Annotated in this window: 54 protein-coding genes and 2 pseudogenes (2 of these 56 cut by a window edge); 54 read left to right on the top strand and 2 right to left on the bottom strand. The window is 65.3% G+C overall.

The window, feature by feature from the left end:
* From ABS45_RS14735 to ABS45_RS14650, 18 genes are all read left to right on the top strand, one after another.
* Positions 1–468, top strand: the 3' portion of a protein-coding gene (locus ABS45_RS14735) for a prepilin-type N-terminal cleavage/methylation domain-containing protein (RefSeq protein WP_291556637.1). 144 nt of this gene lie to the left of the window's left edge; only the last 468 of its 612 coding nucleotides appear in the window; its start codon lies beyond the left edge, outside the window; its stop codon occupies positions 466–468.
* Positions 468–1,379, top strand: a complete 912-nt coding sequence (locus tag ABS45_RS14730; RefSeq protein WP_291556634.1) for a type II secretion system protein GspK — start codon at positions 468–470, stop codon at positions 1,377–1,379. Before ABS45_RS14735 ends, ABS45_RS14730 begins: the two co-directional genes overlap by 1 nt.
* Positions 1,376–2,386, top strand: a complete 1,011-nt coding sequence (locus tag ABS45_RS14725; protein ID WP_291556631.1) for a PilN domain-containing protein — start codon at positions 1,376–1,378, stop codon at positions 2,384–2,386. Before ABS45_RS14730 ends, ABS45_RS14725 begins: the two co-directional genes overlap by 4 nt.
* Positions 2,383–2,931: a GspMb/PilO family protein gene (locus ABS45_RS14720; RefSeq protein ID WP_291556628.1), complete on the top strand. Its 549-nt coding sequence runs from the start codon at positions 2,383–2,385 to the stop codon at positions 2,929–2,931. The genes ABS45_RS14725 and ABS45_RS14720 overlap by 4 nt, the downstream gene beginning before the upstream one ends.
* Entirely contained in the window at positions 2,928–3,413 is a 486-nt protein-coding gene (locus tag ABS45_RS14715) for a hypothetical protein (protein WP_291556625.1), read from the top strand. Before ABS45_RS14720 ends, ABS45_RS14715 begins: the two co-directional genes overlap by 4 nt.
* 31 nt (positions 3,414–3,444) lie before the next feature.
* On the top strand, positions 3,445–5,877 hold the full coding sequence (gspD, locus tag ABS45_RS14710; protein WP_291556622.1) for a type II secretion system secretin GspD: 2,433 nt from the start codon (positions 3,445–3,447) through the stop codon (positions 5,875–5,877).
* Between the two features lie 36 nt (positions 5,878–5,913).
* A complete protein-coding gene (locus ABS45_RS14705) occupies positions 5,914–6,375 on the top strand; it encodes a hypothetical protein (protein ID WP_291556620.1) in 462 nt (153 codons plus the stop codon).
* Positions 6,376–6,556: 181 nt separating this feature from the next.
* Entirely contained in the window at positions 6,557–7,405 is an 849-nt protein-coding gene (locus ABS45_RS14700; RefSeq protein WP_291556618.1) for a hypothetical protein, read from the top strand.
* A gap of 126 nt (positions 7,406–7,531) precedes the next feature.
* Positions 7,532–8,617, top strand: coding sequence for a hypothetical protein (locus tag ABS45_RS14695; RefSeq protein ID WP_291556615.1), 1,086 nt, complete (start codon positions 7,532–7,534; stop codon positions 8,615–8,617).
* 14 nt (positions 8,618–8,631) lie between these two features.
* A complete protein-coding gene (locus ABS45_RS14690) occupies positions 8,632–9,570 on the top strand; it encodes a peptidylprolyl isomerase (protein ID WP_291556614.1) in 939 nt (312 codons plus the stop codon).
* Positions 9,571–9,734: 164 nt separating this feature from the next.
* On the top strand, positions 9,735–10,715 hold the full coding sequence (locus ABS45_RS14685) for a glycosyltransferase family 2 protein (RefSeq protein ID WP_291556611.1): 981 nt from the start codon (positions 9,735–9,737) through the stop codon (positions 10,713–10,715).
* Positions 10,716–10,787: 72 nt separating this feature from the next.
* On the top strand, positions 10,788–12,032 hold the full coding sequence (locus ABS45_RS14680) for a glycosyltransferase family 4 protein (RefSeq protein WP_291556609.1): 1,245 nt from the start codon (positions 10,788–10,790) through the stop codon (positions 12,030–12,032).
* Positions 12,033–12,061: 29 nt separating this feature from the next.
* On the top strand, positions 12,062–12,847 hold the full coding sequence (locus ABS45_RS14675; RefSeq protein WP_291556607.1) for an ABC transporter permease: 786 nt from the start codon (positions 12,062–12,064) through the stop codon (positions 12,845–12,847).
* Positions 12,847–14,061 carry an ABC transporter ATP-binding protein gene (locus tag ABS45_RS14670; RefSeq protein WP_291556605.1) on the top strand — a complete coding sequence of 405 codons (1,215 nt, stop codon included), beginning with the start codon at positions 12,847–12,849 and terminating at the stop codon, positions 14,059–14,061. Before ABS45_RS14675 ends, ABS45_RS14670 begins: the two co-directional genes overlap by 1 nt.
* A complete protein-coding gene (locus ABS45_RS14665) occupies positions 14,043–14,933 on the top strand; it encodes a hypothetical protein (protein WP_291556603.1) in 891 nt (296 codons plus the stop codon). Before ABS45_RS14670 ends, ABS45_RS14665 begins: the two co-directional genes overlap by 19 nt.
* A gap of 13 nt (positions 14,934–14,946) precedes the next feature.
* Positions 14,947–15,900, top strand: a complete 954-nt coding sequence (locus tag ABS45_RS14660) for a class I SAM-dependent methyltransferase (RefSeq protein ID WP_291556601.1) — start codon at positions 14,947–14,949, stop codon at positions 15,898–15,900.
* An 82-nt stretch (positions 15,901–15,982) separates the two neighbouring features.
* Positions 15,983–17,083, top strand: coding sequence for a glycosyltransferase (locus ABS45_RS14655; RefSeq protein WP_291556599.1), 1,101 nt, complete (start codon positions 15,983–15,985; stop codon positions 17,081–17,083).
* A 19-nt stretch (positions 17,084–17,102) separates the two neighbouring features.
* On the top strand, positions 17,103–17,450 hold the full coding sequence (locus tag ABS45_RS14650; RefSeq protein ID WP_291556597.1) for a hypothetical protein: 348 nt from the start codon (positions 17,103–17,105) through the stop codon (positions 17,448–17,450).
* 83 nt (positions 17,451–17,533) lie between these two features.
* Here the strand turns inward: ABS45_RS14650 and ABS45_RS17645 are convergent.
* A pseudogene (locus ABS45_RS17645) lies at positions 17,534–17,662 on the bottom strand (helix-turn-helix domain-containing protein); the annotation flags it as partial.
* A gap of 182 nt (positions 17,663–17,844) precedes the next feature.
* Here ABS45_RS17645 and ABS45_RS14645 point away from each other — a divergent pair.
* The 33 genes and pseudogenes from ABS45_RS14645 (at position 17,845) to ABS45_RS14485 (ending at position 53,248) form a co-directional block, all read left to right on the top strand.
* Positions 17,845–19,293: a UbiA family prenyltransferase gene (locus ABS45_RS14645; RefSeq protein WP_291556596.1), complete on the top strand. Its 1,449-nt coding sequence runs from the start codon at positions 17,845–17,847 to the stop codon at positions 19,291–19,293.
* Positions 19,293–20,597, top strand: a complete 1,305-nt coding sequence (locus ABS45_RS14640) for an FAD-binding oxidoreductase (protein ID WP_291556594.1) — start codon at positions 19,293–19,295, stop codon at positions 20,595–20,597. Before ABS45_RS14645 ends, ABS45_RS14640 begins: the two co-directional genes overlap by 1 nt.
* 5 nt (positions 20,598–20,602) lie before the next feature.
* Positions 20,603–21,361, top strand: coding sequence for an SDR family NAD(P)-dependent oxidoreductase (locus tag ABS45_RS14635; protein ID WP_291556592.1), 759 nt, complete (start codon positions 20,603–20,605; stop codon positions 21,359–21,361).
* A 4-nt stretch (positions 21,362–21,365) separates the two neighbouring features.
* Positions 21,366–21,773 carry a GtrA family protein gene (locus tag ABS45_RS14630; RefSeq protein WP_291556589.1) on the top strand — a complete coding sequence of 136 codons (408 nt, stop codon included), beginning with the start codon at positions 21,366–21,368 and terminating at the stop codon, positions 21,771–21,773.
* Positions 21,770–23,281, top strand: a complete 1,512-nt coding sequence (locus ABS45_RS14625) for a hypothetical protein (protein WP_291556587.1) — start codon at positions 21,770–21,772, stop codon at positions 23,279–23,281. The genes ABS45_RS14630 and ABS45_RS14625 overlap by 4 nt, the downstream gene beginning before the upstream one ends.
* Before the next feature lie 180 nt (positions 23,282–23,461).
* Complete coding sequence (gene argB / locus ABS45_RS14620) at positions 23,462–24,352, top strand: acetylglutamate kinase (protein WP_291557269.1); 891 nt, start codon at positions 23,462–23,464, stop codon at positions 24,350–24,352.
* A 37-nt stretch (positions 24,353–24,389) separates the two neighbouring features.
* A complete protein-coding gene (locus ABS45_RS14615) occupies positions 24,390–24,773 on the top strand; it encodes a nucleotidyltransferase domain-containing protein (RefSeq protein WP_291556585.1) in 384 nt (127 codons plus the stop codon).
* On the top strand, positions 24,773–25,183 hold the full coding sequence (locus tag ABS45_RS14610) for a DUF86 domain-containing protein (protein WP_291556583.1): 411 nt from the start codon (positions 24,773–24,775) through the stop codon (positions 25,181–25,183). The genes ABS45_RS14615 and ABS45_RS14610 overlap by 1 nt, the downstream gene beginning before the upstream one ends.
* A gap of 71 nt (positions 25,184–25,254) precedes the next feature.
* Positions 25,255–25,899, top strand: coding sequence for a TetR/AcrR family transcriptional regulator (locus ABS45_RS14605; protein WP_291556581.1), 645 nt, complete (start codon positions 25,255–25,257; stop codon positions 25,897–25,899).
* A gap of 36 nt (positions 25,900–25,935) precedes the next feature.
* Positions 25,936–27,732 carry an acyl-CoA dehydrogenase C-terminal domain-containing protein gene (locus tag ABS45_RS14600; RefSeq protein ID WP_291556579.1) on the top strand — a complete coding sequence of 599 codons (1,797 nt, stop codon included), beginning with the start codon at positions 25,936–25,938 and terminating at the stop codon, positions 27,730–27,732.
* A gap of 135 nt (positions 27,733–27,867) precedes the next feature.
* On the top strand, positions 27,868–28,428 hold the full coding sequence (locus tag ABS45_RS14595) for a class I SAM-dependent methyltransferase (RefSeq protein ID WP_291556577.1): 561 nt from the start codon (positions 27,868–27,870) through the stop codon (positions 28,426–28,428).
* Entirely contained in the window at positions 28,394–30,445 is a 2,052-nt protein-coding gene (locus ABS45_RS14590; protein WP_291556575.1) for a beta-galactosidase, read from the top strand. The genes ABS45_RS14595 and ABS45_RS14590 overlap by 35 nt, the downstream gene beginning before the upstream one ends.
* 98 nt (positions 30,446–30,543) lie before the next feature.
* Positions 30,544–30,972 carry a DUF2147 domain-containing protein gene (locus tag ABS45_RS14585; RefSeq protein WP_291556574.1) on the top strand — a complete coding sequence of 143 codons (429 nt, stop codon included), beginning with the start codon at positions 30,544–30,546 and terminating at the stop codon, positions 30,970–30,972.
* Positions 30,973–30,993: 21 nt separating this feature from the next.
* Complete coding sequence (locus ABS45_RS14580) at positions 30,994–33,414, top strand: 3-hydroxyacyl-CoA dehydrogenase/enoyl-CoA hydratase family protein (RefSeq protein ID WP_291556572.1); 2,421 nt, start codon at positions 30,994–30,996, stop codon at positions 33,412–33,414.
* A 112-nt stretch (positions 33,415–33,526) separates the two neighbouring features.
* Complete coding sequence (locus tag ABS45_RS14575) at positions 33,527–33,961, top strand: endonuclease domain-containing protein (RefSeq protein WP_291556570.1); 435 nt, start codon at positions 33,527–33,529, stop codon at positions 33,959–33,961.
* Entirely contained in the window at positions 33,958–35,157 is a 1,200-nt protein-coding gene (locus ABS45_RS14570) for an acetyl-CoA C-acyltransferase (RefSeq protein ID WP_291556568.1), read from the top strand. Before ABS45_RS14575 ends, ABS45_RS14570 begins: the two co-directional genes overlap by 4 nt.
* Positions 35,158–35,167: 10 nt before the next feature.
* On the top strand, positions 35,168–36,061 hold the full coding sequence (locus tag ABS45_RS14565; RefSeq protein WP_291556566.1) for an alpha/beta fold hydrolase: 894 nt from the start codon (positions 35,168–35,170) through the stop codon (positions 36,059–36,061).
* On the top strand, positions 36,058–36,891 hold the full coding sequence (locus ABS45_RS14560) for a thioesterase family protein (protein ID WP_291556563.1): 834 nt from the start codon (positions 36,058–36,060) through the stop codon (positions 36,889–36,891). Before ABS45_RS14565 ends, ABS45_RS14560 begins: the two co-directional genes overlap by 4 nt.
* Positions 36,892–36,895: 4 nt before the next feature.
* Complete coding sequence (locus ABS45_RS14555) at positions 36,896–37,687, top strand: enoyl-CoA hydratase (RefSeq protein ID WP_291556561.1); 792 nt, start codon at positions 36,896–36,898, stop codon at positions 37,685–37,687.
* 131 nt (positions 37,688–37,818) lie between these two features.
* Complete coding sequence (locus tag ABS45_RS14550; protein ID WP_291556559.1) at positions 37,819–38,703, top strand: pirin family protein; 885 nt, start codon at positions 37,819–37,821, stop codon at positions 38,701–38,703.
* 13 nt (positions 38,704–38,716) lie between these two features.
* On the top strand, positions 38,717–39,625 hold the full coding sequence (locus ABS45_RS14545; protein WP_291556557.1) for a pirin family protein: 909 nt from the start codon (positions 38,717–38,719) through the stop codon (positions 39,623–39,625).
* Positions 39,626–39,708: 83 nt separating this feature from the next.
* Positions 39,709–40,344: pseudogene (locus ABS45_RS14540) on the top strand (TetR/AcrR family transcriptional regulator); the annotation flags it as partial.
* An 86-nt stretch (positions 40,345–40,430) separates the two neighbouring features.
* Entirely contained in the window at positions 40,431–41,045 is a 615-nt protein-coding gene (locus ABS45_RS14535) for a glutathione S-transferase family protein (RefSeq protein WP_291556556.1), read from the top strand.
* Positions 41,042–42,703, top strand: coding sequence for a carboxyl transferase domain-containing protein (locus ABS45_RS14530; RefSeq protein ID WP_291556554.1), 1,662 nt, complete (start codon positions 41,042–41,044; stop codon positions 42,701–42,703). Before ABS45_RS14535 ends, ABS45_RS14530 begins: the two co-directional genes overlap by 4 nt.
* Positions 42,704–42,847: 144 nt before the next feature.
* Positions 42,848–44,026, top strand: coding sequence for an acyl-CoA dehydrogenase family protein (locus ABS45_RS14525; protein WP_291556552.1), 1,179 nt, complete (start codon positions 42,848–42,850; stop codon positions 44,024–44,026).
* 148 nt (positions 44,027–44,174) lie between these two features.
* Positions 44,175–46,211: a biotin carboxylase N-terminal domain-containing protein gene (locus ABS45_RS14520; protein ID WP_291556550.1), complete on the top strand. Its 2,037-nt coding sequence runs from the start codon at positions 44,175–44,177 to the stop codon at positions 46,209–46,211.
* Between the two features lie 5 nt (positions 46,212–46,216).
* Positions 46,217–47,371, top strand: a complete 1,155-nt coding sequence (locus tag ABS45_RS14515; protein ID WP_291557266.1) for an acyl-CoA dehydrogenase family protein — start codon at positions 46,217–46,219, stop codon at positions 47,369–47,371.
* Between the two features lie 43 nt (positions 47,372–47,414).
* Positions 47,415–47,729, top strand: coding sequence for a type II toxin-antitoxin system prevent-host-death family antitoxin (locus ABS45_RS14510; RefSeq protein ID WP_291556548.1), 315 nt, complete (start codon positions 47,415–47,417; stop codon positions 47,727–47,729).
* The gene (locus tag ABS45_RS14505) at positions 47,726–48,148 is read left to right on the top strand and encodes a type II toxin-antitoxin system VapC family toxin (RefSeq protein ID WP_291556546.1); all 423 of its coding nucleotides are present in this window, start codon (positions 47,726–47,728) and stop codon (positions 48,146–48,148) included. Before ABS45_RS14510 ends, ABS45_RS14505 begins: the two co-directional genes overlap by 4 nt.
* A gap of 15 nt (positions 48,149–48,163) precedes the next feature.
* Entirely contained in the window at positions 48,164–48,949 is a 786-nt protein-coding gene (locus tag ABS45_RS14500; protein ID WP_291556544.1) for an enoyl-CoA hydratase/isomerase family protein, read from the top strand.
* A complete protein-coding gene (locus ABS45_RS14495; protein WP_291556542.1) occupies positions 48,946–50,829 on the top strand; it encodes an acyclic terpene utilization AtuA family protein in 1,884 nt (627 codons plus the stop codon). Before ABS45_RS14500 ends, ABS45_RS14495 begins: the two co-directional genes overlap by 4 nt.
* Complete coding sequence (locus ABS45_RS14490) at positions 50,826–51,653, top strand: SDR family oxidoreductase (protein WP_146912886.1); 828 nt, start codon at positions 50,826–50,828, stop codon at positions 51,651–51,653. The genes ABS45_RS14495 and ABS45_RS14490 overlap by 4 nt, the downstream gene beginning before the upstream one ends.
* A gap of 5 nt (positions 51,654–51,658) precedes the next feature.
* Positions 51,659–53,248: an AMP-binding protein gene (locus tag ABS45_RS14485; protein ID WP_291556537.1), complete on the top strand. Its 1,590-nt coding sequence runs from the start codon at positions 51,659–51,661 to the stop codon at positions 53,246–53,248.
* A gap of 17 nt (positions 53,249–53,265) precedes the next feature.
* Here the strand turns inward: ABS45_RS14485 and ABS45_RS14480 are convergent, their stop codons facing one another.
* Positions 53,266–54,273 (bottom strand): helix-turn-helix domain-containing protein, encoded by a 1,008-nt coding sequence (locus ABS45_RS14480; protein ID WP_291556535.1) that lies wholly within the window; start codon positions 54,271–54,273, stop codon positions 53,266–53,268.
* Positions 54,274–54,380: 107 nt separating this feature from the next.
* Here ABS45_RS14480 and ABS45_RS14475 point away from each other — a divergent pair, with 107 nt between their 5' ends.
* The 3 genes from ABS45_RS14475 to putA all read left to right on the top strand — a co-directional run.
* Entirely contained in the window at positions 54,381–55,025 is a 645-nt protein-coding gene (locus ABS45_RS14475) for a cysteine hydrolase family protein (RefSeq protein ID WP_291556533.1), read from the top strand.
* A gap of 61 nt (positions 55,026–55,086) precedes the next feature.
* Positions 55,087–56,583: an MDR family MFS transporter gene (locus ABS45_RS14470; RefSeq protein WP_291556531.1), complete on the top strand. Its 1,497-nt coding sequence runs from the start codon at positions 55,087–55,089 to the stop codon at positions 56,581–56,583.
* Between the two features lie 83 nt (positions 56,584–56,666).
* Positions 56,667–56,934: the start of a trifunctional transcriptional regulator/proline dehydrogenase/L-glutamate gamma-semialdehyde dehydrogenase gene (gene putA / locus ABS45_RS14465; RefSeq protein ID WP_291556529.1), read on the top strand. The gene runs 3,746 nt beyond the window's last position; 268 of the gene's 4,014 nt are visible here — the first part of the coding sequence; its start codon is at positions 56,667–56,669; its stop codon lies off the right edge, out of view.

Below are 56,934 nucleotides of genomic sequence, written 5' to 3'. Positions count from 1 at the left end.
ATGGACCGCGCCGCGCGTATGCTGCAGGCGTCCGATTGGCTTTCCGGCAAGTTCGATACCTTGCGCATGCTCGCGCAGCAGGATGGCGGGCGCTTCGTACTGTTTTTCAGTGGCAACGCCGCCGGCGCCATGTGGGTCGCGCCTCTGCCCGAACGCGGCGAAGCCGGTGGCCTGCACGTGCTGCGCGCCACGCCGCTGCGCCACGACGACGGCCGCGTCGATTTGGCGATCGAGGCGCTGCCCTACGACGGCGCAGGGATGGCACTGGACTGGAGCCACGCGCTGCGCGAGGTGCTCGTGCCCGACCTGCGCACGCTGCAGTGGTACTACCAGGACGGTGCCACCGGCGAGTGGTCGCAGCAATGGGACGCCACGCGCGCCAGCTACCCGGCGCGCGTGCGCCTGCAACTCGCCGACGCGCAGGGCGCATGGCCCGAGCTGGTCTTTGCCTTGCCGAGGGCGCGGTGATGCCCGGCTACCCCCTGCGCATGCGCGGCGCCGCGCTCATTCTCGTGCTGTGGCTGGTGGCCGCGCTCTCGCTCACGGTGCTCGCCGGCGTGCGCAGCGTGCGCCAGCACAACCAGCACGGCAGTGTTGATCTCGAACGGCTGCGCGTCGAGCCCGTGCTCGATGCGGCGCGCCAGCTTGCGGTGCAGGCACTCATCGCCGACCCGGCCAGGAGCCGCGGATATGGCATTTGGCACATGCAGCTCGATGCGTGGGATGTGCAGTTGCAGGTCATTCCGTCGGTCGGGTTGATCGACGTCAACGTGGCGAGCGACGCGCTGCTCACCACCTTCCTGCAGCGCGTGGGCAGCCTGAGCGCCGACCAGGCGGCCATCATGGCGGCGCGCATTCACGACTACATCGATCCGGACGATACGCCCAGCGGTGTCGGTGGTGCCGAGGCGGCGCAGTACCGCGCCGCCGGCTGGCCGGTGCTGCCGCGCAATGGCGCGCTGGCCGACCTCACCGAGCTGCGCATGGTGCTCGGAATGACCCCGGAGCTGTATGACATAATTTCGCCCTATTTGGGTCTGAATGGGCAACAGCACCTTGTTTTGGATGCCACGCCACCGGCCTTGATCGACGCCTTGACAGGCCAGCCCGGTTTGGGTGAGCGCATCTACTCCACACCACCAGAAATGCGTGCTGCTTGGTCGCAGTCCGACAGCTTGGCGCAACTTTTTGGTGCTGCTGCTACAACTGGCGGCATGGTCAAGGTGATTGCAAGTGTGCGCAGCGATGAAGGGCGTTGGTGGGAGCGAGAGGCATGGATGGATCTGAATCCGCGCCCGGACACGCTTACCCCTTGGACCACGATTTCACTCGAAGCCACGCATCGCATGCCCACCCCACCATCCCAAGGTCAGCCATGAGCGCCAGCAAACGCTTGAATCAGCGTTTGGTCGCGGCACTGGATCGCCTCGCCTGGGGCTGGAGCGATCTGGGTCGTTGGCTGGCGGAGCGCGGCTTTTGGCCCGCCGCTACCTTGGTGCTGTGCACTGCCACCGGGGAGCAGCGCCAGTTGACCGCCACGCGCCTGCGTCCTGCGCGCGGGACGCAGGCGGCGCAAGGTCTGCTGGTGTCGCGTGCCGACTGCCTGTGGGGCAGCCTGGCGCTGCCCGCCATGCCGCGGCGCGAGCTGCCCTCGGCGCTTGACGAAGCCTTGTGGCGCGTCAGCCCCTTGCCGCCGCAGCAGATGCTGTGTGCCTGGCGTGCCGAGCCCCATGCCGACGGTTCCTGGCAGGTGCAATGGGGCATCGGTCGACGCGAAGGCCTGCAGGCAGCGCTGGCGCAAGCCGGACTCGATGCCTCGGCGCCCGTGTTCCTGCAGTCGGGCGATGATCAGGCGCTGCCCGTGCGCCAGCTCGCTGGCGCGCCGCGGACCGGGCAGGGCTCATGGCGTTTGGTGTGCGTGGCGCTGACGCTCGCACTGGTGGCGGCACTGTTCACGCCCGCAGCCGTACCCCTGGCGCTCAAGCACAGGGCGGTGACACGCGCCATGGCGCACGTCACCGCGCTCGAGCAGCAGGCCGCGCCGCTGCGCCAGCAGCTCGACGAATTGCACCAGCAGGCCGGGCTTGCCGATGCCCTGAAAACCGCCAACGCCGCCCGGTTGCCCCTGGCCAGCGCCATCGAGCTGATCGCTCGCACCGTGCCCGACGGGGCCTGGCTCGAACGCATCGACGTCAGTGGCACCACCATCCGCATCACTGGCGTTGCGGACAACGCCGGGGAGCTCCTGACGCAACTGGCGCGCCAGCCCGCCTTGGCCGACGTGCACGCCAGCGCCGCCAGCGTGCGCGACAACGCCTTGGCCAAGGAACGCTTCACCATCGAAATGCGCTGGCGCGAGCCGTCCGCGCAGGAGGGCAAGCCGTGAACGCCTGGACTCGCCGCGCCGCCGTGCTCACGCTGGTGTGCCTGCTCATCACCGCGCTGGGCGCGGTCTGGGCGTATCGCGTGCTTTGGCAGCGCTACGACACTGGCCTGGCGCAGCTGCAGGCGCGCGGCGAACGCCTGGAGGGTATCGTCGACGCCGGGCCGCAGATCACGCAGCAATTGCAGGTCGCGCGCTCGGCGGTGTCGCCCTGGTTGCATCCCGCGGGCGAGAACGCCGCCAATGCGCTGCAGCAAAGCCTGCGCGAGCGCATTGCCGCATCGGGCAATACCCAGGTGTCCTCGCAAGCGGCGCTGGAGGCTGCCGCCGACGACACGCTCGCCCGGGTGCAGGCCAGCACCGCCATCACCGGCACGTGGAGCGATCTCGTGCGCTTCATGCAGGAACTGCAGGCAGCGACGCCGCCGTACTGGGTCAGTGCCGCCACGCTCTCGCGCGACGGCCCGGCCACGCCCAATTCCGCCCAGACTGCGCGTCTGGTCCTGCAGGTACAGGCGCCGCTCGCGCCCGAAAAGGCGGCCCGATGATGCGCCCGTGGCATGTCCTCGGCGTGCTTGCGCTGCTGGTTCTGGCGGTCGGTGCGGGGCTGTGGCAAACGCGGAAAAACGATTGGCAGCCCCCGGTGGCGCTCGCACCGCAACTGCCCGCGCTGGCCGCGCTGGGGGCCCCGGCGCGCCCCAACATGGGCCAGGCGCTGGCACGCCCTCTGTTGTGGGCTGCGCGTCGGCCGATGGAGCAGGCGGGGGCGCAGTCCGGCGCCGACTCCGATCTCGCCAAGGCACGACTCCTGGCCGTCGTCGCGTCCGGCAACAGCCAGATCGCGCTGCTGCAGCGCGCGGATGGCAGCAACCTCAAACTCACGGCGCAGAGCCAGCCGTGGCGCCTGGAATCTTTCGATGGCCGCACGGCCGTATTCACGTCCGCGGGCAGACGCGTCGAGCGCGCGCTGGAGCATGGCGCCGCACCCGCAGCCGCACCGGCCAAGCCCGTGCCGGTCGGCAAACGCTGAATGCGCCCCGCGCGCCCTGGAGTACCCCACCATGATCCTTCGTCTCACCCCCCTCGCCCTGTGCCTGCTGCTGGCCACTGGTTGCGCCAGCATGGAGCCGGCGCTACGCACCTCCGTGACCATCGATGCCCCGCCCGCTCAGACGCCCGCGACGCGCCCTGCCAGCCGCCAGGCGGCGGCGCTTGAAGCTGATGCTGCGGCGCAGGACACGGGCAAGACCGCCGCCGAGGGCGCCCGATCCCACCTCTATCCCGGCACCGACGAACTCTTCAAGCGCAATATCGCGCCCAAGGTCGATCCCGTGCTCAGCAGCGGCGCCGGCGTTTCGCTCAACTTCGAGAACGTGCCCATAGGCAACCTCGCCGCCGCGCTGCTCGGCGACCTGCTGCACCTGAACTACACCATAGACGCCGGCAACGACGTCACCATCAGCCTGCGCACGCGCCAGCCGCTGCCGCGCGGCCAGGTGCTTGACGTGCTCGACACCGCGCTGCTGCCGCACGACCTTGCCATCGTGCGCGACAGCGCCGGCGTCTACCACGTCACCAAGCGCAGCGCCACCGCCGGCACCCGGCCGGTGCTCGATAGCGCCAAGCTCAAGCAGCTCGCGGGCAGCGGCACCATGATCGTGCCGCTCAACTACATCGGCGCCTCCGAAATGGCCAAGATCCTGGCCCCGCTCGCGCCGCGTGAATCCATCGTCTATGTCGACCGCATCCGCAACCTGCTCGTGCTGCAGGGCAGCAAGGCGCAGTTGCAGGGCTGGATGGACCTGGTCGATGCGTTTGACGTCGATTTCCTCAAGGGCATGTCTCTCGGTGTCTTCGTGCTCGAAAACGCCAACGTCAACGTTGTGCGCGATGCGCTGCAGGCCATGCTGAGCGCGGGCGGCGCCGCAGCGGGTGCCGACCCCTTCGCCGGCAACGCCGCCGCGGCGCCCGCGGCCGGTGGCGCGGCAGGCGCAGCCACGGCCAAGGGCGTGCCTGCAGCCGCGGCTCCAACGACCGACATGGGCTCGGGCGCGTCGCAGCCCATCACCGATGCTGCGGCCGGCAGCCCGCTCTCCGACCTGATCCGCGTCTTTCCCGTCGAGCGCCTGAACGCCATCGTCGTCGTCACGCCGCGCCGCCATATGCTGTCCCAGGTGGAAACCTGGATCCGGCGGCTCGACCAGCCCACCGACAGCCTGGAGCCGCGCCTGTACGTCTACCCGGTGCAAAACGCCTCGGCCACGCACTTGGCGGAGATGCTCAACAACCTCTTTGGCGCCAGCCAGACCACCACGCAGCCCGGCATTGCCGCGGGCACCGCGCCCACCCAGTTTGGCGCGGCATCCGCCCCGGGGGTGGTGGGGTCGGGCACGGGCATGGGCGGCCTGCAGACCACCGGCATCACCGGCATGGGAACGACCTCCGGCAGCACGCTGGGCACGCTGGGGGCGCCGAAGCTGGGCAACACCGGTGTCGCCACTCCAGGGCCACTGACCACCACCGTGCGGCTTGAAGGCAACGTGCGCGTGGTCGCCGACGACAAGCGCAACGCCCTCCTGATCCGCGCGCCGCGCGCCGAATACCGCCGCATCGAACAGGCCCTGCGCCAGCTCGACACCGCCCCCACCCAGGTGCTGATCGAGGCCAGCATCGTCGAGGTCAGCCTCACCGGCAACCTCAAGTACGGCGTCGAATGGTTCATCGAAAATTCCATGAGCCGCGACCGCGTCGGCCAGGCGTTGCTGAACAACCGCACCGACGGCGGCGCCATTGGCGCGCAGACGCCGGGCTTTTCCTACACCATCCTCAACCGCGCCGGCGCGGTGCGCGCCACGCTCAACGCGCTGGCCGCCAATTCCCAGTTGCGCGTGCTCTCCAACCCCTCGGTGCTGGTGCTGGACAACCACAGCGCCACCATCCTGGTGGGCAAGCAGCAGCCGATCAAACAGTCCACGTCCATCTCGACCAACAGCAACCTGCTCACCGAATCCATCGTCTACAAGGACACCGGCGTCATGCTCAACGTCACCCCCTCGGTCAACGCGGGTGGCCTGGTCACGCTCGACATCCTGCAGCAGGTCACCGACGTCGGCGACATCGATTCGGCCACCGGCCAGCGCGCCTTCCTCACGCGCCAGATCCAGAGCCGCGTGGCCGTGCGCTCGGGCGACCCCATCGTGCTCGGCGGCGTCATGAGCGAAAACGAATCCACCGGCAACAGCGGCGTGCCCGGCCTGCGCAACATCCCCATCCTGGGCGCGCTCTTCTCCACCGACACCAGCACCAGCGCGCGCACCGAACTGCTCGTCGTGATCACCCCCCGCGTGATCGAGGACGACGAAGCCCTGCGCGCCGCCAGCGCCGAGATGCGCGAGCGCATGCGCTCGCTCACGCTGCAAAACGTGCTGCTGCCCCCGGGTAGCGGCGCGCAGCCCGCGCCGGCGGAACCGGCGCGGCCCGCCCCGCCTCAATAACCCGTCGTGTTTTTTTCAGAGGGATCATTGCAAATGATGAACCGTTCTTTACCTCGGCGCCGCCGTTTCCTCGCAGGCCTGGTGCTTCCCGTCGCGGCCTGGGCCTTGGCAGGCTGCGCCACCCAGCCGGGCTCCGGCGCCGACCAGGCGGCGCTGCTGGAGCGCGCCACCGCCTACTGGGCCGCCGTCAAGGCCAACGACCGGGTGAAGGCCTGGTCTTACGAGGCGGCATCCAAGACCGGCACCTCCACGCTCGAGGGCTACCTCAAGCGCGGCGGCATGGTGTTCGATGCGGTGCAAGTGCGCGGCGTCCAGGAAATTTCGGGAGACACCGCCAAGGTCGCGGTTCATCAGCGCTACAGTATTCCGATGATGCGCATCAAAAACATGGACACCGATATTCAGGATCCGTGGCAACGCATCGATGGCGTATGGTTTCATGCGCCCGTCGTCAATCCGCTGTTCCAGAAACAGGCAGATCCGTCCAAGTCCTCCTGATGGCCGTTTCTAACTGTTGTTTTTTTGCTATAACGTTGCCGGATGTTGTTTTTCACTCAAACTTTGTTGAAAGCCAGGGTGTGAGCCAGTAAGATCACCCCAACCCAAACGAGTGGCGGATGGGTTGCGTTACCCTCGGTTGCGGGGGAGAGCTTCCTTCAATTTTTAAGGATCTGAAAAGATGAAAAAACTTGCCTTGGCAGCCGTCGCTGCCGCAGCAATGATGGCCGGCGGGGCGCAAGCTTATACCGCTGGTACCTTCAGTAATGGCGTCGTAGTGCCCAACGTGATCCACAATGGTTCCAACCTGTTCACCGGTGTCGGCTTGATCAACCAGTCTGGCGCTCCGGTGTCCGTGTACTGGACCTTCTTCAATCAGGATTCCGGTCACGTGACCGATAGCTGCTTCACCATGACGGACAAGGACTACCAAGGTTTTGTCTGGAACGACGCAACCGCGGGTCTGGGCTTGGCCGACCAGCGCGGCTATCTGGTGTTTGCCTCCAGCACCAACACTGGTTGCACGGATCCGGCGACCGCCGGTTTGGGTGGGAGCCTTGCGGCCCACGCCTTCACGGTGGATACCGCGGCGCAAGACGTGGCCTATCTGCCTGTGATCGATGGCCCCTTGACCATTGGAACGCCCAATCTCTCCACGCTCGACGCTACTTCGTTGACGGCCGTCGGCGGTGCTGCATCGTTCGGGGATACGCTCAACATGCGTTACTTCCTCGATGCGGGCGCCAATACCAATATCGTGGTGTGGTCTACGGGCGATCAAAGCGGCGTGCATACCGTCAACATGTTTGACGACAAGCAAAACCGCAAGTCGGTGAACTTCAATCTGACGCACACCGAACTCGACTGGTTTGATCCGTCGACCATTCCTGGTCGTCCTGCCAATTTCGTCGATGGTTTCATCGAGTGGGATACGACCGATCTTACCGCTCCCGGCAGCATTTTCTCGTACAGCGTGATCAACGCTCCCGCTTGGGGTGCCACGCAGTCCGTGCTGGGCTTCCACTATTGATATCTGACCCATGTGCGTTGCGCCTTGCGGCGCGCGTACGTGGTTCGGATAGCTCGGCTGGTAACAGCCACCAAAAACAGCGCCGCAAGGCGCTGTTTTTCATGCTGCAAGGTGCGAGGAGTTTCCATGAGGCGCTGGGATGGGGTTTTTTTGCGTGCGCTGGCCGCGGCCGCGACGGCGTTGTTGGCCGCCTGTCAGGCCTCTGCGCCCGTGCGGCCGCAGGCGACGGCTCCGAACGCGGCGTTGCATTTTGACTTGGCCGATTCCTGGGGCGGCGATCTGCAATGTCGGCCAGAGCGCAAGCGCTGTCTGCTTGCCGCCGTGGAGCATGAGGAAAGCCGCCTAGCACTTATCGAACTGACGGGACGGCAGGCGCGGCGCCTTGATGCGCAGCCGCTGGCCTACCACCCCGATTCCGCTGCATGGCTGGCCGATGACCTGCTGGCCGCGGCGGTGGAGGCCAGCGCCAGCCTGGATATCTTCCGCGTGGTCGAGGGCCGCCTGGTGCGCGTGCACCAGGTGGCGTTGGGGTTTTCGCCGCGCGATGTCGTGCGGGTCAGCGCCGCCGATGGCAGTTACCAGCTGCTGGCCACGCCGTATTCTGGCGACTGGGTGGCCTGGGTGGATTGGCGTGCCGATGGCAGCACGCCCGACCGGGTGCAGCGCACCACCTGGTGCCGGACACCCTGGCACCCGGTTCACGTCGACAAGCTGCCTGGCGAGGCGGCGGGCGGCCACGTGGTCGCCTGCTTGGACGGTAAGAAGGTGGTGGCGGTGAGCGATGCCAACCCGCGCGCCGCGCCGCACACGCTGGCCGAGTTTGATGCCGTTGCGCGCCAGGCACGGCCGTCACCTTCGGGGCGCTGGTTGTATGTGGCGCTCGAGACCGGTGAACGCAATGCGCGCATCGACCTGCGCACGGGGGAACTTCAGTGGATTGCGGGTACTCGCAAGGGCAGCGCGGCGGCAGCAGCGCTGGGCGACAACCTGGTGCTCTGGGGTGAGGATATGCGGCTTCGTCTGCAGCGTCTGGATGATGCGGGCCAGGTGCTTGAATCGCGTGTGCTGCCGACCAGCGGGTTTTCTACCGATGTCCTGCTGCGTGATATCGACGGTGATGGTGAAGTGGACGCTGTGGTACTCAACTCCACCGGCAAGCGTTCTGACGTGATTTACGGCCCGCTCTGGGATCGGGCCGCCCCTTTGCATTGATGGTGTATTCAAACATGGAAATCATGAATCTCAAGCGGCTGCTCGTGCTGGTTCTGGGCTTGGCCTGCACCGGCCTGACACTAGCCGCGGATGAGCCAGCATCGGCGCCTGCTTCGGCCGCGCTGGCGGTTTTCGCCAATGGCGAGACCATCAGCGCCGATGATTTGTCGCGCTACACCGAGCGCCGTCTCGATCTGCGCCAGGCCAGCCGCAATTTGTTTGGCGTACAAGGGATTGTCAAGGAGATGGCCCTGACCCGTGCGCTCACTCTCGAAGGCTCGTCGCTCGGCGTGCCCCGGCGCTCCGAAGGCAAGGAGCAGCGCTTTGACGACATTTATGGCCAAGCCGTTTTCACCAAACTGGCGCCGGTGTGCCTTGCGCCCGCGGACGCCGCGGCCGCGCGCAAGTTCTACGACGCCACGCCCGCAGCCTTCCAGGTGCCGACCATGGTGCGCCTGCAGCGCATCATGCTGCCGCGCACGGGGCAGATCGAAGGCATGGCTGTGGCAGGCTGGCTGCTCAAGCAGATCACCGACATGGGGGCGCACCAGCAGACCTTCGAGCAGGCCGCGCAGCAGGCCTCCAAGGTGTACAACAATGACCCGCAAGGTGATCTCGGCTGGGTGACGCTGTCCGATGACACACCCATCATGCGCGCCATCGCCAGCGTGCCGCCTGGCGACATGGTGGGGCCGGTGCCCGAAGGTGAGTACATCTACCTGTTCCGCGTGATGGACAAACACCCGGCGCGTACCCTGACTTGGGACGAGGCCAAGGACGCCGCGGTCAAGCGCGCGGTCAGCTACTGCCGTGAGCAGACGCAGAAAAGCGTCCAGGCGAAGATGTTCGACAAGTACGGCGTGAAGATCAACGACAAGGCGATCGAAGCTCTGTTCGAGCGCGGAGCCTCGACAGCGCGGCCGGCTCAGGCCACCGCTCCGGCTGCCAAGTAGGCGGCCTGAGCTCCGATGGGGCGCGCACCTGGCGTGCGCCCGGTGCGTATTGCAGCACGATGGGGGCCCCGGTTAAACTTGCGGGCTTTGCGCATCGATGCCGCACCGGGCGACGCAAGTAGCCGCAAGGGCCGTTGGTTTGCGGCTGGCCCGACATTGTCCATATGAACACCTCCGTACGCGCGTCCATCTTGATCCCGGTCAAGAATGGCGGCCCGCTGCTGGCCCGGGTGCTCGATGCCGTGTTGGCGCAGCAGACGCCATGGCCGTATGAAGTCATCGTCGCTGATTCCGGCTCGACGGACGGCTCGCTGGCGCTTGCGCGTCAGCGCGGCGTGCGGGTGGAAACGGTTGCACCCGCGGCGTTTGGTCACGGGCGCACGCGCAATCACTTGGCCAGCCTGTCTCGGGGGCAGTTCCTGGTCTTCATCACGCAGGACGCGCGCCCCGTGGACGAGCATTGGCTCGAGCACCTGGTGCAAGGCTGCGACAGCGCGCCCGATGTGGCCGGCGCGTTTGGCCCGCATCGCGCACATCCTGGCGCGCGGCTCGTGACGCAGCGCGAGCTGCAGACGCATTTTTCAGGGTTTGGCAGCGTGCTCTCGCGTGTGCGCCTGGACGACCGCGAGCGCTTCGAGCGCGATATCGGCTACCGGCAGTGGCTGCATTTTTTTTCAAACAACAATTCCTGCCTGCGCCGTTCGGTGTGGGAGCACCTGCCTTTCCCCGACGTGATGTTTGCCGAGGACCAAACCTGGATGCTCGCTGCGATCAAGGCGGGCCATGCCAAGGCCTATGTGCCGCAAGCAGCGGTGTACCATTCGCACGACTTTGGCGTCTGGGAGACGCTGCAGCGCAATTTTGACGAGGCGCGTTCGTTCCAACGGTATTTTGGCTATCAGATGCAGCCACGCCTTTTGCGTGCTGCGCACAGTGCTGTCGGCCTGACTCGACGCGATGCTCAGTGGCTACGCCAGGCCGATGTGCGTGGTGTGCACTGGCTCAGCCAGTGCGTATACATGGCTTTTATCGAAACGGCGCGCGTCTTGGGGCAGTGGCTAGGTACACGCCACGCGCGCCTGCCCGGTTGCTTGCGACGGGCATTGTCTCGTGATCACACCTTGCAACGTGGCAAGGCTGGTTGACCGATCATGCAATTTCTCGACCGCCAAGCGCTTTTGTGCTCCGGTTTTCAAAAATTCACCCGTTGAGAGACTATGCTGGGATTGTTTTGGTTGCGACTGCGGCAAGTGCGAGAGCTGTTGCGGCGCCATGGCATCAGCCGGACGTTGTTCATGGTCAAAACGCGGCTCAAGCACGGGCCGGGCGCACCGATCAAGAACCGAAACGTCTTTGCTCACTACGATTTCATACGCACCGAAGCCGTGCACTTGTCGGCAGAGCCGGCACGCTCCAATACGCTGCTGTGGTTTATCCCGGATTTCAACATCGGCTCGGGAGGGCATCAAACCATTTTTCGCATGGTCTGGCACCTCGAGCGCATGGGCTGGGAATCAAGCATCGTCATCGTCGACCCGACGGTTCATGCCAGTGCCGAGCTGGCGCGAAACGATATCTGTCAGCACTTCTTTCCGTTGAATGCCAAGGTTTTCCTTGGGTTCCAGGCTTTGCCGAACAGCGAATTCGTCGTGGCTACCGGCTGGCAGACGGCGTATCCGGTGCGTGCGATCAGCGCTCTGCGTGTCAAGAAATTGTATTTCGTGCAAGACTTTGAGCCTAGCTTCTACCCCACGGGCACGGAATCCGTGCTGGCCGAAAACACCTATCACTTCGGGTTTTTTGGCATTACCGCGGGCGCATGGTTGGCATGCAAGCTCAAGGCTGAATATGGCATGGCTACCCACGCCATCCATTTTGGCGTGGACCACGAGCTCTATTATCCTCGGCCCAAGCGCGATACCAGCGTCAAACGTGTCTTCTTCTACGCACGCCCACCGACGCCGCGACGGGCTTTTGAGCTCGGTTTGCTGGTGCTCGAAGCAGTCTCTCGCCGTTTGCCGGAGACGCAGTTCATACTGGCTGGCTGGGACGTGGATGACTACCACATACCGTTTCCTCATCTCGCGACGGGCGTGATTTCTCCAAAGGAGCTCGCGGACGTGTTCAGCCAGTGCGACGCCGCGCTCGTCCTGTCTTTGACCAACCTGTCACTGATGCCGCTGGAATTGATGGCGGCCGGATGCGCGGTGGTATCCAACCGAGGCGAATGTGTGGAGTGGTTGCTCAATGACGAGGTGGCGCTGCTCACCGACCCTACCCCGGAAGCTTTGACCGAAGCACTGAGCCGCCTGCTTGAGAACGATGTCTTGAGGCAAACTCTGTGCCACCGCGCCCGGGCCTTTGCCCAAGAGCAGCACTGGAGTGCCTGTGCACAGGCGTTTGAGCAGGGTTTGATCGAAGCGCGCGAGCTCCTTTCCGTGACCACTGAGCCTATCCAATGAGAGACCATCATGCCCACGCATTGCAAGGCGTGTCTGCAGGACAGACGCGTCGGGCGTGGGTGCTGTTGCGGTACTGGTTGTTGCGCGAATACAAGACGCGTTATGCCGGCTCGATGCTTGGGCTGGCATGGGCGTTCGTTCAGCCGGTCGCGTCTCTGGCCATTTTTTATGTGCTCTTCGGCCTGGTGTTGGCCGTACGCGTGCCGGGCCTGGAACAGGCCAATGGGTATCTTCTGCATCTGTTGGCAGGCTTGGCCGTGTGGTTGCCATTCACTGACGCCATAGGCCGAGGGGTGGGCTGCCTGGTGGCCTATGAAGACTTTCTGCGCAAACAACCCATGCCGGCGGAAATTCTTCCGGCAGTCTCGGTGGGTGGCAGTCTGTTGGCCATGTTTATCGGGTATGCCTTGTTTTTGCTGGTGAGCGTAAGCCAAGGCGCCCCGGTACTTGTCACGTGGGTTTGGCTTCCCGCGCTCATTCTGGCGCAATTGGTCGTGACGATGGGTTTGACCATGTTGCTTAGCATGGCCCATTTCCTTTGGCGCGACGTAGGCTCTATCGTCACTTTCGGCCTGCAATTGTGGTTTTATCTGACTCCGGTGGTTTATCCCTTGGCTCAGGTGCCCGAGCGGTTTCATGCCTGGTTCTTGCTCAACCCGATTGCCTGCATGATCATGGCGGTGGAGCGGTCGGTGCTTGGTCTGGCCATGCCTGCGGGTACGGTTTGGGCGCTTGCGGCCTGGGTGTTGCTGCTGGGTGTTGGTGGCGCGTGGTTTTTTCGTTCCATGAAGACCGCATTGGGCGAGGCGCTTTGATGTCGATTGCGTTCAAGGATGTGGAGAAGCGTTATGCGGTGTATGCACGCCCTCATGATCGCCTGTGGGAACTGTTGACGCGCCGCCAGCGACATCAGGTGCATGTTGCCTTGGCCAAGACCAATCTGGAGATTCGAGCTGGGGAAACATTTGGCTTGATTGGGGAAAACGGCGCTGGCAAAAGCACCCTGCTGAAAATTGCTGCTGGAACCATTCAACCGACGCAAGGCACGGTCACGCGGCAGGGCCGCATCGCGGCGCTGCTGGAGTTGGGCGCCGGTTTTCATCCGGAGGAGTCAGGCTGCGACAATATTCGCTTCATGGCCGCGCTGCATGGACTGGAGGGGGAGGCAGCAGAAGATTTTGCCGAGCGCGCCATGGCGTTTTCCGAATTGTCTGCGGATACCCTCCGGCGACCGGTAAAAACTTACTCATCCGGCATGTTCATGCGCCTGGCATTTGCAGCGGCAACGGCCATCGACCCGCAGGTGCTGATCGTTGACGAGGCGCTCTCGGTGGGAGACCTGCATTTCCAGAAAAAAAGCTTGAACCGGATCTTGCAACTGCGCGAGCGTGGGGCGACGGTGCTTTTTTGCTCGCACAACCTCTATCAGGTGCGTAGTTTGTGCGAGCGTGCAGCCTGGATGCACCAAGGGCGGATGCTGGAGTTAGGCGCGACCGAAGGCGTCGCAACAGCCTATGAGGCGCACGAGCGACGCAGGTACGCGCATTTGCGTGAGAATGCGCCTGCCACCGCGCGGCCGTCTGCGGCGCTCGCTGCCGACACGGCCGCCACCGCCCCGGTGAAGATCATGCAGGTCAGCACGGAGACGTCCGACGGCGTCAACCCGGCGCAGGTGGACTCGTTCCAGGACCTGACGTTGCGCATCGAGCTGGAGGCGTATGCGGACACGCCGTTTCACGTCGGTTTTTCCATCGTCCGGCCGGACAAGGACAACGTGTTCGGTTCGAGCACGCAATTCCTCGAGAACCAGCCCGCGCTGCGCGGCGCGGGCACGCACGTCGTGCGCGTCCGCTTTGCGCGCCTGCCGCTGCTGTCCGGCGAATACCTCTGGAGCGTCTACACGCTCGATGACACCGGGCTGCAGGTGCTGGACATGGCGGAGCTGGTGCAACCGTTCACGGTGCTCAACCAGTCGCGCCGTGAAGTGGGGCTGGTGTGGCTGGAGCACGAGTGGCTGCAGATCGAATGATGCAGGACTGGCGCTTGCGCTGGGCCTTCCCCGCGCTGGGGCGCGTGCCCACCACCTGGCCCTGGCGGATGGCGCATCGGCTCGGTCGGGACCCGCGGGCCTCGCGCCTGGCCACCGAGCGCTTTCTGCGGGATCGGTTCGAGCAGGTGTTTCCGCAATCGAGTGCGCAGGAGCGTGAGCGCTGGGCGCGTGCCCACATGGACATGCTGGCGACGGAAATGCTGGATGCCGTGGCGTTGCACCGGCTCGGTGAACGTGGAGGGCCGGCCATCAGTGCGGATGGCTGGGAAGAGGTGCTTGCTCTGCAGCAGGCCGGGCAGGGCTTCATTTTGGTGCTCAATCATTATGATCGCCTGGTCGCCGTGGCGGTTGCGCTGGCGCGTCGGGGGATCCGACTGGGCATGCTCACCATGCCGGTGCTGGAAAACCCGGGCCTGGGTGACGTTCAGCGGCGCTTTCTGATGCGCAAGATTCGAACCTTGACCGACATCACCCGGGGCCAGTGGCGTACTTCCGGCGAGCCCCTGCGCCCGGTGCACGAGGGTTTGCGCCAAGGCCAGGCGTGGATAATCCTGGCAGACGCTTGGGCGCCGGAATTCGGCCGCTTGCGCGCGCACCGGTTTCTGGGGGGGGTCTTGCAGCTGCCGACGGGGATAGAGCGCTTGGCCCAGTCCACCGGCGCCGCGCTGGTGCATGGGCGCGCGTTCAGCCTGGCGCCCGACCGGCTGCAGGTACGTCTGCAGGTGCTCGGCGGCGATCCGGCGGCGGCGATCGACACGGTGATCGCGCAGCTGGAGAGCGACGTGCGCGAGCGCCCGTGGGCTTGGTGGCATTGGGGGCAGTGGGACCAGATGTGGCGCCCCGCCGTTTGAACGGGAGGAGAGGGTGAGCAGTATCGAGCGTTATGACTACGCCTTTGATCCCAAGGGTGACGAATGGCCTGCACGTCTGCTGCGGCGCGTCCCCCAAGATGTTTCGGTGCTGGAGCTCGGTCCTGGGCCGGGCGCGATGACACGGGTGCTGCTGCAGGGCGGCCACGAGGTGACGGCGATCGAGAGCGACCCGGCGGCGGTGCAGGATTTGCGGCAATTGCAGGTGCAGGTGGTGCAGGCCGACCTGGAGGCCATGCAATGGCGCGATGCGCTGGCGGGGCGGTGCTTTGGCGCTGTGCTGGCCTGCGACGTGCTGGAGCACCTGCGCCAGCCGCGGCAGGTGCTCGCGGCGCTGGCCGGGATGCTCGAGCCTTCGGGCTGCCTGGTGGTGTCGGTGCCCAACGTGGCCTACGCGGGCGTGCTGGCCGGATTGCGCGCGGGGGTGTTCGAGTACGGCGACAAGGGCTTGCTCGATCGCACCCACGTGCATTTCTTTACCCGCCGCAGCCTGGAAGAAATGCTGATGGATTGCGGCTGGGTGCCGGTGGCCTGGGAGGCGCACCGGGTGCCGCTGGAGCGCAGCGAATTCGCCCATCATGGCCAGGCTTTGTCGGGCCCATGGCGGGAATACCTGCTGATGGGTTGGCCCGATTTCGACGTGTACCAGTGGATGGCGCTGGCCGTCCCCGCGCGCGAGTCGCGCCAGTGGCAGGGTGAGCAGTGGCGCGGCGAGGCGCGTGCCCTGCGCGAGGAGCTGCGCGCGCTGCAGCAGCGCCATGCGCTGGAGCACGCGTCGCTGCTCGAGCACCAGAAGGCCTTTGGCGAGGCCAAGGAGCTGATCGCGCGCTTCGAGGGGGAGCTGGAGGTTTCCCGCGCGAAGCTCAGCGAAGTGCAGCGCCAGCACGATGCGCTGCTTGCCAGGCCGGATCGCTCTTGGCGGGCGCGCCTGCGCGGGCTCTTGAGGTGAAACGGGTGGCGCTCATCATGCCAGGTACCGGGCTTACGCCGCGCGCCTCAAGGCGGCGCGCCGCCGCAGGAGCCGCGCACCGATGATCTGGCTCTCGCTGCTGGCCTTCATGTCCACCGTCGCGGCGGCGCTGGGCGTCATGCGCTGGGCTGCGCGCCATCGGATCGTTTACGCGCAGGACAAGCCCCAGCGGTTTCACCTCGGCAACGTGCCGCGCCTGGGCGGGCTGGCGATTTTCGCCGGACTGAGCCTGAGCTGGGGTGCGGGCCGTCTGACCTCGTGGCTCGGAGACCCGTCATCGCTGCACCTGGACGACTGGATCGTCTGGTGGTGGGTGGCGTTGTTGCCGGCCGTGGTGGGCGGGATGATCGAGGACGTGACGCAGCGCCTTGCACCGCGCTACCGGCTGCTGCTGTCGTCCCTCACGGCGCTGCTGGCCGTCGGGCTGCTCGGCCTGAGGCTGCCGAGCGTGGGGGTGCCCTGGATCGACGCGGCATGGGCCGACGTACCTTGGCTTGGGGTGCTGGTGGCGCTGCTGGCGGTGGCCGGTTTGCCGCATGCCTTCAACATCATCGATGGCTACAACGGTCTTTCCAGCATGGTGGCCGTCATCGTGTGCCTGGCGCTGGCGCACGTGGCCCTGCAGGTGGGTGACCGCGGCCTGGCGGCCGCGCTGGTCTCGCTGGCGGCCGCCACGGGCGGGTTCCTGGTCTGGAACTACCCGCGGGGCCTGCTGTTCGCGGGCGACGGAGGGGCCTACATCTGGGGCGTGGTGATTGCGTTTGGCAGTTTGTCGTTGGTGCAACGCAACCCCGAGGTCTCGCCGTGGTTTCCCATGTTGCTGCTGATCTACCCGGTGTGGGAGACGATTTTCTCGATCTACCGGCGCCTGGTGCGCGGGGTTTCGCCCGGCGTGGCCGACGCGCTGCATTTTCACCAGCTCATCTACCGGCGCATCGTGCGCCGGGTGCTGGACGATGACGCCGCCCGCCGCATGCTCAGGCGTAACAGCCGCACCTCGCCCTATCTCTGGGCGTTCACCTTGCTGACGGTGGTGCCGGCTCTGCTGTTCTGGCGCCATGGCTGGGTGCTGATGGCGTTTTGCGTGGTGTTCGTCATCTCCTACGTGGCGGCGTACCTGGCGATCGTGCGCTTCAAGGTGCCTTCGTGGTTCCAGCCGTGAGGAAGCGGGAGCGTCTCTCGTGACGGGGCACGGCCATCGTGGGCTGGGCGTCGCCGTGCTGCGCCAGTACCGCTGGCTCAGCCTGGCGCTGGTGCTGCTGGTGTATGGCTGGGTGTTGTTTGGCTATGCCAGCTTTTCCGACAAGTGCCGTGGAATCCACGACCTGGTGCGCGTGCTGGTGGCGGCCGTGGAATTGGCGACGGTGGGCATGGTGTGCGCGGCCCTGCGGCGGATCGGGCGCGCGGTGGGCGCGTGGCCCTGGTGGGATGCGCTGGCCGTGGCACTGGTGGCCGTGTTGGCGGCCGTGTATGTGGCGCAGGTGATCCGCTTGAATTCTTTGACCTGCCCGGTTTCTCCGAGACATTGATTTTTTGAATGCAGATCAAAGCAGCTGGTGCTGTAGGCGCTGCTGCTGAGGTAGCCATCGCTCGCGCTGGCATTGCGCCGCAACTCGCGGCTGAGGGTGCTGGCGCTGCGCCCCATGCATCGACCCATGGCCCGCAGGCTCAAGCCTTGCCGGCGCAGCGCCGCCAGCGTCATACGCTCTTCGGCTTGCAGTGGTCTGTATCGTGTTCCCATCTGTGCAACTTACCCCAGGTGCGGGTGTTACACTTTAAAGTTGAGATTGCCAGGTGAAAGCCAGGTAAAAATTTCATGATGCGAAAGCGCGGTAGCCGAAAACAGCATCTCGAAGCGGCAGGCCCCGTTCGCGAGGGGGTATTTCAGCAGTCTGTTAGACGTTCGCTTGTTGATCCACAGTAATGCGCCGCGAGTTCCCCTGCACACCCCTAGTTGTCGATCTGGACGGCACCCTGGTCCTCACGGATAGCCTGCATGAGCAGTTGCTGACTCTGGCGAAGGAGCAGTTCCTGTACGCGTTCCTTCTGCCCGCATGGCTGATGCGCGGCAAGGCGTACCTCAAGCAGCAGTTGGCACGGCGCGTGTCCCTGGACGCCAGCACGCTGCCCTACAACAGTGAATTACTGACTTGGTTGCAGACAGAAAAGCTCGCGGACCGACGGCTAGTGCTGTGTACTGCGGCGGACATGCAGACAGCGCAGGCCATTGCACGGCACTTGGGCATCTTCGACGAAGTCATCGCCAGTGACGGGCAGGTCAACCTGTCTGCAGCCCGCAAGGCCGACCGGTTGATGCAGCAGTTTGGTCGTCAGGGCTTCGACTATGTGGGCAACTCGCGCGATGACCTGCCGGTCTGGGAGGTAGCCCGCCAGGCCATCGTGGTCAACGCACCCGCTGCCGTGTTGAAGGCGGCTCAGGAGCATGGCAATGTGGGCGAGATCATTCCCGCTCTCACCCTGAAGACCCGCGACTTCGCCAGGATGCTGCGCGTCCACCAATGGCTGAAGAACCTGCTGCTGTTCGTTCCGCTGCTGGCTGCGCACCGCTTTACCAACGGGGCGGACTGGGTCACCCTGCTCATCGCCTTTTTTTCATTCAGCCTGTGTGCGTCGGCGGTCTATATCGGCAACGATTTGCTCGATTTGGGCAGCGATCGTCAGCACCCGCGCAAGCGCATGCGCCCATTCGCCAGCGGGCGCGTACCTGTGGTCTGGGGCGTCGCCATTGCGCCACTGCTGATCGTGGCCAGTGGCGTGCTGGGATTGACCGTAGGGCCGCGATTTCTGGCCTGGTTGATGGTGTACTTCGCGCTGACCTGCTGGTATTCGGTGATTCTCAAGCGCCTGGCGTTGCTCGATTGCCTGACGTTGGCCTGCCTGTACACCCTGCGCATTGTGGCGGGGGGCGCGGCAACCGGGCTGGTGTTGTCAAACTGGCTGCTGACTACGTCGGGCTTCGTGTTCCTGTCACTCTCCTTTCTCAAGCGTCACGCTGAATTGCGCCTGCTGGTCCAGCGTGACGAAACCGCCGCCGCGCACGGGCGAGGCTACGTCGCGCAAGACGCTGCCCTGGTGCAGATGCTCGGGATCGCCGCAGGGTATGCCTCAGCCGTCGTGCTGTCCCTGTACCTGCACGGAGACACCGCGCAGATCCTGTATACCCAACCCCACGCCATCGTGGTCACCGTGGGGGTGCTGGTGTATTGGATCAGCTGGATGTGGCTCCAATCCCACCGGGGTGAGATGCACGACGACCCGGTGGTCTTTGCCGTCAAGGATCGGGTGAGCCTGGCCTGCGGCGCCGCGTTCGCCGCCTCGTTCGCGGTGGCCACTGTGGGATGGCCTTGGTGATGCGCGTCAGCTCCTGGGGCCGCCTGAATGCCGAGCTGCACCAGGCGCTGCCCCTGGATGGTATGTCGGGCGGCATGCTGCCTCGGCCCGAAGCCGGGCGCAGCGTCCTGCCTTATGGCATGGGTCGCAGCTATGGCGACGTGTGCCTGAACCCCGGAGGCGCGTTGTGGCTGACACCCGGCATGGATCACTGGCTGGACTTCGATGCCTCCACCGGCCGCCTCACCTGTCAGGCCGGCGCCCTGCTCGCCGACATCCAGCGCCTGCTGGCCCCGCGCGGCTGGATGCTGCCGGTAACGCCCGGCACCCAGTACGTGACCGTGGGCGGCGCCATCGCCAACGACGTCCATGGCAAAAACCACCATACCACCGGCTCGTTCGGCAACCACGTGTGCTCGCTGACCTTGCTGCGCACCGATGGCTGCACCATCGTCTGCGGCCCTGAGCAAGAGGCCGAATGGTTCCACGCGACCGTGGGCGGCTTGGGCTTGACGGGGCTCATCGCCCGGGCCACGCTCCAGTTGCGTCCGGTTGCCGGCCCCTGGATGGAAACCGAAACCATCGCATTCGATACGCTGGAGTGTTTCTATGCACTGGTGGCCGAGTCGGAAGCCGAGTGGGAATACACCGTTTCTTGGATCGACTGCTTGAGCAGACGCGGACGCGGCCTCTTCATGCGGGCCAACCACTGCGACGCCGCGACCCGGGGGGCCGCCCAGGCGCCCCGACGGTGCAGCCTGTCCATGCCGTTGACGCCGCCACTTTCCCTGGTCAATGCAGCGAGCCTGCGCGGCTTCAACGCGCTGTACTACCACTCGCACCGCGCACGCGCTGGCAAGGCTGTCAGCCACTACCTGCCGTTTTTTTACCCGCTTGACGGCATCGGGCACTGGAACCGCATGTACGGCCCCCGTGGCTTTTACCAATACCAGTGCGTGGTGCCGTTCCAGGGTGGCGACCGGGCTATCGAAGCCATGCTGGCGCAGATCGCCGAAAGCGGTCAGGGCTCCTTCTTGGCCGTTCTGAAAACCTTCGGCCACCGCCCCTCGCTCGGCCTGTTGAGCTTTCCGCAGCCCGGTATCACGCTGGCGCTGGACTTCCCCAACCAGGGTGACGAAACCCTGCGCCTTTTCGGCCGGTTGGACGCTATCGTCGGCGCGGCACGTGGGCGCATCTACCCTGCCAAGGATGCGCGCATGCCCGCCCCGCTCTTTCAATCCGGCTACCCCCAGTGGGAGCAATTCCTTCCGTACCGCGACCCTGGCATCAGCTCCGCCATGTCGCGCCGATTGATGGGAAGTTGACCCTCATGAACCCTCCTCAAAGAATCGTCGTCATCGGCGCCACCTCTGCCATCGCCCACCAATGCGGCCGCCTGTGGGCGCAGCAAGGCCCCTGCGACTTCCTGCTCGTGGGCCGCGATGCCCAGCGGGCCGCCTCCCTCGCCGCCGACCTGTGCACACGCGGCGCGAGTGTTACGGCACGCACCGCCGAACTGCGCTTCGACGACGTGGGCGCCATCGCCGTGCTGGCACGCGATGCAGTTGCCGCCGGGCCTGTCGATATCGTGCTGATCGCTCACGGCTCGCTGCCCGATCAGTCGGCCTGCCAAGACGACCTGTATGCCGTACAGGACGCCCTACGGGTCAACGCCTTGTCTCCAGCACTCATAGCCGAAGCCTTCATAGGTCCGATGCAGCAGGCACGCCACGGGCGGCTGTGCCTCATAGGCTCGGTGGCCGGGGATCGGGGCCGCAAGAGCAACTACATCTACGGCGCGGCCAAGGGGCTGGTGGACCGCTACGCGCAAGGCCTGCAGCACCGGTTGGCCCTGGCGGGCAGCCCCGTGCGCGTTACGCTGGCCAAACCCGGTCCCACGGACACGCCAATGACCGCGCACCTCAAGCAAAGCGGCGCCAGGCTCGCCAGCGCCGAGGCGGTGGCACGGAGCATCGTGAAAGCCATCGCAACAGGCCAGCCCGTGGTGTATGCCCCCGGCAAGTGGGCGCTCATCATGCTGGTGATCCGCCACCTGCCGCGCTTCGTGTTCAACAAGCTGGATATCTGAACCTATGCGCATTGCCCTGCTTTATGCGCTGTTCTGCGCTGTGGCCATCGGAGTGAACATCGGTTCACAGGACCTTGCGCTGCGACTCTGGTCCTCAGGCATCTGGTTCTCCATTTTCGTCGGCACGGGCACGGGCCTGGTTGTCAAATACATCCTTGACAAGCGGTTTATCTTCCGCTTCACGCCGCAGAACGTCGGTCACGATAGCAGGACGTTCGTGCTCTACACCCTCATGGGGGTGGTGACCACGGCCATCTTCTGGGGCTTCGAGTACGGGTTCTGGCTCGCGTTCGGAACGGCGCGGATGCGATACTTGGGCGGCGTGACCGGCCTTGTCGTCGGCTACGTCGCCAAATACCACCTCGACAAGAAGTTCGTGTTCAGCGTTTCGCTCCCAACTCGGCATCTATGACCCGATACAAGACGGCAGCAAAACTGCTGGCCTGCATCATCCTCGCCGTTGCCACGCTGCGCGCAGTCACCTTCTGGGCCGCCGATCCGATGCTGGCCTACGCCAACAACTACGACCAGATACGCACGTTGCGGGTCTTCGGCCTGAATCCCAAGGATTCGCCCAAGGCGCTCTATGAAATGACGCCAGAGCGGCCCTACAGGTATTTTGTTCAGTCGGACACATGGCATGCACCCATCTATCCCTCGTCCGATCTGCTTTTCAAGGCCATCCAATTCGGCACGATGGCTGCGTTTCGCGCCAGCGACGGCACGATGGACATCAAGATCGCCACCGTACCTGCGCTCCTGGGCTGGCTGCTGGGTATCTGGCTCATCTTCAGAAGGATGACCGCAAGACCACTGGCGGCCTTGGGATTTGCGGGCTGGGTACTGCTGGTGGCCGACCCGATCAACCTGCTGTTTCTGAACACCTGGTATGCGGAATTTTCCGCCTTCGCCATGGCCACCCTGTTCGTGGGCGTTGCATGGCTGTGGCTGTTTCAACTCGTCTCGCTGCGCGGGGCTCTTGTCTGGGGCGCCGTATGCCTGGCCTTCCTTTCGCTCAACCGCAACCAGTACATGTTTCTTCTGCTAGCCGTGGCCTTGCTCGTGGGTTCCGCCATGGTCGTGTCGCGCCCACGCAAGAAGCCATCGCTCGCATCTGCGGCCAAATGGGTGCTGATCGTAGCCGCCTGTCTGCTGCCGATACTGGCCTACAACGCCGCCGCCAAAAAACGCATCTACATAGAGACCGCTACCAATCGGACCAATACCGTTTTCAGCATGCTGCTGCCCGCATCCAAGAATCCGACCAAGATGCTGGAGCATATGGGTCTGCCGCCGCAGGGGTGCCTGCAATTTTCAGGAAAGAACCTGTATACCAAGCCCGAGGGCGAGTTCATGGCGCATTGTCCAAAGATTCTGAAACTCTCCCTCGTCGGTGTTGCCAAAGCCGTGGTGCAGGAGCCTGCAACCCTCGTCACGATCATCCGGAACATTGCGCAGCACCACAATGGGTTTCTACAACACCACATAGGTCACATTGAAGAAGCAGATTACGCCTTTATAGACAACGGCAGCCGTTCCCACTTCAATGGGATCGAATTTCGCGCTGGTCAGAGTAACGCCGAAATAGGCAGCAGCCAACCCTACTATCTCCAGTCCGTCGATCCATTGGTCAATAAGGTCCCCGTGGGTGTAACCGTGTTGCTCATCTGGCTTGTCGCCCTCGGACCGGCGCTTGCTGCGCTGGTGGCTTGGCTGCTGAAACAGCGCCGCTGGGCCTTCATGTTTCTGTTGAGTGGACTGCTATTCAACTACGCTCTGTTTTCGTCCATCCTTGGTGATGGATACTTCGAGCTGGAGCGCCACGCAGTTCTGTGCTTCAGCTTCGGGGTGCTTTTTTTCGTTCTGCTAGCGAGTTTCGCCGTGAGTCGCTTTGACCATAACCCAGAATTTTCAGGGTGACCTCAATTTTAAAGTGCAATACCCGCCTTCAAAATTCAGGACAAGCTTTGCACTTCTGCGTGAACCGTGGTTCGGCTACATGAAAGACATGACACGCTACTACTATTTCGCTACTACTATTTGCTTGAAGTGGCCAATCGGCGCTCGCCGTGAGATGGATTTTGAACGGGGATGGACATGATGCATGAGGGTTCACGATCGGATGCAGTGCTGGACAAGGCGGAAATTCTCGCCCAAGCGCTGCCCTACATCCGCCAGTTCCACGGCAAGACGCTGGTGATCAAGTACGGCGGCAATGCGATGACCGACCCGGCGTTGCAACAGGACTTTGCCGAGGATGTGGTGCTGCTGAAACTGGTCGGCATGAACCCGGTGGTGGTGCATGGCGGCGGGCCACAGATCGAGGCGGCGCTCAAGCGCCTGGGCAAGGAGGGGCGCTTCATCCAGGGCATGCGCGTAACCGATGCTGAGACCATGGAAGTGGTCGAGTGGGTGCTGGCGGGCGAGGTGCAGCAGGACATCGTCGGCCTGATCAACCAGGCGGGCGGCAAGGCGGTGGGGCTGACGGGGCGCGATGGCGGTCTGATCCGCGCGAAAAAGCTCAAGATGCTGGACCACAAGGATCCGAGCGTCGAGCACGACGTGGGCCAGGTGGGCGAGATCGTGGCGATTGATTCAAGCGTGGTTAAGGCCTTGCAGGATGATGCTTTCATCCCCGTGGTGAGCCCGATCGGCTTTGGTGTGGACAACGAAAGCTACAACATCAACGCCGACGTGGTGGCGAGCCGCTTGGCGACCGAGTTGCAAGCGGAAAAACTGCTGCTGCTGACCAATATCCCGGGTGTGCTGGACAAGGCGGGGCAACTCTTGCCCACGCTCACGGCGGCGCAGATCGATGCCTTGATCGAGGACGGCACGATCTCGGGCGGCATGCTACCCAAGCTGGCGGGCGCGATCGATGCGGCCAAGGCGGGGGTGAATGCAGTGCACATCGTCGATGGGCGCGTGCCGCATGCGATGCTGCTGGAGATTTTGACCGATCAAGCGTATGGGACGATGATCCGGGGCTAGCATGACCCGGCCCGGCACCTCTTTTGCATCAGTCGGCGTGCTCGATTCGCTGCGCGAGGTGTTGCACTTTTTCCCCGACGTGCGCCTGGCGGTATTGTTTGGCTCAATGGCGCAGGGCGGCGCGCGTGCTGACAGCGATCTGGATCTGGCAGTGGATGCCGGGCAGGCGCTGACCGCCGCGCAGCGCTTGCGGTTGACGCAGGCGCTGGCAGAGAAGACCGGGCGTGCGGTGGATCTGATCGATTTGACCGATGTCGGCATGCCGCTGCTGGGGCAGATCGTGCAGCATGGCGTGCGGGTGGTCGGCGATGCATCCGACTTCGGGCGCTTGATGAGCCGCAGCCTGATCGAGCAAGCGGATTTCATGCCGCTCAGACAACGCATCCTGGGCGAGAGGCGGATGGCATGGATAGGCAGGTGATGGATCAGAAGCTTGAGTCGCTGCGTCGCTGTGTGCGGCGCATCGAGCTCAAGTGCCCGCCGCAGCCGCAGATGCTGGAGAGCGACCCGGATCTGCAAGACATCCTGTCGCTGAATTTGACTCGGGCGGTTCAGTTGGCGGTGGACATGGGCGCGCACATCATCGCGGGCCTGGAAGTGGCCGCGCCAGGCACGATGGGCGAGACGTTCGACGTGCTGGCCGATCAAGGCGTGCTCGACGCTGCCCTGGCCTTGCAACTCAAGAAGGCCGTGGGTTTTCGCAACATCGCAGTGCACAACTACGTTGCGATCAACTGGCGCATGGTGCATGCGCTGGCACAAGACCATTTGGTCGATTTCTCGCGTTTTGCCACGGCCGTCGTGGTGTGGATGCAGGCACAGCCTTCTTGATCGGGTGTCGGCGGGTGCTTGACGAAAGAGGGCGATTGCGCAGAAAATAGCACGACCGTTCGTTTTATTTCATGCCAACTCCGACCACTTCCTCTCGCCCCGTCGCGCGCCGCGCGGCGGGACGTCCTGCGCACAAGGGGCAGCACACCAAGGCGGTGATCGTGGATGCGGCGCTGCAGCTGGCCAGCCAGATCGGGCTGGAAGGGCTGTCGATCGGTGTGGTTGCCGAATCCACCGGCATGAGCAAATCGGGCGTGTTCGCCCATTTCGGCTCGCGCGAGGAGCTGCAGATTTCCGTCGTGCACGAGTACCACCAGCGTTTTGAGCAGGAGGTGTTCTACCCGGCGATGCAAGAGCCACGCGGCCTGCCGCGCCTGAAAGCGCTGTTTGACCGCTGGATGCAGCGCACCTCGGTGGAGATTGATTCCGGCTGCATCTACATCAGCGGCGCGGCGGAGTTCGATGATCGCCCGGGTCCGGTGCGCGAGGCGCTGGCCGATTCGGTGCGCACCTGGCTTGCCGCGATGCGCCGCGCCATCGTGCAATGCAAGGAGTGCGGGCAGTTTCGCGCCGATACCGACGAAGAGCAGGTGCTGTTCAGCATCCACGGAATGATTCTGGCGCTGCACTACGAAGCGCGCTTTCTGCAAAACCCCGGTTCGCTCGAGCGGGCGCACCGGGGCTTCGACAACATCCTTGCGCGCTATGCCGCCTGAGGTTTTCTTTTTCTAATTTGACACAGGAGCCCATCCATGCCCAGCTATACCCCACCCCTGCGCGATATGCAGTTCGTGATGCATGAGGTGTTCAACGCGACCGAAACCTTCAAGGCCATGCCGCGCTATGCGGAGGTGGATGCGGACACGATCAACGCGGTGCTCGAAGAGGCAGGCAAATTTGCCGCCGAAGTGACCTTCCCGCTGAACATCAGCGGCGACGGCGAAGGCTGCCAGCTCGACCAGGCCACGCACGAGGTGACGCCGCCCAAGGGCTTCAAGCAGGCCTACGCGCAGTACGTCGAGGGCGGCTGGCCGGCACTTTCGTGCGAGACGGAGTACGGCGGCCAGGGCCTGCCGTTCGTGGTCAACCAGTGTTTGTACGAGATGCTCAACAGCGCCAACCAGGCCTGGACCATGTACCCCGGCTTGTCGCATGGCGCCTATGAAGCGTTGCACGCGCACGGTACCGACGCGCAGAAAAAGACCTATCTGCCCAAGCTCACCAGCGGCGAATGGACCGGCACCATGTGCCTGACCGAGCCGCATTGCGGCACCGACCTGGGCCTGCTGCGCACCAAGGCCGAGCCGCTGCCGGACGGCAGCTACAAGATCACCGGCAACAAGATTTTCATCAGCGCGGGCGAGCACGATTTCACCGCCAACATCGTGCACCTGGTGCTCGCGCGTCTGCCGGATGCGCCCAAGGGCTCAAAGGGCATCAGTCTGTTCGTCGTGCCCAAATTCATGGTGAACGCGGATGGCAGCCTTGGCGAGCGCAACCCGGTGTTCTGCACCGCGCTGGAGCACAAGATGGGCATCCACGGCAACGCCACCTGCGCGATCAGCCTGGATGGCGCCGTCGGCACGATGGTGGGTGAGCCCAACAAGGGTCTGGCGGCCATGTTCGTGATGATGAACGCGGCGCGCCTGGGCGTGGGCAACCAGTCGCTGGGTTTGACCGAGGTGGCCTTCCAGAACGCGCTGGCCTATGCCAAGGATCGCCTGCAAATGCGCAGCCTCTCGGGCAAGAAGGCCAAGGACAAGGAGGCCGACCCGATCATCGTGCACCCCGACGTGCGCAAGATGCTGCTGACGGCCCGAGCCTACGCCGACGGTGGCCGGGCGCTGCAGGTGTTCTGTGCGCTGCTGCTGGACAAGGCACACCACCACCCCGATGAGAAAGTGCGCAAGGAAAGTGACGAGCTGGTGGCGCTGCTCACCCCCATCGTCAAGGCCTTCATCACCGACAACGGCTTTGCCGCCACCAATGCCTGCATGCAGGTCTTCGGCGGCCACGGTTACATCAAGGAATGGGGCATGGAGCAGTTCGTGCGCGATGCCCGCATCAACCTGATCTACGAGGGCACGAACACCGTGCAGTCGCTCGACCTGCTGGGCCGCAAGGTGCTGGGCGACCAGGGTGCGGTGCTCAAGAAGCTGGGCAAGCTCATCGGCCAATTGGTACAGGAAGAGGGTGTGAACGAGCAAATGGCCGAGTTCATCAACCCGATCGCCATCCTGGGCGAGCAGATGACGAAGTTCACCACCGAAATCGGCTTCAAGGGCTTCCAGAACCCCGACGAGGTGGGCGCCGCCGCTGTGGACTATCTGCGCGTCGCCGGGCACCTGGTGTTCGGCTACATGTTTGCGCGCATGGCGCAGGTGGCGCTGCGCCAGATTGCCGCAGGCAGCCAGGACCCGTTCTATACCGCCAAGCTGCAAACGGCGCGGTTTTACTTTGCCAAGCTGTTTCCTGAAATCTACAGCCTGATGCGTACTGCGCGGGCGGGCAGCAAGGTGCTGATGGAGACGGACGCGGTTTTGGCGTGATACTGCACGGTTTGGCTCCGTGCCTGCCGCGGAGCGAGCCTTGGTCCGCGCAGGCTTGCAACTCGCGCGAGCCTTCAACGCAAAACTGCGGGAATCAATTCAATGCATACAAGCTCTCTGGAACATGTTCAACGCATGGTCAACAGCCATTTGTCAAAGCGCTCTCAGTTGCAGGTGCTGGATATTGGCAGTTATGACGTCAACGGGAGTTACAAGCAATTTTTTGACAAACCCGGATGGCGTTACACCGGTGTCGATCTCGCGGCTGGCCCCAATGTGGACGTCGTGCTGTCATCGCCTTATCGGTTGCCCTTTCCCAGCTTTTCGGTGGATGTGGTGGTCTCCGGTCAGGCGTTTGAGCATGTGGAATTCTTTTGGCTCACCTGGATGGAGATGTCGCGTGTAGTCCGACCGGGAGGATTGATTTTTTTGCTTGCACCATCAAGAGGCCCGGAGCATCGCTACCCGCAAGACTGCTGGCGCTTTTATCCGGACGGATATAGGGCGTTGGCCAAGTACACGAGCATGGAACTCCTGGAGGTCAGTACCGACTGGGACCCGAGCGCTCATCCGGATAGTGCTCCGTGGGGCGATACCGTGGGAGTATTCAGGCAGCGTCAACTGTCTTTGATGGCAAGATGGCGGCGGCGTTTTGCGCAGCATGTTCGTTATTTGGCAGTGCCTGGTTTTCATTGAAACCCGGGTGATGTGCATATTTTTTACTGCTTGGAAATTGCCGGTCGTGCTGAAAAAATACTTTGCTGCTTTGATGTTTTTGGCTTGGTTTGTTGGTGCGCATGCTGACGGAAATCTGGTGTCTACGATATCTCTGAATGCTTGGGATTTCAAGAATTCGCAGATATCGCCAGAAAAATTGCAAAAACTTGGATTCAATCATGTCACGCTGTATATTCAGTGGTCTGATGTTGAATCGGAAAAAGGTATTTTCCGGTTTGATGAATTTGATCAATGGATGGAGCCATTGGTCAAAGGCGGGATAAAATTCATACTAGTATTGGATTTTGGAGGAACGAAATATATCGATGATAATGGTGTGGAGACGAATCGCATAGTCATACCGGAATGGTTCCAGGTCAAGTACCTTGATGCGGCGATGTTGGATTTTTCCAAAAAAAGGACGAAGCAAATTAACTTCCGCAATCGCGAGGCGCTTCGGTTGACCAGTAGATTCATTGACCAATCCGTTCGCCATTTTAGTGAGGCTTACGGAAGTGCAGTCACTGGATATGCCATCGGGCTGCAGGATGAACGAGAGATCAAATATGGTCAAGAGGGCTATGAATGGAGAGACTACGGCAGAGAGTTTTCCGATGCTTTCAAGGCGCGCTTTGGAGACGTGCCGCCAGTCATCAACTACAACAATGAAGTAGCCCAAGGGCGTACACGGCGTGAGCCTTTGCTTTTCGACCTGCTGAAATCACGCGATGCGGATCTGAAGGCTGCGGTATGCCACTACGCCGACATCATTCGTGGGCATCGGCAGTCAGTTGTTGGATATTTTGGGGAAATATTTACTTCTCACGATGCTATTTATGGCGGGGGTGTGGTTCAAGAGCTTGCACCTTGTATTGATATCGCGGTTGCGGATTTCAATTTCTATGATGGTTATGAATTAAAAAATGATCCCAATGTATTACCCTTGATGGCGAACTATCTGGTCCACAATGGGTTCAAAAAAATACTGATCGGTGCCTACGGAGAAAGATGGGCAAACCAGGGTAAAGGTGCCGCACTATTCCCTTATGTGCGTCAATCTGTGGAAAGGGCTCTGTCCAGAAATCAACAGGTGATCGGTTATGAAATTGCCGGATTTTACGGGGTGAGCAAGGAAAACCGTATCCAGCCGGTTGACTTGCATGCGCTGGCGCAGTTGAAAATAGACAATGGCATCAAAAAAGCATCTCCCGGATCGCGCAGGATTGGTTTGTTTGCTTCGCGTACCAATTTTGATTTTTGGCATGGTGAACGTTCGAATCAACGCAACATCCATCAGGATGCATTGATTGAGGCATATGCGCTACTCTCTGAAATTCCGGATGCCGAAGTTATTGTCTTGGGCGAACGTGCACTGCGTGAGGACACTGAACTGGTTGCGTCGCTGGATGCCATTTTTGTGCCGCATCAGATCGTCTTGCCACGGGAGATCAAACAGCGTTTGCGGAATTTCTGGGCTTCTGGCGGGGTATTGGTGCAGGACATGCGTCTTGGGGAGTTCTCTGCGGACGGGGATACCACCAGTGACTGGTTGCATGATGTTTTCGGGATTCAGGATGTTCGCTGGAGTGGGCAAGCCGGGCGATTTGCGTACGGTGGCAAAGTGATTGATCTGGATATGCAAGGAAAGACCTATGTCAATCACGGGTTGCTCAAGGCGCGCTCAGGGTATGCGGTCGCGGCCACGTACCAGGGCCCCAAAGAATGGATGGCGCGGATCAAGTCATGGATCTCGGGAAAGGTGCGCTCTGGTCAGGGGGACGCAGGCTATGGATTGATACTGCGCGGAGATCGCAGCCTTGTATTTGGCTGTTTGCCGCAACTTGTTGAAGGGGAGTCTGCGCCAATCTGGCGTCGCATTTTCATGAAGGAGATTACCGATGCGGTTGCGCAAAGAAGCCGTTCGATGCAGCCGTCCAGTCGCCCGAGTCCGTATTCCGCGCCGGTGAAGGTCACTGGCGCGTTGATCGGCGCGTAATGAGTGATGCGATGGTAAATGAATAGAAACCATCGCGACAGCTGTTTGTTGTTTGATTTTCCAACCCTGATGGATTTGAATTGAGGAGTGAATCTGCGATGAAAAAAACACTGATCCTCGCTTTCGCGGCGGTGCTGGCCGCACCGGCTTTCGCCCAAATGACGCCCGTGGGCACGTGGAACAGCATCGACGATAAGACCGGCCAGCCCAAGGCTGAAATCCGCATCGTGGACAACGGCGGAGCGCTCAGCGGGCGCATCCAGAAGACGCTCAAGCCCGACGCCAAGCCGACCTGTACCGAGTGCACGGACGACCGCAAGGACCAGCCCATCGTCGGGCTGGAGATCATCCGCGGCGGCAAGCAGGCCGAGAGCGGTGATGTATGGGAGGGGGGCAAGATTCTCGACCCTGAAAACGGCAAGGAATACCGCGCCACCTTCACCCCCATCGAGGGTGGCAAAGAGCTGCAGGTGCGCGGCTTCATCGGGCCGTTCTTTCGCACGCAGGTGTGGAAGCGCGTGCAGTAATTTCATTTTTCAAAGCGAACCATGACCCGATTCAATGTGAAAAAAGTCGCCGTGCTCGGCGCGGGCGTGATGGGCGCGCAGATCGCGGCGCATCTCGTCAACGTGAAGGTGCCGGTCATCCTGTTTGATCTGCCGGCCAAAGAGGGGCCGAAAAGTGGCATTGCGCTCAAGGCCATCGCCAACCTGAAGAAATTGAAGCCCTCGCCGATCGGCGTGGCGGCGGATGTGGAGCTGATCCAGCCCGCCAATTACGAAGAACACATGGATTGGCTGGGCGAGTGCGACCTGGTGATCGAGGCGATTGCCGAGCGCATGGACTGGAAGCAGGACCTGTACCACAAGATCGCGCCGCATGTGGCGCCCCACGCGCTGCTGGCGAGCAACACCTCGGGGCTGTCGATCACCAAGCTTTCCGAGGCGCTGCCCGAGCAGCTTCGCCCGCGCTTTTGCGGCATCCACTTCTTCAACCCGCCGCGCTACATGCCGCTGGTGGAGCTGATCAAGACGCCGACGACCGAGCCGCACGTGCTCGACCAGCTCGAAGCCTTCGTCACCAGCGGCCTGGGCAAGGGCGTGGTGCGGGCCAAGGACACGCCCAACTTCGTTGCCAACCGCATCGGCATCGCCGGCATCCTCTCGACGATGAAAGAGGTCGAGAAATACGGCCTGACGTTCGACGTGGTCGATGACCTCACCGGCAAGAAGCTCGGGCGGGCGAGCAGTGGCACGTTTCGCACCGCCGACGTGGTGGGTCTGGACACGATGGCGCACGTCATCAAGACCATGCAGGACAACCTGAGCCTGCAAAGCGATCCGTTCTACGAGAGCTTTGGCACGCCGCCGGTGCTGGCCAAGCTCATCGAATTGGGAAATTTGGGCCAGAAGACCAAGGCCGGTTTCTTCAAGAAGGTGGGGCGCGACATCCTGCGTTTTGAACTGGTGAGCGAAGACTATGTGCCGGCCGGTGCCAAGGCCGACGACGTGTACGCGCGCATGCTCAAGCGTCCGGCGGCCGAGCGCCTGAAGCTGCTGCGTGAGGCCACCGGCGCCGAGGGGCAATTCCTCTGGGCCATTTTGCGCAACGGCTTTCACTACGCTGCGCTGCATTTGGGCGACATCGCCGAGACCGCGCGTGACGTGGATCAGGCGATGCGCTGGGGCTTCGGCATGAAGCAGGGCCCGTTTGAGCTGTGGCAGGAAGCGGGTTGGCTCGAAGTGGCCAAGATGGTGCAGGAAGACATCGCCGCCGGCAAAGCCTTGTGCCAGGCACCGCTGCCGGATTGGGTCTTCAAGGGCCCGGTGGCGGATGCGGGTGGCGTGCATACCGCGCAGGGTTCGTGGAGCCCGTCTGCTGGCAAATTCATAGCGCGCCGCGCTTTGCCGGTCTACGCCAGACAGCATTTTCCTGAAAAATTGCTGGGCGAGGACAACCTGCCCGACTGGCGCGTGGCGGGCACGACCATCAGCGATGGCGGCGGCGTGCGCGTCTGGACGCTGGATCAGAACTGCCAGGACGACGAGCGAGTGTTGATCGCCTCGATCAAGAGCAAGATGCACGCGATCAGCCCGGCGGTGATCGAGGAGCTGAGCGAGGCGCTGGATCTGGCCGAACGCGAATACGCGGGCCTGGTGATCTGGTCGGGCGACGCGCCTTTCAGCGTGGGCGCCGACTTGCAGGCGGCGATGCCGGCCTTCATCGCCGCAGGCATTGATGCGATCGACGGCCTGCAGCAGGAGCTGCAAGGCCTGATGCTGCGCATCCGCTACGCGCAGGTTCCTGTCGTATCGGCCATTCACGGCATGGCGCTGGGCGGCGGCTGCGAGCTGGCGGTGCACAGTGCGCGGCGCGTGGCGCACATGGAAAGCTACATCGGCCTGGTCGAGGTCGGCGTGGGCCTGGTGCCGGGCGCGGGGGGGCTCACCTACATCGCGCGCCGTGCGGCCGAATGCGCCGAAAAATCGACCGGCAAGGATTTGCTGCCCTTCCTGACCGAGGGCTTCACGGCGGCCGCGATGGCCAAGGTCGGCACCAGCGCGATCGAATCGCGCGCACTAGGCTACCTGCTGGACAGTGACCTCATCGTGCCGCACAAGGACGAACTCTTGTTCGTCGCGATCAACGAGGCGCGCGCGATGTCGCGTGGCGGCTGGCGCGCGCCCATGAAGCGCCACTTCCCGGTGGCGGGGCGCAATGGCATCGCGACGATCCGTGGCTCGCTCGTGAACATGCGCGGCGGCGGCTTCATCAGTGACCACGACCAGCACATCGCCACCCTGATCGCCGAAGTGGTCTGCGGCGGCGACGTCGATGCGGGCACGCTGGTGAACGAGGAATATTTGATGCGTCTGGAGCGCAAGGCGTTTTGCGCGCTGATCCAGCACCCGAAGACGCAGGAGCGTATTCTGGGCATGCTCAACACCGGCAAGCCGGTGCGCAATTGAGCTGATGGAGCCGGTGGTGCGCGCAGACCCTCACCCCAACCCTCTCCCGCGCGCGGGAGAGGGGGAAATACCCGGAGTCGGGTTTCGACAAGCGGGGGGAGTGCCTGTTTCCGTGTCTGACTCCCTCTCCCGCGTGCGGGAGAGGGTTGGGGTGAGGGTGCAGCGTGCCCGCGCCCTGCGCCACCAAGCCACTGATGCCGAGCAATACCTGTGGCGCCATCTGCGTGCCAGCCAGCTCCAAGGCCACAAATTTCGCCGCCAACACCCGGTTGGACCGTATTTCGCCGACTTTGCCTGCATCGCCAGCCGTTTGATCGTTGAACTTGACGGCGGCCAGCATGCGTCGGGAGACGGTATGGCGCGTGATGCCGCGCGCAGCCGGTTTCTTCAGTCGCAAGGCTGGCAGGTTTTGCGCTTTTGGAACCATCAGGTGTTGACCGAGTTGCCTGGCGTGCTGCAGGTGATTGTGCAGACGCTTTTAAACCCTCACCCCCACCCTCTCCCGCTTGCGGGAGAGGGAGAAATCACTGAAGGATATTTGTCATGAAGCAAATCCAGGACGCCTACATCGTCGCCGCCACGCGTACGCCGATCGGCAAATCGCACAAGGGCTTTTTCCGCAACACCCGGCCTGACGACCTGCTGGCGACCACCCTTCGCGCGGCGCTGGCGCAGGTGCCCAGCCTCGACCCCGCAGCGGTGGAGGACGTGATTTCCGGCTGCGCCATCCCCGAGGCGCAGCAGGGCCTGAACGTGGCGCGCATTGCCGCCGTGCTCGCGGGCCTGCCCAAGAGCGTGGGCGGCATCACGGTGAACCGTTTCTGTGCCTCGGGCCTGTCGGCGGTGCAGATGGCGGCCGATCGCATTCGCGTCGGCGAGGCCGAGGTGATGATCGCCGCAGGCGTCGAGAGCATGAGCATGGTGCCGATGATGGGCAACAGCCCCAGCCTCTCGCCCAACATCTTTGCGAGCGGCAACGAAGACGTGGGCATCGCCTACGGCATGGGACTCACCGCCGAGAAGGTGGCGCAGCAGTGGCAGGTGACACGCGAGGCCCAGGATGCCTTCGCGCTCGAATCCAACCGCCGCGCCATCGCCGCGCAGCAGGCCGGGCGCTTTGCCAATGAAATCACGCCCATCGAGGTGACCGACCGGGGGCTGGACCTGGCCACGGGCGAGCCCGGCGCCAGCACGCGCACGGTGAGCCTGGACGAAGGCCCGCGCCCCGACACGACGATGGAAGGCCTGGCCAAGCTGCGCACGGTGTTCGCCGCGCGCGGCAGCGTGACGGCGGGCAACAGCAGCCAGACCAGCGACGGCGCGGGCGCCTTGATCCTGGCCAGCGAATCCGCGGTCAAGCGCTTTGGCCTCAAACCCCTGGCGCGCTTCGTCAGCTTTGCCAGCCGTGGCGTGCGCCCCGAGATCATGGGCGTGGGCCCGATCGAGGCCATCCCGGCAGCGCTCAAGCTCGCGGGTCTCAAGCACGAGGACATGGGCTGGATCGAGCTCAACGAGGCCTTCGCCGCGCAGTCGCTGGCCGTGATCCGCACGCTGGGGCTCAATACCGACGTGGTCAACCCCATGGGCGGCGCGATTGCGCTCGGCCACCCGTTGGGCGCGACGGGCGCGATCCGCTCGGCCACCGTGGTGCATGCGTTGCAACGCGAGAACCTCAAGTACGGCATGGTCACGATGTGCGTGGGCATGGGGCAGGGCGCGGCGGGCATCTTCGAGCGCGTTTGAAGCGCCCGGCATGCAAGCGCTGACGCTCACCGACAGCGGCGCGCCGATCGCCGTCAAGTGCTTCGAGAGCGCGGGCGCGGCGCGCGCCAGCGTGGTGATCGGCTGCGCGATCGGCGTGCCTCAGCGCTACTACCAGGACTTTGCCGCGTGGCTGGCGGCGCAGGGTTTGGCGGTCTTCACTTTTGATTGGCGCGATCAAGGCGAATCTCTGGCCGGTGCCTTGCGAGGCAAGCGCCCCACGCTACAAAATTGGGTGCAAGACTACGAGGCGGTCATCGCCCACGCCAAGGCCGCTGTGCCAGGGCGCCCGCTGTACCTCATTGGTCACAGCCTGGGCGCGCAAACGCCCGGCCTGTTCGCGCGCCCCGAGCGCGTGGACGGCATGCTCGCCATCGCTGCGGGCAGCGGCTATTGGCGCGTGAATGCACCACAGCTCAGGCGGCGCATCCTGTTTTTCTGGTACGTGATGATGCCGCTGGCGACGACGTTCAGTGGCTACTTCCCCGGCGCGCGGCTGGGCATGGTGGGTGACCTGCCCGCGAGCATTGCCTGGCAATGGCGGCGCTGGTGCCTCAATCCGCTCTACGGCATGGGTGCGGAGCACGCGCGCGAGGCCTATGCACGCGTGCGTTTTCCCATCCATCTGCTGCGCATGCACGACGACGAAATGATGAGCGCGCAGGCCAACGCCGACCTGCTGGCGATGTATCCGAATGCCGCGCACCGGCTGCAAACACTCAGCGCGCAGGATGCGGCTGACCAGCGCATCGGGCATCTGGGTTTCTTCAAGGCGCGCTTCGAGGCCACCCTCTGGCCGCGCGCGCTCGCCGCGCTGAATCGGCTCGCGCAAGTCGCCACCATGACGCCGCCGGTGGCCGATTCCATGCACACTGCAACGCCATGACACCATCTACCCCTTCTCACCCGCTTGACGATGCGCTGCTGCTGCAGCCCGTCGCGCCCGGCGTCTTCACCGGTCGCACGACCGAGCCCTACTGGAACATGGTCGGACCCTACGGCGGCGTGACGGCGGCGACGCTGCTTGCGGGCGTGCTGCAGCACCCCGATCGCCTGGGCGATCCGCTCTCGCTCACGGTGAACTACGCCGGCGCCGTGACCGAAGGCGCTTTCACCGTGCGCGCAACGGCGGTGCGCACCAATCGCTCGACCCAGCATTGGTGGGTGACGCTGTCGCAAAACGATGCCGACGGGGTGGAGCAGGTGGCCACCACCGCCACCGTCATCACCGCGGTGCGCCGCAGCACCTGGAGCAGTACCGAATCGCCCATGCCCCGGGTACCCGCGCCCGCGGACTGCACGACCATCGATGGCCTGTTTCCCGTGCAATGGGTGCGCCGCTACGAGATGCGCCCCATTACCGGCCCGCTGCCCGCGCAGTGGGATGGATCAGAGCACGACAGCCTGACGCAACTCTGGGTGCGCGATGCACCCGCGCGGGCACTGGATTTTGCGGCGCTGGCGGGCATCAGCGACGTGTTCTTCCCGCGCATCTGGCGCCGCCGCGCGACGCGTGTGCCCATAGGCACCATCTCGATGACGGTGTACTTTCACGCCGGGGCCGAGCTGCTGGCGCACACCGGCAGCGGCTACCTGCTGGCGCAGGCGCGCGCGCAGGAGTTTCGCAACGGCTTTTTCGACCAGAGCGCGCAGTTGTGGAACGAGGCCGGCGAGATGCTCGTCACCACACAGCAAATCGTCTACTACAAGGAATGAGACCATGAGCGAGAACCTGCAAGACATCCTGGTGCACACCGAAGCCGGTGTCACCACCCTCACCTTCAACCGGGTGGAGAAGAAGAATTCTTTCACCGAGGTGATGTACGGCGCGATGGCCGACGTGCTGCAAGCGGCTGCGCAGGATGCCGGCGTGCGCTGCGTGGTGATCCAGGGCGACGCCACGGTGTTCAGCGCGGGCAACGACATCGGCGACTTCCTGCGCCAGGGGCAAAGCGCGCAGCCTGCCGACATGACCGAGCGCCCGGTCTGGCGCTTTTTGAAGGCGATTGCCAGCTTCCCCAAGCCGCTGGTGGCGGCCGTCTGCGGCCCCGCGGTGGGTGTGGGCACCACGCTGCTGCTGCACTGCGATCTGGTCTACGCGGGGGACAACGCGGCGTTTGCGCTGCCCTTTGTCAACCTCGGCCTGTGCCCCGAGGCGGCCTCCAGCCTGCTGCTGCCGCGGATGTTCGGCATGCACCGCGCGGCAGAGGCGCTGATGCTGGGCGAGCCCTTCATGGCCGAGGCGGCGTTGGAGGTGGGCCTGGTGAACCGCGTGGTGCCGCCGACCGAATGCAACGCGCTGGCGCAGCAGCAGGCCAGGAAACTCGCCGCCAAGCCGCTGTCGTCGCTGATGGCCACCAAGCGCCTGATGAAGGGCGCGCAGACCGAACAGGTGCTGCAGGTGATGCTCGATGAATCGCGGGAGTTTGGCCGATTGATGCGCGAGCCGGCGGCCAGGGAGGCCTTTGGCGCCTTTCTGGAAAAGCGCAAGCCCGATTTTTCGGGGATGTAAGCCACAGAGCTTTTCATCGCCCCATGCGTGGGACGATCCAACCCTTCCGCAGGTCTTGTATCGCGGCTGGCAGTACCTATCATGAGGGTATCGCGTCCCGTATCGCGGATGCACTGCCTGAGGAACCAGCCATGACCGAAGCCGCCACTCTCGTTCGCAAGACCGTGCTTTCCACCCACGCCGCGCCGCTGCGCCATTGGGTGGGCGACGGCTTTCCGGTGCATGGCATGTTCGGCTACAGCGGCGCTGGCGTGGCCGAGCGCAGCCCCTTTTTGATTCTGGATTACGCCGCGCCGACCGAATTCACGCCCACCAGCCAGCGCCGCGGCGTGGGCAGCCATCCGCACAAGGGGTTCGAGACGGTGACTATCGTCTACGCCGGCGAGGTCGAGCACCGCGACTCGACCGGCGCCGGTGGCGTGATCCGCGCGGGTGATGTGCAGTGGATGACGGCCGGCGGCGGTATCGTGCACGAGGAATTTCACTCGCGCGACTACGCCGCCCAAGGCGGACCGTTCGAGATGGTGCAACTCTGGGTGAACCTGCCGAAGAAAGACAAGGAAACGCCGGCGCATTACCAGGGCATCACCGATGCGCAGATTCCGCTGGCCGAGCTTCCCGGCGGCCATGTGCGCGTGATCGCCGGCAGCGTGGGCGCGGTGCGCGGCCCGGCGCGCACCTTCACGCCGATGAACGTGCTGGACGTGCGCATCGCCGCCGGGCAGACGCTGGAGCTGCCCCAACCCGAGGGCTGGACGACGCTGGTCGTGGTGCTGGCGGGCCAGGTGCGCATCAATGGCAGCGAAGCTGTCGGCGCGTCGCAAATGGCTACGCTTTCCACGGCGGGAGAGGGTTTGACGCTGCAAGCGGCGGACGCCGCCAAGCTGCTGGTGCTCTCCGGCGAGCCTATCGATGAGCCGGTTGCGGCCTATGGCCCCTTCGTGATGAACACGCGCGAGGAGCTGGTGCAGGCGGTCGATGATTTCAACCACGGGCGCTTTGGCCGCCTGCAGTGAAGGAGGGTGGGCAATGGTCACCAACATTCCTCCGCAGCGCTATGCCTCACGCGCTGCCGTGATCGGGGAGGACACCCGCATCACGCGCGCCCTGCCGCACCGCGCACGCCGCACGGTGGGCGCCTGGTGCTTTCTCGACCACCTCGGCCCGGTACATTTCGCGCCGGGCAAGGGCATGCATGTCGGCGCACATCCGCACATCGGGCTGCAGACCTTCACCTGGATGATCGAGGGTGAGGTGGTGCACCGCGACTCGCTGGGCAATGAGCAGGTGATCCGCCCTGGCGAGGTCAACCTGATGACCGCCGGGCGCGGCATTGCGCATACCGAAGATTCCCTGCACGACGGCGCCACGGCGCATGCGGCGCAGTTGTGGATTGCGCTGCCGCGCAGCCAGGCGCGCTGCGAACCCGCGTTTGCCCATTACCCCGATCTGCCGCAGGTGGCGTTGGGCGGCTTTCGGGCGATGCTGCTCGCCGGCGAGGCCTTTGGCCTGCAGGCACCGGCGCAGGTGCATACGCCGCTGGTGGGCATCGACTTCAGCGCGGCGCAAGCGGCCAACGCCACGGTGGCGCTGCGCCCGGAGTTCGAATACGCCGTGATGGTGCTGCGCGGCAGTGCGCAGGTGGCGGGCGAGGCCCTGGCGCCGGGTGAGTGGCTTTACCTTGCGCCGGGGCGTGCCGAACTGGCGCTGGCCTGCGATGGTGCGGCGCAATTCCTGCTGCTGGGCGGCGAGCCCATGGAGGAAGGCTTGATCATCTGGTGGAATTTCGTCGCCCGCACGCAGGCCGAAATCGAAACCGCACTGGCCGACTGGAATGCCGGGCGCCTGGCGCCGCCGGTGCGTGCAGGCAGCAGCGCCGAGCGTCTGACAGCCCCCAGCCTGGCGGGCGTGCAGTTGCGCGCCGGTGGGCGTGGGTGAGCATGCAATGGCCGGATGCCAGTCGTGATATTTTTACCAAGCAAGTGCTTGATTAAATAAAACGGCTTTGCTATCCTGCCCGGATGGATCGCTCTCCGGCTCTTGCTCCTGCTGTCGATGCACTGGCTCACCGCCCGCGCGGTCGGCCGCGCAAGAGCGACGCAGACGACAACGGCCGCCGCCTCGAGCTCATGGAGCAGGCGGCGCGGCTGTTTCTGGTCAAGGGTTATGCAGCCACCACCACGCGCGACATTGCCGCTGCGATGGGCATGCACAGCGGCTCGCCGTTCTACTATTTCAAGAGCAAGAGCGCATTGCTCTACGCCGTAATGCGCGAGGGCATGGAGATGGCCAGCGCCAGCCAGCAGCAGGCGCTGCAGGCGGTGGCGGGTGCCGATGCGCGTACGCAGATGCGCGCCCTGGTGCGCCACCATTTCGAGATCCTGCTCGGCCCGCGCAGCGGCTTCATCCCGGTGATGCTGTATGAGTGGCGTTCGCTCACGGCGGCGCAAAAGAAAGGCGTCTCCAAGGTCAAGGACGGGTATGAAGCCATCTGGATGCCGGTGCTCACCGCGCTGGCGCGGCAGGGCGCGTTGCAGGCCGAGCCGGCCGTGGCCCGGCTGTTCATTTTTGGCGCGCTGAACTGGGCTGTGCAGTGGTTTGACCGGCGCGGCGCGCGCACGCTCGATCAACTGACCGAGGACGCTCTCGCGCTCTTTTTTGGCGGCGCGGCCGCTGACCCCTTGGTGCGCTCTACCACTGCATCGACGCGCGCTCGCTGCGCCCCTTGTGGGTGCTGGAGACCATGCGCCTGCCCTACCAGCTGCATGTGCTGCCCTTCCCGCCGCGAGCGTTTGCGTCCGGCTACAAGGAAAAAAATCCGCTGGGCACCATCCCGCTGCTGCTCGATGGCAACGTGCGTATGACTGAATCGAGCGCCATCTGCCAGTATCTGGCCACGCGCTACGGCCCCTCGCCGCTGGCGGTTGCGGTGGATGAGCCGGACTACGGTGCGTTCCTCAACTGGCTGCATTTCGGCGAGGCGACACTGACCTTCCCGCAAACTCTGGTGCTGCGCTACTCGCGCTTGGAGCCGCCCGAGCGCCGCCAGCCGCAGGTGGCACAGGATTACGCGCAGTGGTTTTTGGCGCGGCTGCGCGCCATCGAGGCGGCGATGGCCGATCGCGCGTGGCTGTGCGCCGGGCGCTTCACCGTCGCTGATGTCTCGGTGGGCTATGCGCTGCTGCTGGCCCATGAACTCGGGCTGAGCGCGCAATTCACGCCGCAGGTGGCCGCCTACTGGGAGCGGCTGCGGCAGCACGAGGGGCTGGTGCGTGCGCGCGCCGTGCAATGGAAGGTGGCCGAGGCGGCAGGGCTCAAGCTCGGGCCGTTCGGCATGCCGGTCAAGGACGCTTCATGACAACACCGTTTGAATCCGGCTGGAACGCCGCCGGCAGCGCGGCGCAGGCGCGCCGCACGCAGATGCTCGCGCGCATCGACCAGTTGCGCGCGCTGGAAGAGCGCGCCGCGCAGACCTCCGCCAAGGCCGGGCCGCGCTTTGCCAAGCGCGGGCAGTTGCTGCCGCGCGAGCGCATCGCACTGCTGCTCGATCCCGGCAGCCCCTGGCTGCAACTGTGCACACTGGCCGGCTATCTGCGCGATACCGACGATGCCGCGCAATCCATCCCCGGCGGCAGCGTGGTCGCGGGGATAGGCTTTGTGGCCGGCACGCGCTGCATGGTGGTGGCGAGCGATTCGGGCATCGATGCGGGTGCGCTCGTGCCCATGGGCTTGTACAAGGTGCTGCGGGTGCAGGAGATCGCCTTGCAGGAGCGCCTGCCCTTCATCCACCTGGTGGAGAGCGCGGGCGCGAATCTGGCGGACTACAAGGTCGACACCTTCATCGATGGCGGCAGCCTGTTTCGCAACCTGGCGCGGCTCTCCAGCGCAGGCATTCCGGTCATCACCGTGCAGCATGGCTCGGGCACGGCGGGCGGCGCCTACATGCCGGGGCTGTCGGACATCGTGATCATGGTCGAAGGCCGCTCGCGCGCCTTTCTGGCCGGCCCGCCGCTGCTCAAGGCCGCCACCGGCGAGGTGGCAACGGAGGAAGAACTGGGCGGCGCGCTGATGCACACCACCGTCTCGGGTCTGGGCGAATACCTGGCGCGCGATGACCGCGAGGCGCTGGGCATGGCTCGGCGCGTGGTGGCGCAGTTGGGTTGGGCGCCCGGCGTTGAGCGTTCAGCGTCTGCTCTCCCACGCTCAACGCTCAACCCTCAACGCTCAATCTCTTTCGTGGAGCCGCCCTGGCCGGTGGACGAGCTGCTCACGCTGATGCCCGCCCACCACCGCGAGCCGGTGGACATGCGCGAGGTGGCGGCGCGCCTCGTCGATGGCGGTGCGCTGCTGGAGTTCAAGAGCGGCTACGGCATGGCCACGGTCTGCGCGCAGGCGGCTATCCAGGGGCATGCGGTGGGCATCATCACCAACAACGGGCCGATCGACATCGCCGGTGCCAACAAGGCCACGCACTTCATCCAGTGGATGTGCCAGCTCGGCCAGCCCATCGTCTATCTGCAGAACACCACCGGCTACATGGTGGGCAAGGAGATGGAGCAGGGCGGCATCATCAAGCACGGCAGCAAGATGATCCAGGCGGTGACCAACGCCACGGTGCCGCAGCTCACCATCCAGTGCGGTGCAAGTTTTGGCGCGGGCAACTATGGCATGTGCGGCCGGGGCTACGCGCCGCGCTTTCTCTTCACCTGGCCCAGCGCCGTCACCGCCGTGATGGGCGGCGAGCAGGCCGCTGGCACCATGCGCATCGTGGCCGAGGAGGGCTACCGGCGCAAAGGCCTGGAGCCCGACGCCGTGCGCCTGCAAAAGCAGTTCGATGCCATCGTGCAGATGTTCGAGCGCCAGCAGGATGCGTTCTACACCAGCGGCGGCCTGCTGGACGACGGCGTGATCGACCCGCGCGACACCCGCGTGGTGCTTGGCTTCTGCCTTTCCACGATTGCCGAAGGCGTGGCACGCCAGGTGCGGCCGATGCAGTTTGGCGTGGCGCGGATGTGAGCGCGTACCCGCTTTTCTCCTTCCCCCTTTGGGGGAAGGCCGGGATGGGGGCTTGCATGGCGCTGCGGCCGGCGTGCTGCGCGAGCCCCCACCCCACCCTCCCCCAAAGGGGGAGGGTGTCACACACCTAACCAGAGACCTCCGATGAAACTCACCCACGACCACGAACAAATCCGCGACACGCTCAAGCGCTACATCGCCGAAAAGATCAACCCGCATGTGGATGAATGGGAGGCGGCGGAGATCTTCCCCGCGCACCAGGTCTTCAAGGGCCTGGGCGACCTGGGCCTGCTGGGCCTGACCAAGCCGGTGGAATACGGCGGCATGGGGCTGGACTATTCCTACAGCATGCTGATGGCCGAAACCATGGGGCTGGTGAACTGCGGCGCCATTCCCATGGCCGTGGGCGTGCAGACCGATATGTGCACTCCGGCGCTAGCGCGTTTTGGCAGCGATGCGCTCAAGCGCGAGTTTCTCGCCCCGGCGATCGCGGGGGACATGGTGGGCTGCATCGGCGTGTCCGAGCCAGGCGCGGGCAGCGACGTGGCGGGCATCACCAGCCGCGCGCGCCGCGATGGCGACGATTACGTGATCACCGGCCAGAAGATGTGGATCACCAACAGCCTGCAGGCCGACTGGATGTGCATGCTGGTGAACACCGGCGAGGGGCCGATGCACAAGAACAAGAGCCTGATCATCGTGCCCATGCGCGACGGCCCGAACGGCCACTTGACCAAGGGGATAACGGTGGCGCAGAAGATCCGCAAGATCGGCATGAACGCCAGCGATACCGGCCTGATCTACTTTGACGAAGTGCGCGTGCCCGCGCGCAACCTGATCGGCCAGGAGGGCCAAGGCTTCATCTACCAGATGCAGCAGTTCCAGGAAGAGCGCCTGTGGGCGGCGGCGAATGCGATCACCGGCCTGGACGTGGCGATCCGCGAGACCATCGCGTACACGCGCCAGCGCCAGATGTTCGGCAGCACCTTGCTCGATCAGCAATGGGTGCAGTTCAAGCTGGTGGAACTGCAAACCGAGGTCGAGGCGCTGCGCGCGCTGACCTGGACGGCCTGCGAGCGCTATGTGGCGGGCGAGGACGTGCTGCAGTGGGCGAGCATGGCCAAGCTCAAGGCTGGGCGATTGACGCGCGAGGTGGCCGACACCTGTTTGCAGTTCTGGGGTGGCATGGGCTTTACCTGGGACAACCGCGTCTCGCGCCTGTACCGCGATGGGCGGCTGGGCTCGATCGGCGGCGGCGCCGACGAGGTGATGATGGGCATCATCGCCAAGACCATGGGCATGGCCAAGCGGAGCGCGGCATGAGCGCGCGCTTGACTTGCTCCTTCCCCCTTTGGGGGAAGGCAGGGATGGAGGCGGCTTGCGCCTTGCGGAGTTTTGTTGTGGCTGCGAACGCCGCTGGCCCCCACCCCTGCCCTCCCCCAGCGGGGGAGGGAGTCATGCAGGAGAGCGCATGAAAAAGATACTGATCGCCAATCGCGGCGAGATTGCCCGCCGCGTCATTGCCACCGCGCGGCAGATGGGCATCGCCACCGTCGCGGTGCATTCCGATGCCGACGCCGATGCGCTGCACGTGCGCGAGGCGACGCAAGCGTTTGCACTGGGCGGCAACACCTCGGCCGAGAGCTATCTGCGTGTGGACAAGCTGCTCGCCGCCGCCAAGGCCACGGGGGCTGATGCCGTCCACCCCGGCTATGGTTTTTTGAGCGAAGACGCGGCGTTTGCGCAGGCGGTGCAGGAGGCTGGCCTCATCTGGATCGGCCCACCACCTGCGGCCATCCGCGCGCTGGGCGACAAGGGCGCGGCCAAGCGGCTGGCGGTGCAGCAGGGCGTGCCGGTGTTGCCCGGTTACGCGGGCGAAGACCAGTCGCCCGAGCGCTTCAGCGAGGAGGCGGCAAAGATCGGCTACCCGGTGATGGTCAAGGCCGTCGCCGGTGGCGGCGGGCGCGGCATGCGGCTGGTGATGCAGGCGGGCGATCTGCCTGCCGCGCTGCAAAGTGCGAGCTCCGAGGCGCTGGCCGGGTTTGGCAACGGCGAGCTCTTGATCGAGCGCGCGGTGATGCAGCCGCGCCACGTCGAGGTGCAGGTGTTTGCCGATGCGCTCGGCCGCTGCATACATCTGGGCGAGCGCGATTGCTCGGTGCAACGCCGCCACCAGAAGATCATCGAGGAAGCGCCTTCGCCCACCGTCTCGCCCGAGCTGCGCGCGCGCATGGGGGCGTGCGCGGTGGCGCTGGCGCAAGGCGCGGGTTATGTGGGCGCGGGCACGGTGGAGTTTCTGCTGGAAGGCGATGCCTTCTACCTGATGGAGATGAACACCCGCCTGCAGGTCGAGCACCCGGTAACCGAGGCGATCACCGGCCTCGATCTGGTCGAATGGCAAATCCGCGTGGCGCGCGGCGAGGCGCTGCCGCTCACGCAAGAGCAGGTGCAACTCACCGGCCACGCGATCGAAGTGCGCCTGTGCGCCGAGGACGAGAACTACACCCCGCACGCCGGGCGCATCGCGCACTTTGCCGAAGTGCCGTGTGCAAGCCACTTCGCGCGCTCGCCGCTGCGCTTTGATCACGCGATCGAGGCTGGCAGCGAGGTCACGCCGTTTTATGACGCGATGCTGGGCAAGCTCATTGTGCACGCCGCCACGCGCGAAGCCGCGATCGACCGGCTCATCGCCGCGCTGGCGCAGACCGAGGTGCTGGGCCTGCCGACGAACCGCGGCTTTTTGATCGAGTGCCTGAACGATGCGCGCTTTCAGGCCGGGCAGGCGCTGATTTCCTTCCTTGATGAGCACGGTGACGCGCTGCGTGCGGCGCTCCTTGAAAAAGAGCTTGCCGCGCACGCTACATATGGCTTGGCGGCGGTATTTCCCCCTATCCCTCTGGGAGAGGGCAGGGGTGAGGGCCTGCAGCCTGACCCGACCCACGTTGCTCACCCGCAGACCCACCTGGCCTGCCCCTTCGCCGCCCCCCGCCGCCTGATGCACCGTGAACAGGTGAGCGCGTTGGCGGTCCGGGTGCGCTCGGGTGGCTTGCGGATCACAGGCCCGGATGGCCGCGCGCGCGATGTGGCGGTGCAGCCCTTGCCCGATGGCAGTCTGCGTTGCACTGAGGACGGCATCACCCAGCGCGTGCGCGCCGTGCCGGTGCCTGGTGGTGATGGCGGCCAGCGCTGGCATGCGCAGGCGGGTGCGGTGGATTGGTGGTTCGACGATGTGAGCTATCTGCCGCAAGCAGGCGCAGGCAATGCGCTGGCAGCTACTGAATTGAAAGCGGCCTTCAATGGCCGCGTGGTGCGCATTGCGGTGCAGCCGGGCCAGGCGCTGGCGGCGGGCGAGGCGACGCTGGTGATCGAATCGATGAAGCTGGAGCACAGCCTCTCGGTGCGTACCGCCACGACGGTGGCCGAGGTGCTGGTGGAAGTCGGCCAGCAGGTGGCGCCCGGGCAGGTGCTGCTGCGCTTTGCGCCGTCCGCCGCGAAACAGGAGGCATGACGGCGATGAATGCAGAGGAACTGCGCGAAGCCACGGCCGCGCTGTGCGACTCGGTCGAGCGCTTTTGCAAGAGCGAGATCGCGCCGCACGTGAGCGCGTGGGATGCGGCGGGTGAATTTCCGCGCAAGCTCTACCAGCGCGCAGCCGGCCTTGGCCTGCTGGGCCTGGGCTATCCCGAGGAGCTGGGCGGCACCAGCGCGCCCTATGCGCTGCGCATGCCGGTCTGGCGCACGCTGTGCCGCCACGGTGCGTCGGGCGGGGTACAGGCCAGTCTCTTCTCGCACAACATCGCACTGCCACTCGTGGTGGCGCTGGGCAGCGACGCGGTCAAGCGCGAAGTCATCCCGCCGGTGCTCGCGGGCGAGCAGATCGCGGCGCTGGGCATCACCGAACCGGGCGGCGGTTCGGACGTGGCCGCGCTCAAGACCACGGCGCGCCGTGAGGGTGATGAGTACGTCATCGACGGCGAAAAAATCTTCATCACTTCCGGTATGCGCGCCGACTGGTTCACGCTGGCGGTGCGAACGGATCCAGACAACAAGGGCGCGGGCGGCATCAGCCTGATCGTGGTGACGGGCGATGCGGCTGGTCTTTCGCGCACGCGCCTGGACAAGATGGGCTGGCTTTCGTCGGACACCGCGCACCTGCGTTTTGACGGTGTGCGCGTCCCCGCGCGTTATCTGCTGGGCCGTGAAGGTGCGGGCTTCAAGGCCATCATGGGCAATTTCAATGGCGAGCGCCTGGGCCTGGCAGCGGGCGCCATCGGCTTCGCCGAGGCGTGCTTTGACGAGGCGCTCGCCTGGGCGCGCCAGCGCACCGCCTTTGGCCAGCCGCTCACCCAGCACCAGGTGATACGCCACAAGCTGGTGGACGTGCGCCAGCGCATCTGCGCCAGCGGCGCGTGGCTGGATGCGGTGGCGGCGCGCGCGGATGCGGGCGACATGGGCCCGGACTGGGTCGCCGAGGTCTGCACGCTGAAAAACCAGGCGACGCAGACCATGCAGTTTTGCGCTGACGCCGGCGTGCAGATTCTGGGCGGCATGGGCTACATGCGCGGCACCGTCTGCGAGCGCATCTACCGCGAGGTCAAGGTGGTGACGATAGGCGGCGGCACCGAGGAAATCATGAAGGAATTGGCTGCCAAGCAATGGGGGTTTTGAGTCTGCCTTGCCCGCCATCGCCGCTAATGTTAATCTGGTCAGTATGACTACAAATACCACATCACCACGTCAGCCACCCGGACAAGTCGCCACCGCGCTGCCCGATCGCTGGCTGCTGCAGGACGCGAAGGCGCGCTTCAGCGAGCTCGTGCGCCGCGTGCGCAGCGAGGGGCCGCAGCACGTCACCGTGCATGGCCGCGAGGCAGTGGTGGTTGTCGCGGCGGAAGAGTTCCGGCGCATGCAGGGCGCGCAGACCGGCAAGGCGCTGGTCGATGCGCTGCGGGCCTCGCCGGGGGCCGATGTCGAGCTGCAGCTGGGCGAGCCGGTGCGTGCGCCCGTGCGGGGCGTGGCGCTGTGACGGCCTGGCTGCTCGATACCAATGTGCTCTCGGAGCTGCGCCGTCCGCGCCCGCAGCCCAAGGTGGTGCGCTTCGTCAGTGTGCGCCCGCTGGAAAGTCTTTATGTGAGTGCCGTCACCTTCGCCGAGATCCGCTTCGGTATCGAGCGTGTGGAAGATCTGGCCAGACGTGCCGCGCTGCGCGATTGGCTGGAGCAGCGCCTGCGCCCGATGTTCGAAGGTCGCGTGCTGCCGGTGAGCGAGGACGTGATGTTCAAGTGGCGCCTGCTGGTGGAAACCGGACGCAAGGCAGGCCATACCTTTCCGCAACCCGACCTCATCATCGCCGCGACGGCCTTGCAGCATGGTCTCACCGTGGTCACGCGCGATGAGGGTGGATACGTACATACCGGCGTGGCGCTGGTTAACCCGTGGATCTGAAGAAAGCGCAGCAGCATGACTGAAACCGCCTTGCCTGCCGATGACCTGCTCGCGCGCCGCGACGGCGCGGTGCTCTGGCTCACGATCAACCGCCCCGAGCGCCGCAACGCAATGAGCGCGGCGGTGGTCGAGGGGCTCATCGAGCAACTCGCGAACGCCAACCAGGATCGCGACCTGCGCGCCATCGTGCTCACCGGCGCGGGCGAGAAGGCGTTTTGCTCGGGTGCGGATTTGCAGACCGGCAAAAGCTTTGCGTTCGACTACGCCGAGCCCAGGCAGGGCTTTGCCAACCTGCTGCGCGCGGCGCACGCCACGCACGTGCCGCTCATCGCGCGCGTGAACGGCGCGTGCATGGCGGGCGGCATGGGACTTTTGGCGATGTGCGATCTGGCCATCGCCGCGCCGCAGGCGCGCTTTGGCCTGCCCGAGGTCAAGGTGGGCGTGTTCCCGGCGCAGGTGCTCTCCGTGCTGCAGGGCCTCATCGGGCGGCGCGCGCTGGCGGACTTGTGCATCACCGGCGAGGCCATCGGCGCGCGGCAGGCGCTGGCCATCGGCCTGGTCAACGAGGTGGCTGAAGACCTGGATGCGGCGGTGGAAAAACTGCTCGCGCGCATCGTGGACAAATCCCCCGCCGCCATCCGCCGCGGGCTCTACCTGATGAAGCACCTGGAGGCGCTGCCCTTCGAGCAGTCGATCGCCTTCACCGAAAGCCAGATCGGCCTGTTCGCCTTGACCGAGGACGCGCGCGAGGGCCAGGCGGCCTTTCGCGAAAAACGCGCACCGCTATGGAGTGGACGATGAACGAGAGCAAAGTGGTCCGCATTGGCGGCGCCAGCGGTTTCTGGGGCGATTCCAGCGTGGGCGCGCCCCAGCTCGTGGCCAGCGGCCAGGTGGACTACCTCGCCTTTGACTACCTGGCGGAACTCACCATGTCCATCCTCGCCGCCGCGCGCATGAAAAAGCCCGAGCTGGGCTACGCCACCGACTTCGTCACCGTGGCGATGCGCGCGGTCTTGAAGGACGTGGTGGCGCGCGGCATCCGCGTGGTCAGCAACGCCGGCGGCGTGAACCCCGAAGGCTGCGCCCAGGCGCTGCGCGAGCTGGCCGCCGAGCTGGGCGTGCAGGTCAGCGTCGCCGTCGTCACCGGCGACGACGTGATGCCGCTGCTGCCCGAGCTGCGCGCCAGCGACCCGCCCGTCGCCGAGCTGCAAAGCGGCGCGCCGCTGCCCGCGCGCGTCGTCACCGCCAACGCCTATCTGGGCGCGCTGCCGATCAAGGCGGCGCTCGATGCCGGAGCGCAGATCGTCGTCACCGGCCGCTGCGTGGATTCGGCCGTCACGCTGGGCATATTGATGCATGACTTCGGCTGGCAGGCGCATGAGCTCGACCGCCTGGCGGGCGGGAGCCTTGCGGGCCACATCATCGAATGCGGCTGCCAGGGCACGGGCGGGCTGCATACCGACTGGGAGCGGGTGCCCGACTGGGCGCACATCGGCTACCCCATCGTGGAGTGCGCCCGGGACGGCAGCTTCACCGTCACCAAGCCCGCAGGCACGGGCGGGTTGCTCGCGCCGCAGGTGGTGGCCGAGCAGATGCTCTACGAGATCCACGACCCCGCGGCCTACCTGCTGCCCGACGTGGTTTGCGACTTCACGCAGGTGCGCATGGCGCAGACCGGGCCCGAGCGCGTGCACGTGAGCGGCGCGCGCGGCCTGCCCGCGCCCGCCAGCTACAAGGTCTGCGCCACCTACATGGACGGCTACAAGACCTCGGCGCAACTGACCATCGTCGGCATGGACGCGGTGGCCAAGGCGCGGCGCACCGGCGAGGCCATCTTCACCCGCGTGGGCGAGCTGCTCGCGGCCCAGGGCCTGGCGCCGTTCTCCGCCACGCACATCGAGGTGCTGGGGGCCGAAAGCGGCTGGGGGCCGCTGGCAAACCCGGCGGTGCAGCACACGCGCGAGGCGGTGCTGCGCATCAGCGCGCGCCACGCGGACAAGGCCGCGCTGCAACTGCTGGCGCGCGAGGTGGCGCCCGCGGGCACCTCATGGGCGCCGGGCACCACCGGGGCGGGCGGGCGCGCGGCCGTCTCGCCGCTGATACGGCAGTACGCGTTCTTGCTCGACAAGGGGCGGGTGGCGGCGCGGGTGGTGCTTGATGGAACGGAAGTGGCGCTGCCAGCCCCTCACCCCTCCCTCTCTCCAGAGGGGCGAGGGCGATCAACCCCGCCAGTATTTCCCCCTCTCCCTCTGGGAGAGGGCAGGGGTAAGGGTCAGGTGTCAAATTGGCCCCAAACGCTTGCTGGGCAAGCACCACAAGCTATCAATACAGAAGAAACCGGCACCATCGAAGTCCCGCTGATCCGCCTCGCCTGGGCGCGCTCGGGCGACAAGGGCGACACCTCCAACATCGGCGTGATCGCGCGCCGGCCCGAATGGCTGCCCCTGCTGCGCGAGCAACTCACCACGGAGGCCGTCAAGGCGCATCTGGCCCATGCCGTCAAGGGCACGGTCACGCGCTTTGAGGTGCCCGGCATTGCCGCCTTCAACTTCGTCTGCACGCAGGCTCTGGGCGGGGGCGGCATGGCCAGCTTGAACAACGACGCGCTCGGCAAGGGCATGGCGCAGATGCTGCTGGCGATGCCGCTGCGCGTGCCGGCGCACTGGGGAGTCAAAGCATGAAGGTCCGGTTCGACTATTCCGGTTGCCATGTGATGGTCTTTGGCGGCACCACCGGCATCAATCTGGGCATAGCGCAGGCCTTTGCGGCGGCGGGCGCGCGCGTGACCGTGGCCAGCCGCAAGCAGGTCAACGTGAATGCCGCGATGACGGCGCTGGGCGGGCTGGCCTTCGGCGTGGTCTGCGACGTGCGCAACGAAGCCTGCGTGCGCGCGGCGCTGGCGGCGGCAGTGGCGCGCCACGGGCCGATCAACGTGCTGGTCTCGGGCGCGGCGGGCAACTTCCTGGCGCAGGCCAGCGAGATGTCCGCCAACGCTTTCAAGGTGGTGGTGGACATCGACCTGATCGGCAGCTTCCACGTCGCGCACCATGCCTATCCGCATCTGCACAAGCCCGGCGCCAGCGTCATCTTCATCAGTGCGCCGCAGGCGGTGGTACCCATGCCCGGGCAGTCGCACGTGGGTGCGGCCAAGGCCGGCGTGGACCAGTTCGCGCGCGTGCTGGCGCTGGAATGGGGCGCGGCGGGCGTGCGCGTGAACGTGATAACGCCCGGGCCCATCGAAGGCACCGAAGGCATGAAGCGCCTCGCGCCCCAGGGCGAGGAGGGCGACGCGCTGGTGCGCGCCCTGGTGCCGCTGGGGCGCATGGGCACGCCGCAGGACATTGCCAACCTGGCGATGTTCCTCGGCTCCGACGCGGCCAGCTACCTGTCGGGCGCCGTCATCGCCTGCGACGGCGGGGCGCAGAACATGCTCACGCCCATGATCCGCGCCGCCGCGCAGCAAGAGCCACCCTCTTCACCCTCAGACAAGGAGACACCGCCGTGATAGCCATGACCCCATCCGCAGAGCTGCGCCGCATCCGCCGCGTGGCGCTGGGCGACCTGATCCACCGCAGCGCGCTCAAATTCCCCCGCCGCACCGCCGTGGTGCACGGCGACGTCCGCATGGACTACGCCGAACTCGACGCGCGCAGCTCGCGCTTTGCCCATGCGCTGCTCGAACGCCTGGGCAGCGGCCACCAGATCGGCATGCTCTGTGCCAACTCGGCCGACATGGTGGTGGCCTACAACGGCATCCACAAGTCGGGCAACGTCTGGGTGCCGGTCAACACCCGGCTGGACCCGGCCGCGATCGACTACATCCTGCGCCACGCCGAAGTGTCCGCCGTGGTGGTGGACGAAGCCCTGCACGCCGCCCCCGGCATGGCCGAGCTGCTCGCGCGCCTGGCGGTGCCGCTGTTCATCACCATGGCCGCGGGCACGGAGACGGCCGTCGCCAACGCCCGCACGCTGGCGCAGGCGCAGCACGGGCAAAGCGATGCGCTGCCCGAGCTGGACATGACCAGCGAGCAGCCCGCGCTCATCATGTACACCAGCGGCACCACCGGCCACCCCAAGGGCGCGGTGCACAGCCACGCCTCGGTGGCAGCGGCGCTGATGGGCAACATGGCCGGTTTCGGCATCACCGAGCAGGACGTGTTCTCGGCCCTGCTGCCGCTGTACCACTGCGCCCAGCACACCCTGGTGGCCACGGCGCACATGGCGGGCGCCTGCGCGGTGCTGCTGCGCGGCTTCGTGCCCGACGAGGTGCGCGCCAGCATCACCGCCGAGAAGTACACCCTCTTCACCGGCCTGCCCATGATGTACGGCGCGCTGCTGGCGGACCCGGCGTTTCGCGCGCCCTCGCTGCGCCTGGCGATCTACGCCATGGCGCCCATCCCCGACGCGCTGATCCAGGTGATCGCCGAACGCATGACGCCCAACGTGCAACTGGCCACCGGGCAGACCGAGATGTACCCCGGCACCATGACCTTCAAGCCCATGGAGCACCCCGGGCTGGGCGGCAACTTCTGGGGCTTTTCCCTGCCGCACAACGAGACCGCGGTGATGGACGACGAAGGCCGCCTGCTGGGCGAAGGCCAGCCGGGCGAGATCGTGCACCGCGGCGCCAACGCCATGCTGGGCTACTTCAAGGACCCCGAGGCCAGCGCCGCCGCGCAGCGCTTCGGCTGGCACCACACGGGCGACCTGGGCATGTGGGGGCCGGGCGGGCAGCTGATGTTCCTGGACCGCAAGAAGGACATGATCAAGACCGGCGGCGAGAACGTCGCCAGCGTCAAGGTCGAGGCCGTGCTGCTGGGCCACCCCGGCGTGGCCGGCTGCGGCGTCATCGGCCTGCCGCACCCGCGCTGGAGCGAGGCGGTCTGCGCCTTCGTGGTGAAGAAGCCCGGCGCCGAGCTGGACGAGCAGGCGCTGGCCGCCCACTGCCGCGCGCACCTGGGCGGCTTCGAGGTGCCCAAGCTGATCCACTTCGTCGACGCGCTGCCTGCCACTTCGACGGGCAAGGTGCAAAAGCACCTGTTGCGCAAGCAGTTCGAGAGGCTGGCGCAGGAGGCATGGACCAAAGAGGAGGGGGCGTGAACTGAACCGCGATCGATTCAGCCGCGTGTGAAGACCGCGCGGTACGCACTCGGCGAGGTGCGGTACGCTTGGCTGAAATGCTGCCGCAGCGAAACTGCGCTGCCGAAGCCCGCGTGCTGCGCGATGGCCTCGATTGGCAGCTGCGTGGTCTCCAGCATGCGCTGCGCGTAGGCCAGGCGCTGGCCCAGCAGCCACTGCTGGGCGGTTGTCCCCGTCAACTCCCTGAAGCGCCGCGTGAAGTTGCGCCGACTCATCGCGGCGCGCGCGGCCAGCGAGTCGAGGCTGTGCGGCTCGGCCAGGTTCGCCACGATCCAGTTCAGCAGCTCGGAGAGGCGGTCGCCGCCCGGCGCATCGTGCAGCGGCTGCTCGATGTATTGAGCCTGCCCGCCCTGCCGATGCGGCGCGACCACCAGCCGCCGCGCAATGCGGTTCGCGACTTCCGCACCGTGCCAGCGGCGTACCAGGTGCAGGCAGCAGTCGATTGCGGCAGCGGTGCCGGCAGAGGTGACGAGCCGGCCGCCTTCTGCATCCACGTACAGCACGTCCGGCACCAGCTTCACCTGCGGGTGGCGGCGCGCGAACACGTCGGCCGCGCTCCAGTGCGTGGTGGCCCGGTGGCCGTTCAGCACGCCCGCCTCGGCCAGCACGAACGCGCCCAGGCACAGGCCCACCACCGTGGCGCCGTGCGCGTGCGCCGCACGCACGGCGTCCAGCATCGCCGCGGGCGGCGGTTCCTGCGGATCGCGCCACGACGGCACGATCAGCACGTCGGCGTGCGCAGCATCCTTCAGTGTCCATTCGGTCTGGACGGCAAATCCGGCGGTGGTGCGCAATCCGCGGCGCCGGCCCGCCTCGCCCGCGCAGATGCGCAGCCGGTACGAGGGCAGCCCGGCCCAGGCGCGATCCTCGAACACCACGCACGGCACCGACAGGTGGAACGGGCTGATGCGGTCGAACGCCAGGACGGCGATTTCCTTGGGGTGCACGGCGTATCCACGTGCCTTCATCGTTTGGCCTGATTTCATCGGTAAAAGTCTTCTGGGCCACTTTCGGCAAGCATAGCCGCGGACCATGATCGTGTCCACGGGCTCAACGTAAAGCCCGGCCCATCCACCCCTGAAGGAGCCTTGCCATGACCGCATCCGCCACCCCGAAGCGCGCCCTGATCGTGATCGACGTGCAAAACGAATACCTCACCGGCAACCTGCCGATCGAGTACCCGGACCCGCAGCAGAGCGTCGCCCATGTCGGCATCGCCATGGATGCGGCCCGCGCGGCCGGCATTCCGGTGATCGTCGTGCAGCAGACCGCGCCGGCCACTTCGCCGCTGTTCGCCGTCGATTCGGATGGCTGGCAGCTGCATCCGGCCGTCGCGTCCCGCCCGCGCGACCATTACGTGCGCAAGACGCTGCCGAGCGCCTATCCGGAAACCGGCCTGGCAGAGTGGCTGCGGGAGCATGGCATCGACACGCTCACGGTGGTCGGCTTCATGACGCACAACTGCGATGCATCGACCATCAACCACGCGCTGCACAACGGCATGGCCGTGGAGTTCCTGCACGACGCGTCGGGTGCGGTGTCCTACCGCAACCAGGCTGGCTTCGCGAGCGCCGAGGACATCCACCGCGTGTTCAGCGTGGTGCTGCAATCGCGCTTCGCGGCGGTGCTGTCGACCCGGGAATGGGTGCACAGCGTGAAGACCGGCGCGGCGCCGGTGCGCGACAGTATCTACCGGTCCAACCAGCGGGCGCGTGGGCTGCTGAAGATTGATGGATGAACTCCGGCGGCGGCTTTGTGGATAAGCCGCAGGCCCTCACCCCTGTCGCACAATCGGCCGCATGTCCGCAAGCCCCGCCCTCGCCCGTCGCGGCAGGATCCTCGCTGGCCTGATGGCGATGATGATGCTGGCGGCGATGGACACCACCATCGTCTCCACCGCCATCCCGCAGATCGTGGGCGAGCTCGGCGGGCTGGCGCTCGTGAGCTGGGTGTTTTCCATCTACCTCGTGGCGCAGACGGTCACGATCCCGATCTACGGCAAGCTCTCCGATCTGTTCGGGCGCAAGCCCGTGCTGCTGGGCGGCACGGTGCTGTTCCTGCTCGGCTCGGTGGCGTGCTCCGCCGCGTGGAACATGCCTGCGCTGATCGCGTTTCGTGGTCTGCAGGGGCTGGGCGCGGGCGCCATCATGGCCACGGTGATGACGCTCGCGGGCGATCTCTACACCGTGCAGGAGCGCGGCGCGGTGCAGGGGTGGCTGTCCAGCGTCTGGGGCATGGCCGCCATCGCCGGGCCGCTGCTGGGCGGGGCGTTCGCCGAATACGCCTCGTGGCGCTGGATCTTTCTCGTGAACCTGCCGATCGGCGCGGTGGCGCTGGCGCTCATCGGGCGCGCGCTGCATGAGGCATTTCATCGGCGCGAGGCGCGCATCGACGGGGCGGGCGCGGCCCTGCTGCTGTTGGCGCTGGGCCTGCTGATTTTCGGCGTGCTCGAAGGCGGGCAGCGCTGGCCCTGGGCCTCGTGGCCCGTGGCGCTGGTGTTCGCTCTCGCCGCGCTGGCCATCGCGGCGCTGGTGTGGGTGCAGCGGCGCGCCGCCGAGCCGGTGCTGCCCGGCTGGCTGTGGCGGCGGCGCGAGCTGCTGGGCTCCAACCTCGCGGCCATCGGCATGGGTCTGGTGATGATGGCGCCCAGCGTCTACCTGCCCACCTTCCTGCAATCGGTGCAGTCGCTGGGCGCGATCGCGGCCGGGCTGGTGCTCGCCGCCATCAGCATGGGCTGGCCGGTGGCCTCGGCGCTGTCGCCGCCGCTGTATGCGCGCCTCGGTTTTCGGGATGCGGGCCTGGGCGGCTGTGCGCTCATCCTGCTGTCCTCGCTGGCCTTCCTGTGGATGCCGCGACCGCAGCCGGTGGCTCTGGTGTTGCTCGACCAGATCCTGCTGGGTGCGGGGCTGGGGTTCTTCTCCACGCCGATTCTCGTGGGCATGCAGTCCACGGTGGACTGGGGGCGGCGCGGCGTGGTGACGGGCTCGCACATGTTCTCGCGCTACCTCGGCCAGAGTCTGGGGGCGGCGCTCTTCGGCGCCATCTTCAACGCCACGCTGGGCGCGCATCTCGCGGCCGCGCCGCAGACCCTGGCCGCGCGCCTGCCTGCCGATGTGGACGCGGTCATCGGCGCGCTGCACTCCCCCGCCACCGATACGGCCGTGGCGGGGTATTTGCGCGCGGGTATCGGCGTCGCGACCGACCAGCTTTACGTGGGCATGAGCGTGATCGCCGTGCTGATGCTGCTCGTGCTGTTGATCGCACCTCGGCGCTTTCCCGTTCTGGAAGAAAAGTAGAACAAAGGGTTAACCCTAGTTACCTTTTCCCTGTGCCCAGGCGCAAGATCGGCGCTTTCCTTTCACCGTTCATCGAGAGCCGCATGTCCGCCACCACCCTGGGTATCAAAGTCGACGACACGCAGCGCCAGCGCATCCATGCCGCCGCGCAGCAGATCGGCCGCACGCCGCACTGGCTGGTCAAGCAGGCGGCGCTGCTGTACGTGGATGCGATCGAACGCGGCGTGCATGAAATCCGCCTGCAGGGCCTGCCCGGCAGCGCCCCGGACGAGGCCGAAGAAGTGCCACCACCGGCGCCGCACGAAGTGCAACCCTTCCTGGCCTTCGCTCAGTCCATCCTGCCGCAGACGC

The organism is Comamonas sp. SCN 65-56 (genome assembly GCF_001724135.1).
GTDB lineage: Bacteria > Pseudomonadota > Gammaproteobacteria > Burkholderiales > Burkholderiaceae_C > Comamonas_C.
Note: the sequence above shows the minus strand (reverse complement) of the source record. Positions and strands in the feature narration are given on the sequence as shown.

Bases quoted from the DNA above. Each gene is read 5' to 3' on its own strand.
- ABS45_RS14730 (WP_291556634.1), top strand. From the start codon at position 468: ATGCCCGGCTACCCCCTGCGCATGCGCGGCGCCGCGCTCATTCTCGTG.
- ABS45_RS14725 (WP_291556631.1), top strand. From the start codon at position 1,376: ATGAGCGCCAGCAAACGCTTGAATCAGCGTTTGGTCGCGGCACTGGAT.
- ABS45_RS14715 (WP_291556625.1), top strand. From the start codon at position 2,928: ATGATGCGCCCGTGGCATGTCCTCGGCGTGCTTGCGCTGCTGGTTCTG.
- gspD (WP_291556622.1), top strand. From the start codon at position 3,445: ATGATCCTTCGTCTCACCCCCCTCGCCCTGTGCCTGCTGCTGGCCACT.
- ABS45_RS14705 (WP_291556620.1), top strand. From the start codon at position 5,914: ATGAACCGTTCTTTACCTCGGCGCCGCCGTTTCCTCGCAGGCCTGGTG.
- ABS45_RS14700 (WP_291556618.1), top strand. From the start codon at position 6,557: ATGAAAAAACTTGCCTTGGCAGCCGTCGCTGCCGCAGCAATGATGGCC.
- ABS45_RS14695 (WP_291556615.1), top strand. From the start codon at position 7,532: ATGAGGCGCTGGGATGGGGTTTTTTTGCGTGCGCTGGCCGCGGCCGCG.
- ABS45_RS14690 (WP_291556614.1), top strand. From the start codon at position 8,632: ATGGAAATCATGAATCTCAAGCGGCTGCTCGTGCTGGTTCTGGGCTTG.
- ABS45_RS14685 (WP_291556611.1), top strand. From the start codon at position 9,735: ATGAACACCTCCGTACGCGCGTCCATCTTGATCCCGGTCAAGAATGGC.
- ABS45_RS14680 (WP_291556609.1), top strand. From the start codon at position 10,788: ATGCTGGGATTGTTTTGGTTGCGACTGCGGCAAGTGCGAGAGCTGTTG.
- ABS45_RS14670 (WP_291556605.1), top strand. From the start codon at position 12,847: ATGTCGATTGCGTTCAAGGATGTGGAGAAGCGTTATGCGGTGTATGCA.
- ABS45_RS14655 (WP_291556599.1), top strand. From the start codon at position 15,983: ATGATCTGGCTCTCGCTGCTGGCCTTCATGTCCACCGTCGCGGCGGCG.
- ABS45_RS14645 (WP_291556596.1), top strand. From the start codon at position 17,845: ATGCGCCGCGAGTTCCCCTGCACACCCCTAGTTGTCGATCTGGACGGC.
- ABS45_RS14640 (WP_291556594.1), top strand. From the start codon at position 19,293: ATGCGCGTCAGCTCCTGGGGCCGCCTGAATGCCGAGCTGCACCAGGCG.
- ABS45_RS14635 (WP_291556592.1), top strand. From the start codon at position 20,603: ATGAACCCTCCTCAAAGAATCGTCGTCATCGGCGCCACCTCTGCCATC.
- ABS45_RS14630 (WP_291556589.1), top strand. From the start codon at position 21,366: ATGCGCATTGCCCTGCTTTATGCGCTGTTCTGCGCTGTGGCCATCGGA.
- ABS45_RS14625 (WP_291556587.1), top strand. From the start codon at position 21,770: ATGACCCGATACAAGACGGCAGCAAAACTGCTGGCCTGCATCATCCTC.
- argB (WP_291557269.1), top strand. From the start codon at position 23,462: ATGCATGAGGGTTCACGATCGGATGCAGTGCTGGACAAGGCGGAAATT.
- ABS45_RS14610 (WP_291556583.1), top strand. From the start codon at position 24,773: ATGGATCAGAAGCTTGAGTCGCTGCGTCGCTGTGTGCGGCGCATCGAG.
- ABS45_RS14605 (WP_291556581.1), top strand. From the start codon at position 25,255: ATGCCAACTCCGACCACTTCCTCTCGCCCCGTCGCGCGCCGCGCGGCG.
- ABS45_RS14600 (WP_291556579.1), top strand. From the start codon at position 25,936: ATGCCCAGCTATACCCCACCCCTGCGCGATATGCAGTTCGTGATGCAT.
- ABS45_RS14595 (WP_291556577.1), top strand. From the start codon at position 27,868: ATGGTCAACAGCCATTTGTCAAAGCGCTCTCAGTTGCAGGTGCTGGAT.
- ABS45_RS14590 (WP_291556575.1), top strand. From the start codon at position 28,394: ATGTTCGTTATTTGGCAGTGCCTGGTTTTCATTGAAACCCGGGTGATG.
- ABS45_RS14585 (WP_291556574.1), top strand. From the start codon at position 30,544: ATGAAAAAAACACTGATCCTCGCTTTCGCGGCGGTGCTGGCCGCACCG.
- ABS45_RS14580 (WP_291556572.1), top strand. From the start codon at position 30,994: ATGACCCGATTCAATGTGAAAAAAGTCGCCGTGCTCGGCGCGGGCGTG.
- ABS45_RS14570 (WP_291556568.1), top strand. From the start codon at position 33,958: ATGAAGCAAATCCAGGACGCCTACATCGTCGCCGCCACGCGTACGCCG.
- ABS45_RS14565 (WP_291556566.1), top strand. From the start codon at position 35,168: ATGCAAGCGCTGACGCTCACCGACAGCGGCGCGCCGATCGCCGTCAAG.
- ABS45_RS14560 (WP_291556563.1), top strand. From the start codon at position 36,058: ATGACACCATCTACCCCTTCTCACCCGCTTGACGATGCGCTGCTGCTG.
- ABS45_RS14555 (WP_291556561.1), top strand. From the start codon at position 36,896: ATGAGCGAGAACCTGCAAGACATCCTGGTGCACACCGAAGCCGGTGTC.
- ABS45_RS14550 (WP_291556559.1), top strand. From the start codon at position 37,819: ATGACCGAAGCCGCCACTCTCGTTCGCAAGACCGTGCTTTCCACCCAC.
- ABS45_RS14545 (WP_291556557.1), top strand. From the start codon at position 38,717: ATGGTCACCAACATTCCTCCGCAGCGCTATGCCTCACGCGCTGCCGTG.
- ABS45_RS14535 (WP_291556556.1), top strand. From the start codon at position 40,431: ATGCGCCTGCCCTACCAGCTGCATGTGCTGCCCTTCCCGCCGCGAGCG.
- ABS45_RS14530 (WP_291556554.1), top strand. From the start codon at position 41,042: ATGACAACACCGTTTGAATCCGGCTGGAACGCCGCCGGCAGCGCGGCG.
- ABS45_RS14525 (WP_291556552.1), top strand. From the start codon at position 42,848: ATGAAACTCACCCACGACCACGAACAAATCCGCGACACGCTCAAGCGC.
- ABS45_RS14520 (WP_291556550.1), top strand. From the start codon at position 44,175: ATGAAAAAGATACTGATCGCCAATCGCGGCGAGATTGCCCGCCGCGTC.
- ABS45_RS14515 (WP_291557266.1), top strand. From the start codon at position 46,217: ATGAATGCAGAGGAACTGCGCGAAGCCACGGCCGCGCTGTGCGACTCG.
- ABS45_RS14510 (WP_291556548.1), top strand. From the start codon at position 47,415: ATGACTACAAATACCACATCACCACGTCAGCCACCCGGACAAGTCGCC.
- ABS45_RS14500 (WP_291556544.1), top strand. From the start codon at position 48,164: ATGACTGAAACCGCCTTGCCTGCCGATGACCTGCTCGCGCGCCGCGAC.
- ABS45_RS14495 (WP_291556542.1), top strand. From the start codon at position 48,946: ATGAACGAGAGCAAAGTGGTCCGCATTGGCGGCGCCAGCGGTTTCTGG.
- ABS45_RS14490 (WP_146912886.1), top strand. From the start codon at position 50,826: ATGAAGGTCCGGTTCGACTATTCCGGTTGCCATGTGATGGTCTTTGGC.
- ABS45_RS14485 (WP_291556537.1), top strand. From the start codon at position 51,659: ATGACCCCATCCGCAGAGCTGCGCCGCATCCGCCGCGTGGCGCTGGGC.
- ABS45_RS14480 (WP_291556535.1), bottom strand. From the start codon at position 54,273: ATGAAATCAGGCCAAACGATGAAGGCACGTGGATACGCCGTGCACCCC.
- ABS45_RS14475 (WP_291556533.1), top strand. From the start codon at position 54,381: ATGACCGCATCCGCCACCCCGAAGCGCGCCCTGATCGTGATCGACGTG.
- ABS45_RS14470 (WP_291556531.1), top strand. From the start codon at position 55,087: ATGTCCGCAAGCCCCGCCCTCGCCCGTCGCGGCAGGATCCTCGCTGGC.